Genomic DNA, 57671 nt, shown 5'->3' with positions numbered 1-57671 from the left:
GGGGAGGGGCCGGGGGTGGGGGCAGTATCAAAACGCAAAGGATCATCTCATCCTCCGCGCCTCTGCGGTACACACGCCTGCCAATCATTCCGGCACGAGCCTTACACCGCCGGTAACCGCACCGTGACGGTCGTGCCTTGGCCGGACTGGCTGGCAACGCTGATCGTGCCAGCATGCGCCGTGACGATCTGGCGGGCAATTGCGAGGCCAAGGCCGGCCCCGCCGGCGCTGCGCGATGGATCAACCCGGTAGAAACGCTCGAAGATGTGGGGTAGGTGGGCCGGATCAATCCCGATGCCAGTGTCGCTGATCATCACTTCAATCTGATCACCGGCCCGCGCGGCGCGCAGTGTGATCGAACCGCGTGGCGTGTATTTGATGGCGTTGTCAATCAGATTGAGAAAGAGCCGGATCAAGCCGTCGCTGTCGCCGATGAGCGTCAAGTTGGGGGCAATATCGGTGTGGAGCGCTAGTGCTCGTTCTTCGGCGAGCGGTTGCAGTGTTTCCACCACATCGGCCAGCAGGAACGAGAGATTCACCGCTTCGCGCTCAGTGTCGCAACGCACTTCACCCCGCGCCAGCCGCAGCAGATCCTCGATCATGCTGCGCAGGCGGCGCGTCTGCGCCAGCAGATCATCGAGCGCCTGCTCGTATTCGGGGCCGCTGCGCGCGCGTTCGCGCGTCACTGTCAAGATGGCTTCCATCGCCGCGACCGGCGTGCGCAGCTCGTGCGAGGCGTCGGCAGTGAATTGGCGTTCGCGCCGGAAAGCGTCTTCGAGGCGTTCGAGCATATTGTTGAAGGTGGCCGCCAACCGGCCCACTTCATCGGCTGTGGGAGGCAGTTCAATGCGCGCGTGCAGATCTGCCGCCGAGATCTGTTGCGCTGTGCGCGTGATCGCGTCAATCGGCTGCAATGCGCGCGCCGCCAGCCAATACCCGCCAACTCCGGCCAAGCCGCTCAGCACGGGAATGCCGAATGCAAACGCGATCAGCAATTGTTGCAGCGTCTCGTCAACCGGTTCGAGCGATTGCATGATCTGCACGAGACCAGCCAACTGGCCATGCTCTTGCACCGGTAAGGTGTACACGCGCACGTGGCCGCTGCCGCTGATCGGCACGGTGCTAAAGACCGGCGTGCCACCAGCGGCTTGCAGGCTGGCGCGATCGACCGGCAGGTCGCGGTAGAGACCGACCGCCTGCACGATCGTGCCGTCGCTGCGCAGCACGCGAATCGTCAACCCCTGCTCTTGCAGTTGGGCCAGCGCAACCGGGTCGGCTACTGCATCACCGAGCGTGATCTGGCCATCCTCGATATTCACATTCTCGCCGCCAATCCCGGTCACCACTTGCGCTGCACTAGCTCGCAACCCGGCATCGAGCGACTCGCGCAACCCCTGTGCGGTGCGCCAATAGACAAACGCGCTGAAGCCAAGCATCGTCGCCAACAACAATCCGGCAGTCCAGAGCGCAAAACGCACCCGCAATGTCCTAAGCCGGCTCATCGTGTTCTTCCTCGGCGCTGAGGCGATAACCGGCGCCGCGCACCGTATGGATCAACTTCACCGGGAAGGGATCGTCGATTTTGCGCCGCAGGTTACGGATGTAGACATCCACCACATTGGACTGATTGAACGAGTCGTAATTCCACACCTGCTCGGCGATCATCGTGCGGGTTAACACTCTGCCCGGCGCGCGCATCAGGCATTCGAGCACAGCGTATTCTTTCGCCGTCAGCTCAATCAGCTTGCCGGCGCGGCGCACCCGCCGGGTAGCTGTATCGAGCGTGAGATCGGCGACTTGCAGCACCGTTGTTTTGGGAGCGTCGGCGCTGCGCCGGGCCAAGGCGCGCAGGCGGGCTAACAGTTCGCGAATGGCAAAGGGCTTGACCAGATAATCATCGGCCCCGCTGTCGAGACCGTTCACCCGATCATCAACCGTATCGCGCGCGGTCAGCATCAATACCGGCATCCGGAAGCCGCGCGCGCGCAGCTCGCGGCAGACTTCGAGACCGTTGAGTTCGGGCAGCATCACGTCAAGCACGACCAGATCGAATGGCGCGGCGTCGAGCCATTCGAGCGCCTCGCGGCCATCATAGGCAACATCGACCGCGTAGCCTTGCTCTTCTAAACCGCGCTTGACATAAGCGACAATGGTGCGTTCATCTTCTACCAATAAGACCCGCATCGCTCGCTCGCGGTGGTTGCTGCGGCGGTTGCGCAGCGCGTTGGTTGCTGGCCTAACGGTAGCATACAAACATGAAGCTGGGATGAAATGCTAGCCGCCTAGTGAGACGCCGATCAAGCGGCCAATGCCGAAGGTGATGCTAGCGGCGAGCAGGCCGACCAAGACTTGGCGGGTGCCTGAATACCAGACGCTGCGCCCGGTGAGGAGGGTGATCGCTGCGCCGATGCCAAACAGGCCCAACCCGCTCAAGATGACACTGGCGATGACTGCGCCGAAACCGCTGATGAAGAAGAAGGGGGCGACCGGAATGATTGCGCCGATCGCAAAGAGGAGAAATGACGAGATGGCTGCTTCCCATGCCGAGCCGCCAAGTTCTTCGGGATCAACGCCCAACTCCTCGCGCGAGAGCGTATCGAGCGCGGCGGGCCGGTCGGCGATCAAGCGGGCCGCCAAGGCCTGCGCCTGATCGGCGGGCAGTCCTTTGGCTTGATAAATCAGGGCCAGCTCGGTCTGCTCCTCGGACGGGTTTTGCTCCAATTCCTCGCGTTCAATGGCGATCTGGCGTTCGTACAACTCGCGTGAGCTTTGCACCGAAATCCACTCGCCCAACGCCATCGAAAACGCGCCGGCGAGCAAGCCGGCCATCCCGGCGATCAACACGCTACGGTTGCTGACATCAGCCCCAGCCACACCCATCACCAGACTGAAATTCGAGAGCAAGCCATCGCTCGCACCCAACACGGCGGCCCGCAACGCATTGCCGCTGGTGGCACGGTGGCGGCCTTCGAGTTGGGCAATAGCACTTCCCTCTAATCCACCGGCGGTATTGCCGATAATACTCTGCAATACGCGGGCATGGCTCCGCTCTTGGGCCGGCAACAGCGTCGCGCGCGATTCAGGTTGGCTCGCGTAATCACGGCTGTCCATCCGCTCGCGATCGCCGATCGTCGGTAGCACAAACCCCGGCCCGAACCGGCGCGCCAGCCAGATTAGCACCCGCGTGCGCCAACCCAGCCGTCTAGGCGGAATTGGCGCGCCAGCCGCGCGCATCTGCTCCTCCCAGAAGCGGGCATGTTCAGCTTCAACCGCCGCTAGTTGGCGGTAAATATCGGCAAGGTTGGGTTGTTGTTCGACCTCGGCCAACGCTTGGTACAGTGCGGCGCTTTCGATCTCATCTTGCCAATTGGCGCGATAACGAGCGATTGCATCGGTCATAAGCGTCCTTCTTCTTCGCTCCCTGCCTCCCTTTGCAGGCTTTGTGCCATCGTATGACCCCTACACCTAATCCTTCCCCCGCTAGGGGAGGGGAGTGGCCCTCACCCCCGCCCCCTCTCCCGCCTGACGGCAGGAGAGGGGGAGCTGCTGGATTACCGGTCAAGCCACTCCCTTAGATGAAAAGATTGATCGCCCCTCTCCCGCATCAGCGGGAGAGGGGAAGGGGGTGAGGGTATAGCGCTCATCTCATTCCCCTGCGCTCCTGTGCGGAGCCAGACAGCCGTCCGGCGCTACGGCGGTTGTTGCCCATCCTTTGCCTTGGTGTGCCCCCACCCCCGACCCCTCCCCCAGCGGGGGAGGGGAGTGAGAGTTGCTCCGAGGCGCAGAGGTGTAACTAATCCCCCTGCGCTCCTTGGCGCTCTCTGCGTCTTTGCGTGTGAAACCTTAGCGCCACTTTGCGTCTTTGCGGAGCCGGACAGCCGTCCGGCTCTACAGCATCTTTGCGTGTCACCCCTCTGCGCCTTTGCCCCCTTGGCGCCTTCAATCAGTTGGTGTATGCCGCCCTTGCAACCGCATAATCGTGGGCCATACCTCATCGGCGGGGATGGGGTGGGCAATCAGGTAGCCTTGCAACACATCGCACCCCATACTGAGCAAGGCGGCCCGCTGATCATCGGTTTCGACCCCTTCAGCGACGACGGCCAGTCCAAGGCTATGCGCCAAATTGATCATCGCGCGCAATAGAGCGCGGCTATTGGTAACAACACTTTGTTGTTCATCAATGGCACGCACAAATGCTTGGTCAATCTTGAGCGCATCGAGGCGGAGCTGGCGCAAATAGGCGAGCGATGAATACCCGGTGCCGAAATCGTCGAGCGCAATCCGCACCCCCATGTGGCGCAATTGGTCGATCTGGCGCGCTGCGTAGATCGGGTCATCGAGCATCACGCCTTCGGTAATCTCTAGTTCGAGATACTGGGCCGGCAGACCGGTGGCGTGCAAGACGGCTGCCACTTCGGCTACAAACTCAGGTCGCAACAGTTGGCGGGCCGAGACGTTGACGCTGATGCGTAAGAGCGGATAGCCAGCCTGTTGCCATGCCATTGCTTGCCGGCAGGCTTCGCGCAGCACCCACGAACCAATCTCGATAATCAGATCACTCTCTTCGGCAATCGGGACAAACTCGCCGGGGGCAATCGGGCCGCGTTGCGGATGGTGCCAGCGCACCAGCGCCTCGACACTGGTGATGCTTTCGCTAACCAAGTCGTATTGCGGTTGGTAGTATACCGCAAGTTCGCGCCGTTCCAGCGCGCGGCGCAGTTGGGCTTCCAGTGCGAGGCGGGTATGGGCGCGCCGGCTATGTTCGGGCCGGTAATGCAGAAAACTGCTGCGTTTAAGTTCTTTGGCGCGGTGCATGGCGCTGTCGGCATTCTTGAGCAGGGTCACAACATCGACGCCATCGCGCGGAAAGAGACTGATCCCGATGCTTGCGGTTAAGCGCAATTCATGCCCATCGTAAAGGAACGGCGTTTGCAACGCATCAAGCAAGCGTTGAGCGGCAATATCGGCCAAGCGCGCATCAGGCAGATCAGGCATCAGCAAGAGAAACTCATCGCCTCCCATGCGGCCAAGCGTATCTTGGGGGCGGGCGCAGGCAGCGAAGGCATTGCTGACGTGTTTAAGGAACCGATCACCGATTGGGTGGCCTAGCGAATCGTTCACCTGCTTAAACCCATCGAGATCGATGAAGAGCAGCGCCACAATATGGCGTCGCTCGCGCGCATCGCGCAGGGCGAGATCAATCCGCTCTTGCAACAAATTGCGGTTCGGCAAGCCGGTCAGCGCGTCATAGCGCACTTGATAGTTGAGCTGCGCATTGAGGTTGGCGTGATCGGCGATCAAGTTGAAGAGTTCGGTTGCGACGCGCAACAGCGTTTGATCGCTCTCGCTTAACCAATCGGTTTGTTGGTGGAAGATGGCGAGTGCGCCATGCGCTTTGGCTAGCGGCCAAAGCCAGCCGCTGCTGATACTCAAATGGCTAAGCTGATCCCAAAAGGTGTGCAGATCAAGTATGATAGGCGCTTTTTGGTTATGCCGTGCGATCATCTGGCGCAGACGCGACCCAATCAGCTCGGCTTCATCAGCCAATGGTTTGCTAGCAGCAGTAGGGTGCCCATCCAATTCAGCCCATACCAGCCAGTTGGGTCGTTGCCGTTCGATCAGCGTCACCAGCCGGTTCAGCACGGCGGTGACTGGTGCGTGTTGGAGCAACAAGGCCAAAATCGCCGAGCGGTCGTGTTCGAGGAATGCCGCTAGCTTTTGCGCGCTGATGTCGCGGTGTAAGGCGATAAAATGCGTTGCTTTGCCATATTCGTCAGTGACTGGCGACAAGCTGAGATCAACCCAGATTGGTTCGCCAGCGCGCGTGTAGTAGAGCAATTCAAAGCGGGCTGGCTGCTGTTGCTCCATTGCTTCCCACAACCGGTTGAGCGTCGCCGGATCGGTGGCCGGGCCGTGCAAGATGCGCAAGCTACGGCCAATCAGCTCGTTGGTGGCATAGCCGGTTAGTTGGCTACAGGCCGCGTTGGCATAGCGAATAAAGGGGCCGGGTGCATGAAGCGGTTCAGCGTCGAGAATAATCACGGCGTCGTTGGTATGCACCACCACCGACTCGAGCAGGCGCAACCGTTCTTCGGCCTGTTTGCGCGCGGTGATGTCACGTACTACGATCAGCGCGCCGCCGTTGGCCAGCTCGTCGTGGTAGAGCGGATCAATGCTAACATCAACCATCATCGCCCGCCCATCTGGCAGGCGATGGATGAGTTCACCGCGCCAGCCTGTGCTGACGCTCTGTACCGACGGTTGCACCGGTTGGTACGGCAACGGTTCGGCAGTAAACAGACGGCTCAGCGGCTGGCCGATGATCGCTTCTGGTTGCACGCCGTAGAGGTACGCCGCCATCTCGTTGAGATAGACAATCGCGCCGCTGCGGTCGGTCACGATCACCGCCTCGTGAATTTGCGACAGCACCCGCGCCCGCAAGTTTAATTGCCGTTCCGCTTCCTCCCGGTCAGTGACATCGTAGCCGATCGTCAAGACCTGTATTTCACCAGCGCCTTCGATCAACGTGCCTTGCACTTCTACCACCCGCACCACCTGATCGCGGGCATAAATGTGGTACCGGGCCGGTTGGAGGAGTTGGCCGTTGCGCAACGCTTGACGGCGCTGGCGCATCAGGTCGTGATCTTCGCCAGAGAGAAATTCGGTCAGCGGTTGGTTGACCAGCTCGGCTGGATCATCCACGCCAAAGATGCGTGCGCCGGCTGGGTTGCAGTAGCGGATAATGCCCTCTGGAAAGTTGCTGATCATGATCAGCAGCGGGGCCAATTCGAGCAATTGGCGGTAGCGAAGTTCGTTGTTGCGCAGCGCATAATCGGCGGCGAGCAACGCCGTGACATCATAGCCGCTGAGAATGGTTCCACCTATCTCGGGTTGGTGCTGGCGGTTACAGCACCGCAGCTCGAAGATGCGCCAGCCCCCTTCGGCATGCTGTAGACGTACCCGGATTGGTTGGCGCTGGCATTGGCGATCGGCCAGTTGGGCGAGATGGTGTCGCAACAGGTCATGGTCGTCGAAATGAACGAAATCATAGATAGATCGGTTGACCACAAGGGATGGTGGATGGCCGAGCAGATTGGTCAGAGCCGGGCTGGCAAAGCGGATGGTTTGATCAGGCGCGAGAATGATGACTATTTCGGCGATACATTCCAGCAGCGTGTTGAGAGTCGCAGCTACGACATCACTATTTAAGAGCGGAGAGGGTACAGGTGCAGTATCGTCAATCATAATCGTAGTGTGCCCGGATGCCGTGTTGTGGATTCCGCTGCCGCCAGTATACCGCGTTTACTACATTCCGTTGCAGCCGTGAAAGAAACGCCTGCCGGCATTCCTTTGCGAGAAAAAGGCTACCGGCAGGCGGCAGTGCAGCCGGAGGGGATAGGGTTACGTGATTAATTGCCAAATATCAAAGCCTAACGAGAAGAAGATGATAAATAGGATGACCAATGAGAGCGGCAACATATCAAACCGGCGCGGGTGCCGGGTTTGCCAGAAGTAACGCAAGCTGCGCACCAGCATCGTGATTGCTAACAGATCGAGCAGAATGACCAGTGGTAATGAGATGTCGGTGGTGAGGCCGATGAGCGGCAACACGATTGGCAAGAGCACGTATTGCAGGGTGCAGCGGGTGGCCGAGATGAAGAGCGAGATGCTGAAGGCGCGCTCACCCGGCGTTGCCGGCGGTGCGTCGTCAAGCTCTGCTTCATCAGTCGTTTCTTCTGCGGGCGGGGCCGGCAGCGCCGGCTGCGGCGGCAACAAAAGCAGCCGGTCAAACACGCGATCGAGCGTTTCGGTGATAGCAGACATAGGCAGCACTCACCTCATGAAAAAATAAACAGAGACGTTACATTGCAACGTCTCTTCATATTATAACAGCATCCGGTTAGGCGTTCATCAACGCTGGGGTAAGGATGGGTAAATGGTGGCAGCTACCAGACCCAAACCTCGGATCCGCGCAATCTGCAACATGCCTCTATAATGATCATTGAGCTGGTTTTTTTACTCTTCATGAATGAATGCTATGCGATATCTGAAATTGCTTCTGGCCTTTGCGATGCTGCCCCTTGCCGGCTGGTGGTGGTTCGAGAGCAATGTCTTCATCACCGAGTGGTTGCTGGGTCATAGCGAGGGTTTTCAACGGTTTGTGATCTGGATGATCTCGACCTTGCAGAGCAGCGGTTACGTGACCATCCTTGTGCTGGGTACCGTGTATGTATTGGCCAGTCTGCTTGAGATCATCTTTTGGCCAACTGGCACGCTCACCCGGCGGTGGGGCGCTTCGGCGTTGATCTTTTGGCTGGCGGTGGCGGCGCTCGAAGCAATCGGGATTTTTAACGGCTACAGTATTCGCTATTTCGGCATGTTTGCGATTGATGGTCAACCGCCTCCCGAATGGGGCCGCTGGCTGAGCGGCGTGCCGCTGGCGCTGCTCTTTGCCATCGGCCCCGAAGGGTTGATCCGCTGGTCGTTGCTAACGATGTTCGCGTGGGGCCGGCAATTCTTCACCCGTCCGGTGGCGGTCGGGGAAGGGTAGCGGTTCGTTCTGCTCCTGCAAGGTGTACACCGGCTTCCCGCTGACAAAGACCTGCTGCACCACCGGATCGGGCATCCGGCGCACGACGATCAGGTCGGCGATTAGCCCCGGCTGGATGCTGCCGATCAGGTGGTCGATGCCGGCGGCGCGGGCCGGGTGATGGCTGACCAGCGCCACTGCGGCGGGCAAGCTGAGGGTGCCGCGGTCGGCGAGGCGGAAGATGACCGGCAATAGCGAGGCCGGATAGTAGTCAGCGCACAGCCAGTCAACGACGCCGGCCTCGATCGCGGTTAATGCGCTGAGGTTGCCGCCGCTCGACTTGCCGCGCAGTACGTTCGGCGCCCCCATCCCCACCGCCATCCCGGCGGCGTGCGCCGCTTGGGCGGCGGCTAGGGTGGTGGGGAATTCGGCAATCTTGACCCCCAACTCCACCCACTGCGCCACCCGTTCAGGCGTGTCGTCATCGTGGCTGGCGACCGGCAAGCCATACTTCGTTGCCCACGCGATGACTTGCCGGATCCGGTTGGGCACATCGCTCTGCGCCGCCCGCTTACGGGCCAGCAGTTCGTCGATCTCGGCCTCGCTGCGCCCGGTGGTCTTGGCGACGTAATGGCGAAACGCAGCTTCGGTGGTGTATTGCCCTTGCCCCGGACTGTGATCCATGATCGAGACCAGCCGCAACAAGGGATGGCCCAGCATCGTCTTCAGCGCCTCAAGGCCGCGCTCACTGCTGACCTCGACCCGGGCATGCACGAGATGGCGCGCGCCGCAGTGCCGTTCGGCGCTGAGCCGGTGGAGGAAGTCGCTGACGAAGCGATCGCTGCGCACACCGAATTCGGCGTCGTCGAGCGATAGGGCGTGGAATTGGCAGGTCACGCCGCACCCCAGCAAGAGCCGGTCGGCGGCGTGGAGCGCAATCCCGGCTTCGATCTCAACGCCGGGGCGGGGTTGCACCAGCTTTTCGATCGCGTCGCAGTGCAGGTCGATCAGGCCGGGCAACAAATACGCCCCGTCGAGGTCAAACTGCGGCATCGTTGCCGCATACGGGTGCGCGCCGCGACCAATCGCCCCGATCCGGCCCCGGTCGATCACCACCCAACCCGCTTCAACGACCCGATCGGGTAAGACAACAGTCGCGTTGGTGAAGAGATATTGCATAGGTTGCCTCGTGATCATGTGTTCATGAATAATGGACTTGCCGGTGTTGGAGTGTCCTTGCGCGCCGCTTCCCTACTGTTCTTGCGTGCCGCCGCTTTCCACTTGTCATTGCGAGCCGCCGGAGGCGGCGAAGCAATCCCCCACGAGCACGGGAGCGGCCCCTTTCCGCCGAAGGCGGCGATTGCTTCGGGCGCTGCGCGCCCTCGCAAGGACAGCAACCCATCCCGTACAGCGTTCGTAGGCGCTGAAGCGGGAGATTGCTTCGGGCGCTGCGCGCCCTCGCAATGACAAACAAACACGAACCCTCGCAATGACCGAATGACGCGCCGCTTTCCTATTGTCCTTGCGCACCGCCGCCCTCCTCCTGTCATTGTGAGCCGAGCGCCAGCGAGGCGAAGCAATCCCCCCCGAGCACGGGAGCGGCCCCTTTCCGCCGCAGGCGGCGATGGCTGCGGGGACGCAGGCAGTGCGGCGCGCTGCCCCTACGCCCCCTCGCCATGACAGCAACCCATCCCGTACAGCGTTCGTAGGCGCTGAAGCGGGAGATTGCTTCGGGGGCTGCGCCCCCTCGCAATGACAAACTGACACGCCCCCTCGCAATGACAGAATGACGCGCCGCTTTCCTATTGTCCTTGCGCACCGCCGCCCTCCTACTGTCATTGCGAGCCGAGCGCGAGCGAGGCGAAGCAATCCCCCGCGAGCACGGGAGCGGCCCCTTTCCGCCGGGGAGACTGCTGCGGGGACGCAGGCAGTGCGGCGCGCTGCCCCTACGCCCCCTCGCAAGGACAGCAACCCATCCCGTACAGCGTTCGTAGGCGCTGAAGCGGGAGATTGCTTCGGGGGCTACGCCCCCTCGCAATGACAAACGGACATGCCCCCTCACTCTCCTTCTGTCCTTGCGCACCGCCGCCCCCCTACTGTCATTGCGAGCCGAGCGCCAGCGAGGCGAAGCAATCCCCCACGAGCACGGGAGCCGCCCCTTTCCGCCGCAGGGGGAGATGGCTGCGGGGACGCAGGCAGTGCGGCGCGCTGCCCCTACGCCCCCTCGCCCTCCTACTGTCATTGCGAGCCGAGCGCCAGCGAGGCGAAGCAATCCCCCCGAGCACGGGAGCAGCCCCTTTCCGCCGCAGGCGGCGATGGCTGCGGGGACGCAGGCAGTGCGGCGCGCTGCCCCTACGCCCCCTCGCAATGACAGCAACCTATCCCGTACAGCGTTCGTAGGCGCTGACGCGGGAGATTGCCTCGGGCGCTAGCGCGCCCTCGCAATGACAAACGGACATGCCCCCTCGCTTCCCTACTGTCCTTGCGCGCCGCCGCTTTCCTATTGTCCTTGCGCACCGCCGTCCTCCTCCTGTCATTGCGAGCCGCCGGAGGCGGCGAAGCAATCCCCCGCGAGCACGGGAGCGGCCCCTTTCCGCCGCAGGGGGAGATGGCTGCGGGCGCTAGCGCGCCCTCGCAAGGACAAATGCCCCCTCGCCCCCCTACTGTCATTGCGAGCCGAGCGCCAGCGAGGCGAAGCAATCCCCCGCGAGCACGGGAGCGGCCCCTTTCCGCCGCAGGGGGAGATGGCTGCGGGGACGCAGGCAGTGCGGCGCGCTATCCCTACGCCCCCTCGCAAGGACAGCAACCTATCCCGTACAGCGTTCGTAGGCGCTGAAGCGGGAGATTGCTTCGGGGGCTACGCCCCCTCGCAATGACAAACGGACATGCCCCCTCACTCTCCTTCTGTCCTTGCGCACCGCCGCCCTCCTACTGTCATTGCGAGCCGAGCGCGAGCGAGGCGAAGCAATCCCCCGCGAGCGTGGGAGCCGCCCCTTTCCGCCGCAGGGGGAGATGGCTGCGGGGACGTAGGCAGTGCGGCGCGCTGCCCCTACGCCCCCTCGCAATGACAGCAACCTATCCCGTACAGCGTTCGTAGGCGCTGACGCGGGAGATTGCTTCGGGCGCTAGCGCGCCCTCGCAATGACAAATGTCCCCTCGCAATGACAAACGCCCCCCTCGCAATCGCACTCGCACCCTACGCGAACGTCCATTGCCGGGTGGCGTGTGCCCCTAGCCCGGCTAAGTCGTGCGAGACGCTGATGATCGCGGTGCCTTCGGCTTGGGCGGCCCGGATCATCGCGATCACCACCTGCTTGGTCGCTTCGTCGAGGCTGGCGGTTGGTTCGTCGAGCAGCAGCAGGCGTGGGCGGGCAATAAAGGCTCGGCCAAGATTGATTCGCTGTTGTTCGCCGCCGCTGAAGGTGAGCGGGCTGGCTTGCCAGAGCGCCGGCGAGATGCCGAGCCGCTGCAGCCATTCCCGGCCAATCTCTTGCGCGGTGGCGCGATCCATTCCCTGCCGGTAGAGCGGCTCGCAGAGGGTGTCGAGCGCCGATACGCGCGGCAGGACACGCAAGAATTGCGAGCAGAAGCCGATCTCGCGCTCGCGCAGGCTGAGGATGACGCTCTCGGCGGCGCGGCTGAGGTCGATGCGACCAAATTGGTGCGAGTCAAACCAGATCTGGCCGGAAGTCGGTAGGTAGGTGCGGTAGATGCACTTGAGGATGCTGGTCTTGCCCATGCCGCTGCGTCCGTAGATGAGCAGGTGTTCGCCGGCGGCGACGCTGAGGTTGACGTCACGCACCGGCGTGATTTCGCGCCCGTCGATCAGGTGCAGGGTGAAGGATTTGTGCAGGTTACGGATTTCAAGCAGTGGGTGGCTCATAGTGCGTAGCCTTGATTACAACGCCGACGAGACCAGCAGTTGGGTGTACGGGTGCTGCGGGTCTTCGAGGATTTGGTCGGTCAACCCCGCTTCGACAATGTGGCCGTTCTTCATCACAATCGTGCGGCGGGCCAGTTGGCGCACCACGCCGAGATCGTGCGATACCAGCAGCATGGTGATCCGGTCTTCCCACTGAATCCGGCGCAGCAGGTCGAGCACGCGGGCTTGCACCGAGACATCGAGCCCGCTAGTGATTTCGTCGAGCAGCAATAGGCTGGGCCGGCTAGCGAGCGCCTTGGCGATCTGTACGCGCTGCAACATGCCGCCGCTGAAGGTCGGCGGTTCGTCGTCGATCCGTTCCGGCGGCAGTTCGGTTTTGACCATCAATTCGGCGGTGCGGGCGCGGATGCGGCCAAAGTGCCGCCATTCGGCCAGCAGCAGCTTTTCGGCGACATTGCCTCCTACCGAAAAGCGCATGTTTAAGCCCAGTTCGGGGCGCTGGTAAACAATGCCGAGTTTGGTGTTGCGGAACAGCCGCGCTTCGTAGCGGTCGAGGGTAGTGAGGTCGCGCGGCGGCCCGCCGTTGTCGCGGTACCAGATGTGGCCGCTGTCGGGGCGCAGGGCCAGATAGATCATCTGCAACAGGGTGCTCTTGCCGCTGCCGCTCTCGCCGACGATGCCCAACACTTCACCCGCGTTCAATTGCAAGTTCGCCTCAACACAGGCCCAGACCGTCCCACAGCGCGGGCACTGCGAGCGACCGGTGTCGGGGCCGGTCAGGCGGCGGCAATCGGGGCAGGTTGGCCCAAAGTGCTTCGAGAGCTGCTCGACCCGCAGAATCCAATCGTCGATCATGCCGTCGCCTCCATCTGCGCCACGCGCTTCGCGCAGTACGCTGCGTCGGAACAGGTGGTTTCCCACCGTCCGCCGTTGCTGTCGCTGACAAAATGCTCGGTGAGAAAGGTGTTGTCCGCCCCGCACCGCGCGCAGCGCTGGCCGGGCCGGTACTCGGTGCGGAAGGGGTAATCCTCAAACTGGAGCGGTTCGACCACGGTGTAGGGCGGCACCGCGTAGATGCGCTTCTCGCGTCCGGCCCCAAACAGGTAGAGGGTGTCGGCCATGTGCAGCTTCGGCACATCCCAGCGCGGGATGGGGGTGGTGTCCATCAGATAGCGCCGGTTGACGATCACCGGATACTGGCTAGCGATGCGCAGATCGCCGGCCCGCACCACACTCTCGTACATATAGACCCACATCTTGCCGTAGTCAGCTTCGCTGTGCATGATCGTGGCTCGTTCGAGGTTCGGTTCCACCCAGCGCAGCGGATCGGCCATCGGCACCTGCAAGACCAGAATCTGATCGGCCCGCATTGGCTCTTCGGGGATGCGGTGGCGGGTTTGGATGATCGTTGCCGCAGCGGTGTCGGTAGTAGTAGCGACGCCGGTGGTGCGGGTGATCAGCCGGCGCAAATTGACTGCATTGACGCTCTCGTCGTCGCCTTGATCGATCACCTTGAGCGTATCGTCTGGAGTGATGATCGACAGCGTAATCTGCAACCCGCCGGTGCCCCAGCCGCGGGCAATCGGCAGATCGCGGCTGGCAAACGGCACGAGGTGGCCGGGAATGGCGACTGCTTTCAACAGCTTGCGCCGGATCTCGCGTTTGGCGTCTTCATCGAGCAGGGCGAAATTGTAGAGCTGATCGGAAGTTTCGCTCATAGCGTGCTCTGTCCTTGTTTGACATGGGACACGGCGGTTCGTTACCCTTCAACCTTAGCGTGAATCACTGGTGAGCGCCTGATCAACCAACTGGCCGAGCCGGCTCTGCCGCTGCGCATGGTGATCGCGCGCCCGATCCAGCACGCTGAGGTCGGCGGCAAAGGTGACATAATGCGGCAACTTGTAATGGGCGACGAAGCCGCTGGCCTCGATCCCGTCGGTGTGCAGCAAGACAAACTCTTCATTCGCCGCCGGCCCCGACTCACCGGCAAGGCTGCCAATGCGGGCCTGCGTCAACACGCTATCGAGAATGGCCATACTCATCACCTTGAGTTCGCTCTGGCCGAAGGCGAAGCCATAGCCGACGTTGAAGCGCGGCGGTTCGGCGTGATTCGTCACGCTATGCGCCTTCGAGGCGATTTCAGCCTCGGTCGCTTCAATCTCGCCGATCGTGACCGGCTCGCCGGTGAGCGGGTGCGCGACATGCACCGGCAGGTAGCCGTAACGTAGCTCGACCAGCGTCGGGTGGGCATCGCCGTAGCCGCGTGTGCTGCTATAGGCCAGACTCATGAGGCTGCCGGTATCGGCTTGGGCCATCGCTTGCAGACGGGCGCTGCGCGGGCAGGGGAAGGTGAGCGGTTCGCGGGTGATGTCAAACGGCTCTTCACGCGCCGGTTCGGCAGGCACATCCACAATCATCTGCTCTTGCCGCATATACTCGGTCACTTTGGGGAAGCGGCCCCACGCGCCGGGTTGGGGTTTGCCGGCCTCCACCAGCGCCGCGTAGCGTTCGGCGGCAGCAATCACGGCCCGCACGTCTTCGTGGGCCAGCGCCGGCTGCAACAAGCGAATCAAGTAATCGGTGGCCGGCCCCAGCATCTGGCCGCCGGGAATATCTTTGAACGACGCCGAAATCCGGCGCAAACAGAACATCTCGCGCCCTGACACCGGCAACGAGGCCATCACCCGCGGCAAGGTGGTGCGGTAGGCGCGCAGCAAAAACGCTGCTTCGATACTGTCGCCTTCAGCCTGCTTGACCGCCAGCGCCGCCAGCAACGGCGCATAGAGCGCACCCTCGTGCATGGCCCGGCTCACGGCGTGGCGCAGTTGGTCGCGAATCTGCGGCAGTTGCAGCGGCGTGCTGCCGCCAAGCAAGCGCAAACACTCGACTAACTCTTCGGCGCGGGCAACGGCTTCACTGCCCCCGCGCACCGCAACGTATCCCATACCGGCTCCTTTATCTATCGCATTAATGGTTGAAGAGCGTGGATCACACCTTCACTCCTTACTCCCCATCCTCTGCGTCCTCCGCGCCCTCTGCGGTAAAAAACTCAGATAACCTCAATCTGCGTTGTGCGCGGCAACCCCAAGCACCGCCCCTGCTGATCGATTAGAAACAGATCGATCCCCAGCGGAAACTGGCTTGGCCGTGATGCAATAGCGGCCAGCTCGGTCGGAGCCACGCCGCGCAAGCCAACCGTGGCTGTCGTAGCAATCCCCGGCCCGCGCAGACGCAACGTCTCACCGTTGAGTGCAATCGCCGGTACGCTAAGAAAGACGGTGCAACTGCGTTCGGGGTAGAGCAACGATCCCGCCGCGAGTTCACCAAACAGCGCCGTCCCGGCTGGGTCGTGCAAGAGGGCGAAATCAGCGGCAGCAGCCTCTACCGGGCGAGCGTTCGTGCGCAGGGCAATCCAGCGCGTCAGCGGATGATCAACCGGCAACCATTCCTCGCCTGCGGCATGGACAAAGCTCACCGTCTGGTCGAGCAGGCTCATCCCGGCGGCGACGGCGGTTGCATTGGGGGGCGTGCCGTCCGGCAGCGGCGGCAGATCGGCGAAGGGTGGCGGCGGCAAGTGGCCCACCTTACCGGGACGGGCTAAGCAATCGAGCAGTACGCGGAAGGCAAGGCCGTTAAAGCGTTCGATCGGTGTGGGTGGTGTAGCGACGATGGTCATAGGCGATTCTCATGTAGATTATGTGTCATCAGGAGCGCGGGCCGCCGGCCCGCAGCGTATACGGGTTGGGATGGGAATAGCCCCCACCCCCGGCCCCTCCCCCGCTGGGGGAAGGGGAGATTGACCCTCACCCCCGGCCCCTCTCCCGCAACGCAGGAGAGGGGCGCTGCTGTCTACCGTGCCAGCAATGCCGTACCCACCTCCTGCGCGGTTCACCCGCTCCTGCCGTGAGGTTGGAGCGGGGGCCGGGGATGAGAGTATCATCCTCCGCCTCGCCCTGTCCAGTCCTGCTGTCATTGCGAGGGCGCGCAGCGCCCGAAGCAATCTCCCGCGTCAGCGGAAAGGATGCCTGAGCGAATAGTCCGTGCAAGGATTACCCCTAACCCCGGCCCCTCCCCCAGCGGGGGAGGGGAGATTGACCCTCACCCCCTGCCCCTCTCCCGCAACGCAGGAGAGGGGCGCTGCTGTCTACCGTGCCAGCAATGCCGTACCCACATCCTGCGCGGTTCACCCGCTCCTGCCGTGAGGTTGGAGCAGGGGCCGGGGATGAGGGTATCATCCTCCGCCTCGCCCTGTCCAGTCCTGCTGTCATTGCGAGGGCGCGCAGCGCCCGAAGCAATCTCCCGCTTCAGCGGGAAGGATGCCTGAGCGAATAGTTCGTGCAAGGATTGCCCCTACCCCCGGCCTTTCGCTGGGGGAAGGGGAGGGCGTCGAGGGTGAACCCTATCCAAAAATCCTCTGCGTCCTCTGCGAAGCCGGACAGCCGTCCGGCTCTACTGCGCCTTTGCATGTGAATCCTCTGCGACTTTGCGTCTTTTGTGTCTTTTCGTGGCTATTCATCTCCCGTTCAAAACGTCTCAAACTCAACCCGCGTCGCTGCGGCGGCGGCAAAACGCCGTTCATAAGCGGCGCTCAGCGCCTGCCCCAGCTCGGCGATGCGCGGGCGCAGATCGGCGTGCGGATCACCCGGCATGCGCAGCGCCGCGTCGAGCACGGCCAACGCCGTGGCGTGATCGGGGTCGCGCCCGATCACCATCCCAAACCCAAACTGGCCGGCCAGTTCCAACCGCGTCTCGGTGACGAGAATCTCACCCGCATTGAAGACCGTCTCGGCAACGCCCTCGATCATGCGCAACTGCACCAGCACGCAGCGCGGGCCGCTGATGAACGTCACCGCATCGCGGTCATACCGCGCCAGCACCTGCTCGGCCAACGCGCAGACGAGGTGGGGTGGACTGCAACTCAGAATATGCGAGGTCGTGAGCATGCTGATCTCCTGTTGCGGTTTCGTAGACGTTACGCCTGCCGCTTCACGCCGACGGTCTCTTTCAAGCGGGTTGCCCCCCATTCCAATAGAATGGCAAAAATCAGTACCGCATACGTAAAGATGCCTAACTCGCGCAGATCAAGGTAGAAGGCGCTGGCCATAAACATGTCAAAACCGATCCCGCCGGCGCCGGCAGTCGCCCCCATCGCAATCGCGACCGAAAAGTTAATCTCAAACCGCACAAACGTCCACGAGAGCAGGGCCGATGCCGACGAAGGCACCACCGCTTGAAACACCGTCTGCCACCAGTTGCCGCCGCTGGCGCGCAAGGCCTCTAACACCCCCGCATCTAGTTCCTCGAAGGTTTCGGCATACGCCTTCACCAGATAGCCGACCGAGTGAAACGTCATGCCAATCACTGCCGCCACGCTGCCCAATCCGGCGGTAACGGCGAAGAACAGCACCCAGAGCACGGTTGGCACCGCGCGGATGAAGGCCATCACGACCTTCACTGCATCATTGACCCGGCGCGGGGCCAGATTCTGAGCGGCAAGCAGAGCAAGGAAAAAGGCAATGATCGCGCCAAAGACCGTGGTCAACAGGCCAAGCGCAACCGTAATCATCAACTCGCGAAACAGATCGAGCCAGCTCAAATTTTTCAACCGCGCCTCAAACAGCACGACGCGAAAATTGTTGAGCATGTCGCCAAAGGCGGTAACGACATTAATGTTGCGGGTGTCAATAGTGATCAGACCGTAGACGGTCAGCAACGCCAACACAATCAGCGTCGCCTGCAACACCGTATTGGCGTGGCTGCGCGGGCGCACCCGAATCCGGCCAGAAGGCAGCGTCGTCTCCATCAGAGAATCGTCCTTCGGATATAGTTCGATACCGTTTCGATCAACAAGACCACAGCGACCGTTGCCAGCACCACAAGGCTGGCCGAACCGTAGCTAAAGTTCTTGAAGTAGAGGTCGAATAGAAAACCGATCCCGGTGCCGGTGAGAATGCCGACCAGCGTGGCGCTGCGGATGTTGGTTTCGATCATGTACAGCACCCAGCTAATCAGTTGCGGCAAGCAAGCCGGGATCACACTCTGGCTGATAATCGCGGTGTAGCCGGCGCCGGTAGCGCGCAGCGCCTCGACCGGCTCGATCCCCACTTCATCAATGGTCTCGACCATCACGCGGGTGATGAAGCCGAAGGTAACGAAAAAGAGGGCAAAGAAACCGGTAAAGCCGCTTTGCCCGAACGAAAAGAGCAAAATCAGCGCCCACACCGACACGTCAATATTGCGGAAGATGCTGGCGATGGCGCGGGCCGGCAGGCTAAACCACGGGTGCGGGCGGGTGGTGTTGGCGCCGAGCAGGGCTAGCCCTAAGCCAAAGATCGAGGCGATGGTTGAGGAAGCTACGGCAATCAGCACCGTCTCTTGCAACTTCTCAAGAATGCGCGGCAAGCGCGCCCATGCCCGTTCATCGGGCACGAAATTGGCGATGCCCCACGCAAACGCGCGCGGAATGACGCTCAAACCCTGCACCAGATCGAATTGGGTCAACACCATGCCGCCATAGGTCATGGCCACCATCGCGAGGAAAAAGAGCGCAGACTGAATCCGGCGGCGACGAAAAAAAGCATCAGGCTGCATAGCGCTCCTTCAGATCGAGGATCAGTTCGCCCGCTTCCGAGCCGTAGATTTGGTAGATTTGGGCATTGCTCAGCGCATGCGGCGGCCCGTCGTAAATCACCCGGCCCCGGTTGACGCCGATGATCCGCTCGGCGTAGTGCAGCGCCACATCAACCTGATGCAGATTGACCAGCACCGTAATCCCGGTCGAGCGATTAATCTCTTGCAGGGTATCCATGATCACCTTGGCCGAGCTGGGGTCAAGCGAAGCGATCGGCTCATCGCAGAGCAGCATCTTCGGTTGCTGCACCAGCGCGCGGGCAATGCCGACTCGCTGCTTCTGGCCGCCGCTGAGCTGGTCGCAGCGCTTATACATCTGCTCGCTCAAGCCGAGCGTTTCGAGAATGCGCACCGCCTCGCGCTTCTCTTGCTCGCTGTAGAGGCCAAGCATACCTTGCAGCGTATTCTTATAACCGAGCCGCCCATGCAACACATTCTCGATCACGCTCAGCCGGTTGACGAGATTGTAGTGCTGGAAGATCATCCCGATCTGGGTGCGGTGGTGGCGCAGGGCTTGGCCGCGCAACTGCGGCACGCTGACGCCGTCGAACCGGATGTCGCCGCTGGTAATGTCAATCAAGCGGTTGATACTGCGCAGCAGGGTTGACTTCCCCGCCCCGGAAGGGCCAATAATCGCGACAAACTCGCCGGGTTGCACCGAAAAGGTGATCGAATCGAGCGCCAGCGTCTCGGCGCCGTACCGCTTGGTCACTTGATCAAGTTCGAGCAGGCTCATGCAACCTCATTTCTGTGATGGGCCTCTAACTGCGCTTTGCTGTGGCAGGTGCGCACAGGGTTGAAACCTCTGAGACATCGCTCTTATGGAGTGCGGCAGTTTAACCGCCGCACTCCATGCTGCAAAAGCAGAGCTGGCGGTATCATTCGCCAGCTCCACTGCTGCTAGTCTCGGCTTGGTTTAACGCATTGCCCGGATGGGGTTGAAGAAGGAGTCATCAACCACCAAGAAGCGCTCTTCCTTCGTCTTGCGGAAGAGTGGCTTAAAGCCGGCGTCGATCTCGGCCTTGGTCGCGAAGATGCGCGGATTGTTCGCCACTTCATCCGAGGTTAGCTTGTCTTGCAGCCGCTTGATCTCATCGGCGGTCAGCATGCCGCTGTTGGCGACGAAGGGCGCGTTAATCACCGGGGTAGCCGAGATGATCACAAACTCAGCGCCGGGGAACTTATCGAACGGTTCGGGGGCATTATTTAGCACGCGGTAAACTGCGCCGGGCTTGTTCTCTTCACCCGATACCAATTCGACATAATTCTGGACACAGGTATCGCAGAACGCCGCCACATCAACCGCGCCCGACAGCAAGGCCACCGCCGATCCCTGATGCGAACCGCCGAACTGCACTTCGCTGAAGAATTTGTTGGGGCCGCCTTCAATCAGCTCGTCGGCATTGAGATTCTTCCACTTCTCTTGCTGGCTGAAGTACTTGATGATATTCGATGAGGGTACGCGGAAGCCCGATGTTGAGCTGCTCGAGACGAAGGCGAAGCGCTTGCCTTGAATATTGTCGATCTTGTAGACGCCGTTCACTTGGTAGTTGCCCTCTTGGCCACGGGCCACGGCCAGCCAGCTATAGTAGACGGCCGTCTTCAGGGTGCCATCCGAACCGCTCGGCACGACCAGCGGAATGACTTTCGGGTTCTTGTCGTGCGCTTGGACATAGCCTTCCGCGCCGAAGAAGCCGAGGTGGGCGGTGTTGTTAGCCAACGCTTCCACCGCGATCAAGTAGTCGGTCGTGGTGCGATGTTCAACCGGGCGACCGAGCGCTTCGCTCACGACCGCACCGATTGCATCGCGGGCATCTTTCAGGTCAGCTCCCGACTCGTTCGGCAACCATGCGATAATGACCGGTGAATTGGCATTCGAGGTGGTGTTTCCGCCAGTGTTGCCGCCGCTCGCGCCACAAGCCGCCAGCGCCAGCGTCACAATCGTCACGATCAACAAAAGCCGCAGAGACCGCATACAGAGCATCCTCCTGAGCAGGCGTTGCTGACGATGCCATTGCATCGCCGTATGCAGTCTAAGCGGCTTTGATTATGAGAAGATTATGAGGAGATTGTCCGTTGGCTAAGGCTGTATCAAAACTGTGCAAACATTGTGCAATAATAATGACAGCGTTCGTCGTGACGGCGTTATCCGCCACCCAGATTCGCGGCAATTAACCGCTCGACAACCACCACATCGCGCCAGCGCCCATCGAGCTGGGCATGTTTCTCGTAAATCCCAACCTCGCGAAAGCCGACCGACGCTAGCATTGCCCGGCTCGCGGTATTCTCGACAAATACCCGCGAGAGCAGCTTCCAGAACCCGGCGCGGGTGGCGGCTTCGATCAGCGCCAGCATAGTAAGCCGGCCAATCCCGCGCCCGCGCCATTCGCGGGCGACATAGACCGAGAATTCGGCGATGCCGGCGTAGCACTCGCGGGCCCGATAGGGAAAGGTGGCGGCGAAGGCAACGATCTGGTCATTGATGATCGTGACGACGATCGGGAAGCGATCGCCAAACCATCCTGCCACCTCTTCAGCGGTGCGCAGTCGCGTTTCAAAGGTGGCGATGCGGTCGGCGATGCCTTGGTTGTAGATCTCGGCAATCGCCGCCGCATCGGCTGGCATCGCAGCACGAGTGAGCACACTACTCATTGGTTCACATCCACTACCACCCGCCCGCGGGTCTGGGCATTGGTGATCTGTTCAGCGTAGGCCGGCAATTCAGCAAAAGGAATGACCGTCGTCATCCGGTCAAGCAGTTCTGGCGACAAGTCGCGGGCCAGCCGATCCCACGCAGCAAGGCGTTCTTCGCGCGGCACCATCACCGACTCGACGCCGGTCATCGTCACGCCGCGCAGAATAAATGGATAGACAGAAGCGGTAAACTCGGCGCCGCCGGCATTGCCGCAGATGGCCACCGTGCTGCGCATCGCCATCGAACGCAGCACGCCGGAGAGCACCGCTCCGCCAACGGTATCGACCGCGCCGCCCCAGCGTTCGCTCTCAAGCGGGCGGCCGGGGGCGGTGAGGGTATTGCGGTCAAGGATGCCGCTCGCGCCGAGTTCGCGCAAGTAGGCCTCTTCGTGGGGTCTGCCGGTGGCGGCGATCACCTTGTGCCCGGCTTTGGCCAGCAACGCCACTGCCACGCTGCCCACCCCGCCGGCAGCACCGGTAACCAGCACCTCGCGACCGGGGATGAACCCGTGCCGTTCGAGCGCCAGCACGCACAGCATCGCCGTAAACCCGGCGGTGCCCAGCGTCATCGCATGCAGCAAGCTCATACCGGCTGGCAGCGGCACTAACCACTCGCCCTTCACCCGGGTATATTGGCTAAACCCGCCCCAATGCCGCTCACCGACTCCCCAGCCGGTCAGCACGACCTGATCGCCGGGTTGGTAGCGCGGATCGGACGACTCGACCACCGTGCCGGCAAAGTCAATGCCCGGCGCGAGCGGGCTGCTGCGCAGGATTTTGCCTTTGCCGGTGATCGCCAACCCATCTTTGTAATTGAGCGTCGAATAGGCCACCTTGACCAACACCTCGCCGGGGGGCAATGCGCTCAACGGCAATTCGCGAAACTCAACCCGCCGGCCATCGGCTCCTTCTTCCACCACCAGCGCGGTAAAGCGTTCTTCGCTCATTGGTAGGCTCCCTTGCTTGTATCGTGCGCGTTTGCTGTACTGTCGATTATAATAAACACGGCTACCTTTGCCAAACCCGGCCGTCGCTATCCTATTCGCTACGGAGTTGCTATGATTCACGCTCTCGATCACATCGTCATTTTGGTGGAGCAGTTGTCGTCGGCGGTGGCGGCCTACACTGCGGCCGGTTTTGTCGTCGCTCCCGGCGGCGAACATGCCGATGGCGCGACCCACAATGCGCTGATCAGCTTCCCCGATGGCACGTATCTTGAACTGCTCGCCTTTCGCCGCCCTGCGCCCGAACATCGCTGGTGGCGGCATGTGGCGGCTGGGCCGGGGTTGATCGATTTTGCTCTTCTGACGAATAACACTACGATTGCGGTTGCTGCCGCGGCTGATCGCGGCCTGATGATGAACGGCCCGGTTCCCGGCGGGCGCATCCGGCCCGATGGCATCAGCCTCGCGTGGGAAACAGCGTGGCCGCCGAGCCCCGATTTGCCGTTCCTCTGCGGTGATGTCACCGATCGGGCGTATCGGGTGCCCGATGCCGATTTTTGGGGCCACAGCAATGGCGCGCGCGGTATTGCCGAGGTGATCGTCGCCGTGACCGATCCGGTGGCGAGCGCCGGCCGTTATGCGGCGTTGCTCGGCATCACGCCGCAGGCTGCTCCCGCCGAAGCGCGCATTCCGCTCGGCGAGAGCGAAATCGTGCTGCGCGGGCCGGATTCGGGTGATCCGAACGTGATCGATCGCCTCACCCGGCGCGGCGAAGGGATTTGTGCGATCACGCTGCGGGGGTTGCATTTTCCCGATCTTTCTGCGCCGCTGGGGGCGACGATTGTGGCTGCACGGTAGGTAGCGCCGCACGGCCGCGCGGCTGTACCATTGGCATCACGGATAGTATTGCATGTCCAATCATCTTGACCGGTTCACCCACCATGCCCATGCTGAGCGGGGCGGATTCTTCGACCGTGACCGTTCGATTACAGTGACGCAAGCGCCGGGGTGGGTTGATCTGTTTGGCGGTATTGTGGCCGATGCTGGCATCCTCTCGTTGCTGTGGCCGGGCAGCCCTAGCGTGATGGTCGCGCTCCAGCCTGATCCGGAACCGATCATCCGGTTTCGGGTTGGCCAGCGCACCGACTCAATCCCCTGTACTGCTCTGTTTCTGCCGGGCGGGCCACGCGAATACGCCGATGCGGTCGCCGAGATTGACCTGCACCAACCGCCGCGCAGCCCGTGGTGGGGGCCGGCGCTGATGGCGTGGGTGGCGCTGATGCGCGAAGAATTTGCCCGCTTTGGCGGCGGCGCACGGGTGATGCTGCAATCGGTGGAGGCGCTCATACCTGCCGCCAGTGTGATCGCCGCCGTTGCCAAAGCGTTGGCGCAGGCGTACAGTATTCACCTTGCCCCGCGCGAATTGGCCATTACCTGCGCTGAGGGGCTGGCCCGCCTCGAACGGCGCAGCACCGGCGCTGAGCTGATCGGCACGCTCACGGCTATCTATGCGCCGGCCAACGAGCTGGTCATTGTCAATCCGCTCACCGCTCACCTCAGTGGCAGTGCCCATCTCCCCGCTGGTTGCGCGTTGTGGGCTATCCAAGCGGGTGACGAGCCGCGCCAGCCGCTGGCGCGGCTGCGCACGGCCCTGCTGCACATTGAGAGTCTGCTTGGCGCGCGCGATGGTGAACCGGCGTTGGCCAGCCTCTCGATCAGCGACTTCATCCGCCAGCACCGGGCCCGCTTGCCGGCGGCGCTTCCCGCCAGCGCGCATCCGCATCCGGCGCCGCCGGCAGCGCTGGCCGCCTTCACCCTCGCCGAACAACAACGCACCCGCCTCGCGCTGGCGTTGCTGCGCGCTGCGGCCAGCCGTGCCCAGCGTGATGACGACCTCCACTTAGTGGGTGAACTCCTCACCCAGAGCCACTGGGAGCAGGCGGCGCTCGGTTTGACCGATCCGCACGCCGATGCCCTGATCGAACAGCTCGCCGCACCGGCCATCTTCGGCGCGCGCCAGCCGGTGGCGACTACGCACGCCACTGTGCTCGTCTTTGGCCGCAGCGATGCCGAAGCTGAGGTGCAGCGCATTGCCGCGGCCTACCAAGCACGGGCCGGTGTGGCGGTGCGGGTGGCGCGGATGTGAGGGGGAGCCTGCTCTGATGGGCCGGGCTGGAGTTACAAAGCCCGCTGGGCGGGCTGGCAACTGAGGCGGGCTATCCTGATGTACCCGGCCCTGAAGGGTTGGGCTGGGGTTACGAAGCCCACTGCGTGGGCTGGCAACTGAGGCGGGCTGTCCTGATGTACCCGGCCCTGAAGGGCCGGGCTGGGGTTACGAAGCCCGCTGGGCGGGCTGGCAACTGAGGCGGGCTGTCCTGATGTACCCGGCCCTGAAGGGTTGGGCTGGGGTTACGAAGCCCACTGCGTGGGCTGGGGACTGCGGCGGGTGGTCGTGATGTACCCGGCCCTGAAGGGCCGGGCTGGGGTTACGCAGCCCGCTGGGCGGGCTGGGAACTGCGGCGGGTTGCCCTGATGTACCCGGCCCTGAAGGGCCGGGCTGGGGTTACGCAGCCCGCTGGGCGGGCTGGCAACTGCGGCGGGCTGTCCTGATGTACCCGGCCCTGAAGGGCCGGGCTGGGGTTACGCAGCCCGCTGGGCGGGCTGGCAACTGAGGCGGGCTATCCTGATGTACCCGGCCCTGAAGGGCCGGGCTGGGGTTACGCAGCCCGCTGGGCGGGCTGGCAACTGCGGCGGGCTGTCCTGATGTACCCGGCCCTGAAGGGCCGGGCTGGGGTTACGAAGCCCACTGCGTGGGCTGGGGACGATAATCAGATCATCTAACAGTCTCTATTCCTAATCACGGAATAATTAGGAATGAGACGTGTGTTCCTGTTAAATTTCTATAACTAGTGAACATCGGAGCATCATTGTGGCAACCTTCACTCAACTCTACGTACATCTCGTATGGACAACGTGGCAACGCATTCCTTTAATCACATCTGAGATTGAGACACCCCTCTACGCTGCTATCGCTGAACAATGCCGCGCACTTGGTTGCGAACCGCTTGCGATTGGTGGTATTGCTGATCATATGCATCTCCTAACAACGTTTCCCGCTACCATAACGATCGCAAAACTAGCCGGTAATGTAAAAGGCGCTAGCACTCACCTTGTGACGCACAAGCTTGCGCCAGAGACGTTTTTTAAATGGCAAAGCGGATACGGAGCTCTTACTGTTGATAAGCGTTCATTAGCAGATATTGTTGCTTATATCCATAATCAAAAGGAACATCACCAAAATTCAACAACGTATGATGCGTTTGAAATCTGATTGCTATCGATTAAGATTGTGTTGGTTTGCATTGCAAGTTTCTTAATTCTTGCCTAACCCTTCCGGTTAGGGCTCCGCATCAACCTCGCTCCCGTCAGCCCGCGCAGCGGGCTTTGTAATGGTAGCCCGGCCCTGAAGGGCCGGGCGCAACGGGGCGGGCGCAGGCAGGGCGGGCAAGGACAGTTGCGCCGTCCCAGCCCGCACAGCAGGTTGCGGAGGCGAAAACCGGACGTTGCGTCAGCATCGCTCCCGTCAGCCCGCGCAGCGGGCTTTGTAATGGTAGCCCGGCCCTTCAGGGCCGGGCGCAACGGGGCGGGCGCATGCAGGGCGGGCAAGGACAGTTGCGCCGTCCCAGCCCGCACAGCAGGTTGCGGAGGCGAAAACCGGACGTTGCGTCAGCATCGCTCCCGTCAGCCCGCGCAGCGGGCTTTGTAATGGTAGCCCGGCCCTTCAGGGCCGGGCGCTACAGACCGATTGCGGCCAATCCCTCCTGCAAGGTTGTGTCCCCCTTTATGCTATCCTGAGCGTGTCACGGCAATGGTAATCTATGCTAAGTTTACGCAAGTAGCCGCAAACGCTGCTCACGGAGCAATTTCATGTCTCAATCACGCTATTGCCCGCAGTGCGGGTCACCGGTATCGGCAGGCGAACGGTTTTGCGCCAATTGCGGCGCGCGGATGCCGGAACAGGCGCAACCGGCGATACCGGCGCCACCACCCCCTGTTACGCCCTTGCCATCCCCGCCAGCCACAACACCATCGCCTGCAACCGGCAAGATCGTGCTCTTCGTTGCCATCGGGCTGATCGGCTTGCTGATCGTAGGTGGGGGGATTTGGCTGGTCTTGCTGAATCGCCCAACCATCACTGCCTCGACTACCACTGCCACTGCTACCCCGCGCCAAGCGGTCAACGCTACCTCGTTGCCAACCGCCACGCCGGTGGTTGGCGTCGCCGGCCAGCCGACTCCGCTTGGCGCCGCGGCGCTGGCTCGCACCAGCCAAGCGCAGACCGCGCAGGCGCAGGCCCCTACCCAGACCGCGCAGGCGCAGGCGTTGCTAGCTCCTACCCAGACCGCGCAGGCTGTAGAGGCTGAAGTGAGCGGCTTATTTGCTAGTTCGCGCCGGGTGTTCTACGATGAGTTCGTCGATAACCGCAACGCATGGTTTACCGGCGTTTTCCAAGAGATCGAACTCGATCTGATTGAAGACGGCGTCTTCAAAGTCATCTGGACGGGACGCGGCACGTCGTATGAGTTGTATGAACTCAGCTCATTCACCAATTTCATCAGCGAAGTTGATTGCCGGATTGCGCGCGGCGGTGGCGATGGCAGTTGCAGTCTGGTGTTTAGCCAGCAGCGCAATGTTGGCTTTTACAAGTTTGAATTTTTCATCGACTATTTCCGGCTCTTTATCGTGCCGGCTGAGGGTGAATTGGTGACGCTGGTCGAGGGCGATCCTCGCCTCTTCACCACGATCGGCGAGGTCAACCGGCTGCGCGTGATCAAGCAAGGTGATCGCATCCGTTTGTTCATCAACGGCGTAGTAGTAGGTGATCTCCGTGACGCGACGTATCCGTCGGGGCGGATCGGCGTTTCGACCACCTGTTACCGCGAGGAGGGCGGGGTCGAGGTGCATTTCGATAATTTCGGCATTTGGTCATTGCCAGACGTTTAACCGTAGAGACGCACGGCAGTGCGTCTCCATATCATGTCACGCCGCACGTCCGTATGTCATCATGTCAAGTCGCACGGCAGTGCGTCTCCAAACCACGTAAAGCCGCACGGCAGTGCGTCTCCAAACCACGTAAAGCCGCACGGCAGTGCGTCTCCAAACCACGTAAAGACGCACGGCCGTGCGTCTCCAAACCAAGTAAAGACGCACGGCCGTGCGTCTCCATATCATGTCACGCCGCACGGTCGTATGTCACCATGTCAAGACGCCCGGCAGTGCGTCGCCACACCTAGTAAAGCCGCACGGCCGTGCATCTCCACCTGAAAGGAACAAACGCGATGTCCTCTCCCTTTCCCCACCTGCTCGAGGAGTTTGTCGTCGTCAACGCGCCGATGGATCGGGTCGAGCGGGTGATGACTGAACAGGCGCTGATGGAACGGTGGATGTCGCCGGCAGTGCAGTTTACGCCGCTCGATGGCTGGCGCTTTGATACCGGTGCGCCGTGGCGTTTGCGCCTCACCGGCGTTGGCCCGTTGCTTGAAGCTGGCTATGTGGTGGCCGAACGGCGGCCCGGTCTAGTGTTGTGGGCCTTCGATGGCTTCTGGGAGGGGTTTGATGCGTGGCACTGGCTGCCGTGGCAGGGCCGCGCCGATCAGACCCTCATCCAAAACCGGGTCGAGTACCGGCTCAAGGTGCCCGGTCTCGATCTGATCTGGCCGCTAACCATCGCGCCGCTGATGCAGCTCGACGCGAAAGCGCAGATGCAGCGGTTGAAGGATGTGTGCGAGCGGGGGTAAGGTGAATGGAACACGGATGTGATCGATGCACACCGACTTGCCGCTCTCGCCTAACTGTGCCAATCCGTGTCCTATTCTGAGGTGTGGGCAAGGGACGCGGATACGCACGGATGCGACGGATGAGCGCAGATTCGCTGGCCTTGCCTATTGTGCCAATCCGTGCCCGAGGCGGTTGTCGTGCAGACACGCCCAAGATGTGGTACTCTAATGAAGCCCGTTCGCCTCACGATGGAGTGTATCGTTTTCCGTTTGGATGCAAGAGGGTCTACACGCCAGTTGTAAGATGTAGTATACTGCCCTCGCAGCGCTATCTCTGCGCGGTCAACGGAGCCACTATGTTCCCATTGAAAGACACGATTCCCTCACGCTCGTTTCCGGCGGTCAACTGGGCCTTACTCGCGGCGAATGTGGTGGTCTTTCTCTTCATGGTCCGTGATACCCGTCTCGCCGCAGCGTGGATTAACGAGCTGGCGCTGGTGCCGGCGCGCTTTTTGGCCAACCCGCTCGATCCGGCTGAGCTGCTCACCATTTTTACCTCGATGTTTATACACGGCGGCTGGTTTCACCTGTTCAGCAATATGCTGGCGCTTTATATCTTTGGCGATAACGTTGAAGACAGTATGGGCAGCCAGCGTTACCTGATCTTCTATCTCCTCTGCGGTGTGGCGGCGGCGCTGACCCACGTCTTGTTCAATCCGTCCTCCATGCTTCCCACCGTTGGCGCTAGTGGGGCGCTGAGCGGCGTGCTAGCAGCGTATCTCATCTTCTTTCCTTCGTCGCGTGTGATTACGCTCGTGCCCGTCTTCTTTTTGCCGTTGCTCTTTGAAATTCCGGCAGTGGTCTACCTTGGGCTATGGTTCATTTCGCAACTGGCGAATGGCGTCTTTTCAATCTTCATCGACGTGCAGGCGATGGGTGGCGTGGCGTGGTGGGCGCATATCGGCGGCTTTGTCGCTGGCTTGGTGCTGGCGCCGCTCTTCCGGCAACGGCGCTACGAGCGGCGTTACTATCGCGATCAGTATTATCCGTGGTGACGGCTTGTGCAGAGGTGAGCTATGGACTTCTTTTCGCTGTTGTGGCTCTTTTTCATCATCACGTCGTTGCAGCCGGTGATTAAGCAGCGTATGCTCGATGCCGCTCGCCAGCGCTTGTTTGAGCAGTTGGAGCGCAAGCGCAAGAGCCGGGTGATTGCGCTGATCCATCGCCAAGAGACGATGAGCCTGCTTGGTTTTCCGTTGGTGCGTTACATTAGCATCGAAGACTCAGAGGCGGTGCTGCGCGCAATTAAGATGACCGATCGCGATATTCCGATTGACCTGATCCTGCACACTCCCGGCGGTTTGGTGCTGGCTTCCGAACAGATTGCCCGCGCGCTCCAGAAGCATCCGGCCAAGGTAACGGTCTTTGTGCCGCACTATGCGATGTCAGGCGGTACGCTGATTGCGCTCGCTGCCGATGAGATTGTGATGGATGAGAACGCGGTGTTGGGGCCGGTTGACCCGCAGTTGGGCCAGCATCCGGCGGCATCGATCTTGCGCGTGCTCGAACGTAAGCCGCTTAGCGAAGTTGATGATGAGACGCTGATGATGGCCGACATCGCCGAGAAGGCGATCCGGCAGGTGAAGCGGGCTGTTTGTGAGCTGCTGCGCGATAAGATGACGGTTGAGCAGGCGGAAGAAGTGGCCCATACGCTGGCGAGCGGGGTTTGGACGCACGATTACCCGATTACGGTGGACGAAGCGCGTGAGTTGGGTTTGCCGATCAGCACCGAAATGCCCGACGAGATTTACCAGATTATGGCGCTGTACCCGCAAACTGCCCAGCGCCGTCCTTCGGTCGAGTACATCCCTGCACCACGTTCGCGCCAGTTTGATGTGTCGTAGCTCTTCTGGCGTGCGGCAGTGTGACTGCCGCATGCCATGTTCGCGCCAGTGTGATGTGTGCTAGGGTGGCAGGTTGGCCCTTGTGGCGTGCGGCAGTGTGACTGCCGCATTCCATAGTGGTGCGGTGCATCGCGCGTATGGCATCCCCGCACCGCGTTCGCGCCAGTGTGATGGGTCGTAGATCTTCTGGTGTGCGGCCGTGTGACTGCCGCATGCCATGTTTGCGCCAGTGTGATGTGTGCTAGGGTGGCAGGTTGGCCCTTGTGGAGTGCGGCAGTGTGACTGCCGCATTCCATAGTGGTGCGGCGCATCGTGCGTATGGCCTCCCCGCACCGCGTTCGCGCCAGTTTGATGTGTCGTAGCTCGTATGGCGTGCGGCCGTGTGACTGCCGCATGCCATGTTCGCGCCAGTGTGATGTGTGCTAGGGTGGCAGGTTGGCCCTTGTGGCGTGCGGCAGTGTGACTGCCGCATTCCAGAAGATGCACTCACACCGAACACTAGATAATTCCTCTCCCCACCGTTGCCTACTTTCCCCTTGAGCTTTTTCTTCAACCGGATATAATCATTATTTAACAAAATCTTGATACCGGCTTGTGCGGGCAGAGCGTCGCTCTGCCCTTGTTAGACTGCTCGGCCCGTAGTGGAAAAGGTTCCTGCCATGGCGCTCTCGCTTCGTCTCGTCGATATCAATGGCCCGTTTATCGATCCATCCGCCCCGGTGCGGAATTGGTCATCGTTCCCCTTTTGCCAGATCGATCTGCCGGCGCCGCCGTATGTCGATGAGGCGCGCTTGCAGTGTGGCGTGGCACGGGCGCGGGCCTATCTGGCGGCGGTGCAAGCGCAGGGTTATACCGGGATCGTAATTGATAATCTGGCTCATCTGGTGACGTTTGATCACGCACCCCAAATGTATTATGCGCCCGATAGCCCCTTCCGCCTGCGCGCGCTGGCCTACCGCCGCGCCTTACTGCCGTTGCTGCACGATGCCGCGGCGCGCGGGATGCAGGTCTATGTCACTTGCGATATGCAGTGGCTGACTGACGACTTGCGCCGCGTCGTCGGGCCAATTGCGGCTGATAACCCGCAGGTGGCGGCGTTGAACCGGGCAGCACTGATCGATCTGTTCACGGCGCTGCCGATGGTGAGCGGCGTGATAGTGCGGATCGGCGAGACGGGCGGTGCGCATGATGTCGCCGGCTATACCGGCCATCTGATCTACCACGAGGTGGCCGCGATTCGCCATCTGATCGCAACCTTGCTGCCGGTGTGCGCACAGTTTGACCGGCACTTGATCATGCGCACGTGGACGCTCGGCATTGGCGAGGCGGGTGATTTGCTCTGCTCGCCGGAACGCTACGCCGCCGTCTTTGCCGATCAGCGCGATCCGCATCTGCTGGTGTCGATCAAGCACACGCCCGCCGATTTCTTCCGGCTGTTGCCGCCCAATCCGACGTTGGGCCTGCCCGGCCCGCGCCAGATCGTCGAGCTGCAAAACCGGCGCGAGTACGAGTTGTTTGGTCTCGTGCCTTCTGGGTTGGTCGGCTTGCACAGTGCCGTCATCCGGCGCGCTGCCCGCGATCCGCAGTGTGTGGGAATGTGGGCTTGGAACAGCACCGGCGGTTGGGGCGGCGGCGGTGCGTCGATTGGGCCAAATGGCTGGAATCTGTGGACGGAGGCCGGCAGTGCGTTGACGGCGGCTCTCGCCATCCATCCCGAACGTGACGCCGAGCAATTCGTGAGTGAGTGGTTTCAGCAACGGTTAGCCGGCTATGATTCCACCTTCATGCGCGCGGTGACGGCAGCCTATATAGAGTCAGAGCGGTTGATCGAGCAGGGGTGGTATTTCGGCTACGCGCCGGGGATGCGGCGGATTGGCGGCATTGTCGTGCCTTCGCTGTTGTGGGTCTGGTGGATGCGCCCCACTGCCGCCTTGCCGGTCTGGGTCTACCTAGCTGAGTTGGTAGGTGATGTCGAGCCAGTCATCGCGCAGGCAGAGCGGGCGGTGCAGCGCGCGCAGTTACTGCGCGCTGCCGTGGCGGCGGCGGCGCCGGGGGGTGACGAGCTGGCGCAGCAGCTTGTCACGAGTCTCGACTATCTAGTCGATGCGCTGACCATTGCGTGGCGGGTGCGCGCGCTCTTGCTGCCGCTGGCGGCGCAGGCGCGCAGCCAGCAGCGCCGTGATCTCAGTGCCGAAGCGGCGGCGTTGCGCACGGCGATGCACCAGCATCGCGCGCGCTGGGCTGGCCGGACTGATTTCCCGCCGCTTGAGCTTGATGAGCTAGAAACGTTCTTGGTGCGCTGGGAACGGTCGCCGCGGGTGGTCTGGAACCGGGCCCGGCTGGCGGCGCGGCTGGTGGCGCTGGCCCGTCGCCAACCGCCGCGCTCGGCCCGCGCACGCGCGTTGCTCAGCTTCCTGTTCCCTACTCGTTTGCGCCGGCGGCTGTTGCAAACCGCCCTGCCATGGCTCAGCCGGCGGTTAGACCTGTTGCCGACCATCTTTTTTGAAACCGGCCCAGCTATCGGCGAATGGGCGCGATCGTAGCGCCCGTTCCCGCACCACGCCGGCCACTCCGCGCCATCCCCAATAATGCCCGATCACCTGCGTCTCGCCGCGCTGCAATGCCCGCCGCAGGTCGGCGGCGCTCGTCCCGGCAAACAGTGTGCGGCCATAGCCGATCATCGCGAGATCGTGGGCGTCGCTGCCGCCGATTTGGGTCAACCCCAGCGCTTGCGCTTTCTGTGCTGCGCGCCGGTTGTTGGCCGGGTTCCACAGGCTGGCGTTGAACACTTCGAGGCCGTCAAGCAGATGCCAATCGAGATCGGTGCGTTCGGGGCCGAGCAGGTGCCGCCGTCCCACCGATGCAACCAGCGCGCCGAAGGGATGGGCAGCGAACGCCAGCCCGCCCTGCTCATGCACCAGCTTGACGGTCGTGGCCAGATCGAGACCGGCAGGGATCGGCTGCTCGATAAACAGGGCCAAGACGTGCCCGATCGCAGTCGAGATTTCACATCCCACAATCACGTCAATCCCATACCGCGGCGCTAACCGGCGCGCCGCGAACGCCCCTTCGAGCGTGTTGTGGTCGGTAATCGCAATCACGCGCAAATCAGTTTCTTCCGCTACATACGACAACACCGCCTCAGGAGAGGCGGCGCCGTCGCTGGCAGTGGTATGGATGTGTAGGTCGGCAGCGTTGTATAGCAAGGTCACGGGTTACACTCCTTCCCCATGGTACCAATCCCGTAACGAGTGTATCCCGCCTAGATGAAGCCGGCATCATGGCAAGGTCAAGCCGAGATGAAGAGCAGGTAAAGCGTCGCAGAGCATCGTCAATACGCTGCCTCCCCTACGGTGGCCACTATCGTCCCGGCAACAAGGTGTACTCGGCCACTGCTCGCCGTTCGCTGCGGTTGCCGAAGGCGCTAATCGCATAGCGGCCCGCCGGGTCTTGCTCGCTCAGGTAGAGTTCGGCGGTGAAACTGCCATCGCCGGTTGCCGTCACATCACCCAGCCATTCGGTCGAGTAATCGGGTAAGGTGGCCCAGACCGTGACCACTTCACCGGGTAGAAAGCCGCTGCCCTGCAAGCTCACCGCACTGCGTTGCTGGCTGCTGCCCGGCCCGACGGTAAGTGTAGCCGTGCCGTGGGGGCGCAGTGTATCGCCAGCCACGACCTCGAAATCGGCAATACCGTTGCCGCCACTCTGCAAGCCGCGCACTGTCAGCGCGTAGCGCCCGACCGGGATGCCGTTGCTGACGATGGCGAGGCCGATCCGGCCTTGCCGGTCGGCGGTTTGCGTTCCTAGATCGGCGACGGCGTTGTTCGGGTAGCGCAACCAGAGCGCCACCTGTTCACCCGGTTGGTAGCCGCTGCCGCTGAAGGCAAACGTTGCGCCCTGCGCTTGCACCGGCTTATCAACCGTTAACTGCACCCCAGCCGTCACACCGGGGGCCGGTGCCATCTCAACCTCAAGGCTGGCATACGCTTCCCGTCCGCTCTGCCAGCCGCGCGCCGTGTAGGTGTAGCGACCGGTTGGGGTGAAGGTCGCGCCGAGGAAGTCAAACAGGTAAGGGTGGTTAAAGCGACCTTGCGCGTCGATCGTCACCACCGCCACGCCATAGACGGTATAGTCAGGGTAGGTAATCCAGATGCTGGCCGTCTCACCGGGCAAAAAGCCACTGCCGCTGAGGGTGACGGTCGTATTCTGGCGCGCCACGGCAGGCGAAACGGTTAAACTGGCAGTTTGCGCGCCGGCTGGCCAGCTCCAGATCGCAATGATCAGCGCCAGCGCGCCGGCAAAGACGAACGTAAAAGGTGTGAGCAACGAGCGGTTGATCATCGGCATACGCGCCTCCGTTGTGACGAACAATCAACGTTTCCACGCTTACGAACGATGATCGCGCTGGTTGCTTGCCAACCGATAGATTACGGGAAGCTGACGGGATTGGGGGCATACCAACAGCCGTAAAGGGTGCAAAGGCGCAGAGGATTCAAACGCAAAGGCGCGAAGGGCGCGCAGCGCGCAAAGAGTTTTAACGCAAAGACGCAAAGAACGCAGAGGGCGCAAAGAGTTTGGGTGTGTTGATCATCCTCGGGGTGAGGGCAAATCCCCCCTCCCCCAGCGGGGGAGGGGCAAGGGGTGGGGGCACGATCCCCCAGCGGGGAAGAGGCCGGGTATAGTGGCACCCCTCCCCCAGCGGGGGAGGGGCCGAGGGTGGGGGCATCAGCCCGCGCAGCGGGCTTCGTAAGCCTAGCCCGGCCCTTCAGGGCCGGGTGCCGGACAGAAGTTCTGTCCGCCCTTGAACCCTCAGCGGGGTTGAGAGGCGGACAGAAAGGTAGGCGAGTACAACCGTTGATCACCGTGCAATGCCTCAAATCGTAGCTCTACTCCCCTCCCCCAGCGGGGGAGGGGCAAGGGGTGGGGGCACGATCCCCCCAGCGGGGTTGAGGCCGGGGATGGGGGCGACGAAAAGCCGCAAAACGTATGGTTTGCGTCGTTTGGGCATCTTTGAGGCTTATTCTGCGGTGAGAGGCGCATCCCGCTCTCGTGGGAGATTGCTTCGGGGTTACGCCCCCTCGCAATGACAACGAAAGCGGTGACAATTTCCCCAAAATCTCTCCGCGCCCTTTGCGTCCTCTGCGTCTTTGCGTTACGAATCTCTGCGCCTTTGCCCTCTCGGCGTCTGTCCGTTCTGTGCCGCATACGCTGCCGCAATCAACGCTGCCGCAATCAACGCCACCGCCGCCACGCCCCACGCGACCACAGCCAGCGGCGCAATCGCAGCCTGCTTCAGCCCAATCCCGCTGGCGGCCCATGCCACCACTAACGGCAACACGCCATCACGCCAGCGGCGGGCAAACCACCAACTAAGTCCGGCGGCCAGTACCAGCAACACGATGGTGCTGGCAATCCCGCCAACGCCGGTATCGCGCCAACCCAGTTCGTACAGAAAAACGCCGCCGTTGACCAGCGTGGCCACGCAGATCCAACCCAGATAGACACTGAAAGCGGGCCGCACCAGCCAGCGTTCGCCGGCGGCGGGTGCGCCGGGATGGCGCAGGGCGAGGTAGACGCCGATCAAGCCGATCAAGACGATCAGCATTGCCGGCAGCGAGAGGAGTGGCAGGTTGTAGTGCCACACCACAATCCACCCGATATTGCCGGCGCAGCTCAACCAAAACCACGGCGCCGCGGCGCGCAGGCGCGGGTTATTAGCCTGCTCCGGCAGCGCTTGATAGATGGCGTAGCCGATCAAGCCGGTGTAAATCAGCCCCCAGATCGCAAACACATACCCCGGCGGCGTGATCAAGAGCGGATAGCGATCCGAGATCGCTGCGGTCGTCTGGCCGTTGAGCGGCAGAAGATTGGCCAGTGCATTCACGGTCACTGTCGCCGCTAGCGCGACGATCGTACCGATCTGTTGCAATTGAAATATTGGACGCGCAAGCAATGTCGCCATCTCATTCTCCGGTATAATGTCGATAATGGGGCGAAAGCTGTGCGTCCGCCTATCTGTATTGTAGAGGAGAGCTGACCGCTATGCCAGACTGGAAGAGCTATCTCGCCGAACATCAAGACCGTTTTCTGGCCGAATTGGTCGATTTTCTGCGCATTCCCAGCGTTTCGGCTATCTCGGAGCACGCCGGTGATGTGTTGCGCGCCGCTGAATGGGTCGCCAATCGTCTCACTGCCGCTGGGATGGAGCACGTTGCCATCCTGCCCACCGGCGGTCATCCGGTGGTTTATGCCGATTGGCTCCATGCTCCCGGCAAGCCGACCGTCTTGATCTACGGCCACTTCGACGTGCAGCCGGTTGATCCGCTCCACTTGTGGACGCACCCGCCCTTCGAGCCGCATATCGAGAATGACCGCATCTATGCCCGTGGCGCGAGCGACGACAAAGGCAATATGCTGATCCCGATCTTGGCGGTTGAGGCCCTCTTGCAGAGCAGCGGTGCGCTGCCGGTGAACGTCAAGTTTTTCTTCGAGGGCCAAGAGGAGATCGGCAGCCCCCAGATTCCCGCCTTCCTCCAGCACGAACGCGAACGGTTCGCCTGCGATATGGTGCTGAGTTCCGACGGCGGCCAGTGGAGCGAAGAGCAGCCGCTGATTTTGGTCGGGTTGCGCGGCGGCTGCGGCATTCAGATTGATGTGCGCGCGGCCAAGATGGATCTGCATTCGGGGATGTACGGCGGCGTAGTGCAGAACCCGATTCACGCACTAGTGCAGATTCTGGCCTCGATGCGTTCGGACGATGGCATGATCACGATCCCCGGCTTCTACGATCAGGTGCGCCCGTTGACGCCAGCCGATCGAGAACGGATCGCCGCCATCCCCTTTGATGAGGAGAAGCTGAAGGAGACGCTCGGCGTGCCGGCGCTGTTCGGCGAAGCCGGCTTCACCCCTCGCGAGCGCGAGTGGGTGCGCCCGACGCTTGAGGTGAACGGCATTTGGGGCGGCTTCCAGCAAGAGGGGATTAAGACGGTGCTGCCCGCCGAAGCGCACGCCAAGATCACCTGCCGTCTCGTGCCCGACCAAGACCCGCAGGTGATTCTCGAACTGCTGCAAGCCCACATCAAGCGCCATACTCCTCCCGGCGTGACGGTGACGGTCACGCCGCTCGCGTTCCAAGCCTATCCTTACCTCATTCCCGAAGACGATCCGGGGAATGTGGCGGTGCGCGAGGTGCTGGTCGAGATGTACGGGCGTGAACCGTACTATGTGCGCAGCGGCGGTTCGATCCCGGTCTGCACGCTCTTCCAACGCCAGCTTGGCGCGTACACCAGCAGCTTCGCCTTCGGTCTCGACGACGAGCGTGTCCATTCACCCGACGAATTCTTCCGCCTCAGCAGTTTCCGCAAGGGCCAAATTGCCTACTGCAAACTGCTCGAACGGCTGGGCCGGTAGCGAGGGAGCAACGCAAGGGCGCAAAGCGAGCAAAGGCGCAGAGGGGGTAAACGCAAAGGCGCGAAGATCGCAGAGAACGCAAAGGGTTTGATATGATCCCAGCGGGAAACAATGTGCCCTCATTCCCCCTTTGCACCCACCGTCAGGCAGGAGCGGGGGAGCCGCTAGCTAGCGGGTAAGGGATCGCAGGAGCGAAACGCAGCAGCGCCCCTCTCCCGCGCCAGCGGGAGAGGGGCTGGGGGTGAGGGCATCAGCCCGCGCAGCGGGCTTCGTACCCCTAGCCCGGCCCTTCAGGGCCGGGTGCCGGATCAGAGGTGCTGTCCGCTCTTGAATCTCCTCCAGCGGGGGAGGATAGATGAAGGGGCGATCTACTGTAGAGGTCGCAGAGCGCGGCGATGAGACGAGACCGAAGGCACAATATTCATTTTGTGTCTTTTGCGTCTTTTCGTGGCTATTACCGAAAGGGCGGGAGTGGGGCTTCCGGCACTACTAACGTCTGACTCGCGGACTGACGTCCCTCACCCCCGGCCCCTGCTCCCACCTTGCGGCAGGAGCGGGGGAGCCGCTGGCTAGCGGGTAAGGGATCGCAGGAGCGAAATGCAGCAGCGCCCCTCTCCCGCAAAGCGGGAGAGGGGTTGGGGGTGAGGGGAATCGCGATTCCCCAAAGCCTTCAACCACAATTAAAACTCCCAAAGGCACAATATTCATTTTGTGTCTTTTGCGTCTTTTCGTGGCTATTCTAACATCTCACCTGCGAAGGAGACACCTATGCTTGACTATGCCGCACTCTACCGTCGCGAGCGCACCATGCAAGAGATCGTCAGCGACATCACCGTCGCCGATTTGCACGCCGAAACCGACGAGATGTACGACACTATCGAACGGCTGATCGCCGATTGTGTTGACGCCGACGTCACCTTCCAACCGGTCGATCCCAATGCTAACGATCCCTTCGCCAGCGATCCGGGCGCGGTCAACCAAGCGTGGACACTCGGCCACGTGATCGTTCACCTCACCGCGTCGTGCGAAGAGTCGGCCTTTTTGGCCGCCGAGATGGCCCGTGGCGTCAAACTGCATGGCCGGTCGCGCTACGAAGTGCCGTGGGAGACGGTGACGACGATGGCCCAAGTGCGCCAGCGCTTGGCCGAGAGCCGGCGCATGTTGCACGCTTCGTTGCAGATGTGGCCTGACCAACCCCACCTCGACTATCTGGTTGAGCCGTGGCCCGGCGCGCCGCCGGTTGATGCCCGTGGTCGCTATGCGCTCGGTCTAGCTCACGCCTACGACCATCTCGGCCAGATCGAAGAGATTGTCCGCCAAGCTCGCGCTGCGCGGGGATGAGAGCGGGTTGGGCGTACATCAGCGTAAGGGTGATTGGTAAGGGCGGGTTTCAAACCCGCCCCGTCCTCTCGCAACGGTGTTGATCTGCCTCCTATCGCCAAGTGTAGGTAGCGTAAGGGCGGGTTTCAAACCCGCCCTCGTCCTCGCTACCGCCTTTGCTCAAACTTGCTGCAACGCCCGCCACACCACCTCATCGCGCATCGGCAACTCGTAGATGCGGACGCCGGTCGCATCGCGGATGGCGTTGGCAATCGCCGCTGCCCCAGCGGTGATCGGCGGTTCGCCGACACCGCGCGCGCCGAAGGGGCCATTCGGAGCCGGGTTCTCTACCAGCACCGCCTCGAAGGTAGGGAGGTCGGCAGCGCGCGGCAGGGTGTAGTCCATCAAGCTGGCGGTGAGCAGCTCGCCGCGCTCATCGTAGCGCAGCGCCTCGTAGAGACCCCAGCCTACCCCTTGCGCTGCGCCGCCATGGATTTGGCCCTCGACCATCAGCGGGTTAATCGGGAAGCCAACATCTTGAATGGCGACATAGCGCAGCGGTTTTACCCGTCCCGTCTCACGATCAACCTCAACCTGCACGATATGGGCGACAAAGCCGGGCGCATTCTCGGCGGGGGCAGCTTTTCCATCACCCACAATCGGCCCCGGCCCGCCGGCCTGCTCCTCGGCGCGTTTGGCCACCTCGCCAATAGGAATAGTGCGACCGGGCACACCGCGGATCTGCACCATCCCCTCGCGGATGTCGAGATCATCAACCCGTGCTTCGAGCATATCGGCGGCCATCTCCAACAACTGCCGGCGCGCCTCGCGCGCGGCGGCGGCTACTGCACCGGCCACGCTGTAGGTAATCTGGCTGCCGCCGCTCGGCCCGGCAAACGGCCCGCTGCGGGTGTCGCCGGCCACAATCTCGACCTGCTCTGGCGGCACCCCCAGAATCTCGGCGGCCACCAGCACAAAGCTGCTGTTGACGCCGGAAATATCGACTGACCCGACATGCACCCGCACCATGCCATCGGTATCAACCCGGCAGACTGCCGCCGCCGGCGACATACCGCACGGCCAGCCGCCAATCGCCAATCCAATCCCGCTGCCCGGCTGGCGTTCGCGCCAGAGCGGGTGGTTAGCGGCGGCTTCGAGCACCTTGGTCAACCCCATCGATGGCCACGGATCGTTGTTGCCCATCGGATCGCCAGTGGTGGCTGCGTTGCGCAGCCGCAGCTCCAGCGGATCGAGATCGAGCTTACGGGCCAGTTCGTCCATCGCCGACTCGATCGCAAACGTGATCTGTGGCGCGCCGGGGGCGCGGTAGGCGCCGGCTTGCGGCTTGTGGGTCAGCACCTCGATCACGTCGATCTGCACGTTGGGGCAGCGGTAGTAGCCGCCGAGCAGCGTGCTCATAATCCCGCCCAAGGTAAACGGATACACGCCGTTATCGTTCACAATCTCGGCCACCAGCGCGGTCAGCGTGCCAGTGCGGGTTGCACCGAGCTTGAGCGTGATCGTGCTGGCCGGCGAGGGGGTGGTGGTGAGAAAATCCTCGCTGCGGTCGAGCGTGATCCGCACAGGCCGGCCCACGGCGAGCGCCGCCGCTGCCGCCAGCGGTTCGAGAATGCCATACTTCGCGCCAAACCCGCCGCCAACCGTCATTGGGATAACGGTCACTTGGCTGGGGCGGAGACCGAGCAACCGCGCGACTTCGTCGCGCACGCCAAACTGGCCTTGCGTGCTGGTGTAGAGCGTGAGCTGCTTGCGCACCGGATCGATGTCGGCCACGACGGCGTGCGGTTCGAGGTAGCCTTGATGCACGATCGACGTGCGGTAGGTTCCCTCTATCACCACCTCGGCGGCGGCCAAGGCCGCCAGCGCATCACCCCGGCTAAACTGTTTGTGTTCGTGGATGTTTGACGCCTCGTGATCCGCCTGATCGTCACCGCGGGCCACCGCCGCGTGCGCAGCCGTCAGGTCGGCATCACCCTTCGGCGCACCCTGCGGCCAAATCACCGGTGCCGCCGGATCGAGCGCCGCTTCCGGCGTGACCGGGCCGGGCAGCGGCTCGTAGTCGATCTGCAACACCGCCAAGCCATCTTCGGCAGCAGCCAGACTCGTCGCCAACACCAGCGCCACCGGCTCGCCGCGGTAGCGCACCACTCCATCGGCCAGCGTGGTGGTTTGGCGCGATGCAGGCTGGCGGCCACGGGTGGGCAAGTCCGCCGCGGTCAGCACCGCCACCACGCCGGGCACGGCGCGGGCCGCGCTCGTGTCAATGTTGGCGATGCGGGCATGGGCATACATGCTCAACGCCAGTTTGCCGTGCAACAGACCGGGTAGATGGACGTCGCCGGCGTAACGGGCGCGCCCGGTCACTTTCTCGATCCCATCAACTAATTTACGCCCTTTGCCAAGGTAACGATGTAGCGTAGCTGCGGCCATACGTGTGCTCCCTTGTTCAGCAGGTTCCTGCTCCATCGTACCATAGCTGAGCTTAGGTTAAAAATGTGACCGGTCTCACTGCAAGCGCATCGATGCGCAGTGCAGACTGCAGAGTTTACCTGTAAGATCGAAGATGTAGAAGTGAAATGGAAGGTCAGGTTTGAACCTAACCTTCCATCGCGTCCAGCTCATGCCGTCGGTGTAAATCCGTCCCGATCCGTGTTCATCCGCGTCCCCCTCTCAAACCATCATGCATTTACGCCTACGGAACGCAAACCGTTTAACTTTACGGCTCAATGCTCAACAACAACGTTCCCCGCACTGCGCCGCGATTGTCGATCCCCACGGTGCCGCTGCTGGTTATGGCGCGGAAGGGCGCTAGCCGTTGTTCGGTGTCGGGATCAATCGGATCGTTGCCGAGCCGGTTGGCGAGATCGCGGGCGGCATTGAGGTTAACGTACAATACTCCGCTGTTCGGTGACGGCAACGCCTTCAGTGCATTGGTGTAGGTGGCAAAGCTCGCCAGCTTCTGTTCCGCGCCGAAGGCCGCTTCCATCGCTTGCCGGCCCACGGCGATCACCAGATCGTTGCCGTTGAAGCCGTAGCCAAAGAAGATGTCACCCTCTTCCACCGCTTGCACCTGCGCGCGTCCGAGCGAAGTTGCTTGGAAGCGAATCCCGGTCAGGTCTTCGGCCAGTTCGCTCAACCGTTGCATGCCGCGCTCGGCGGCAGCCTGATCAGCCACGCGCAGCGCGAAATACCCGCCTACCGGCGCCTCGGCGCTCTCGTTCGGCAAGACGGCGATCACTGCTTCGCCGTGGAACCAGCGAAACAGATCACGGTCGAGATCGATGCCGAGATTGCCTTCGAGATCGCGGAGCGCATTGGCGGTTTCAGGCGCCGAATCGAGCTGGTCGCGCAGCCGCTCGCCCCAATCGGCAGGGATGGCGAAGCTGAACACGCCGATCGCCGCACTGCTGACCTCGCCGGCCCGTTCGGGCGAGACGGTCGGGCGAAAGCTGCTGAGCTGTTCGCGCAGTTCGCTGCTCAGCCGGGTTTGATCAAAAACAGTGACCGCATCGAAGCGTAATCCGCTGTCGATCACCGCCATCGTGAAGCCAACGCCTTGCATAGCCTGCGCCGCCGAGCGGGCATCGGCGATGGATGGGTTGCTCTCATCAAGCGAGCCTGCCTCGAATAAGCTGTCAAAAAAGCGTGCCAGCGCTTCCCCCGCGATGTAGATCGTGCCAATCCGGTCATTCGGTAAGCTTTGGGTCACCGCTTGGAATTGGGCGTTGCGGGCCAGCGCGCTCTCGCTGCGCTGTTCGATCAGTTTCGTGATACTAGCCGCGTTGCTGGCAAACACCACCATATTCCGCGCCAGCGCAAAAGCGGCAAACGGCGTTTCGTCGCTCTCGCTGGCGTAGATCGTCACCCCATTGGCGGTGTTGCTGGTGAAACGCTCACCCTGTCCTTCCCGAAAAGCGCGCTGCTTGTCGAGGAAGGCTTGCGCGGCCCGTTGATCGCGAGCGGCTGCGATCAAGAGTACATTGGCGTTGCTGAGGTCAACATCCTCTAGCGGGTCGAGTGTGGCCGGCGGGTTGAATGGGTTGGCCGATTCGCCCATGGCTCCCCCAAGCTGATCGATTGGCAAGCCATAGACCGCCACCGCCGCTTCAGCGCCGATCCACGGCGCGATGTCGTCGGCGAAGGTCACGCCAAAGCGTTCTTGCAGAAAGTCCGCCGTTTCGTCGGTGTTCTGGTAGTCGAACGTTTCGGGAAAGGCCCGCCGCAGCCGGTCGATGTTGGGCAGATCGCTCAGATTGGGCGTGATCGCCGCGTAGATCTGGGTTTCCGCCGGCAACAGTTCGGGGATGGCGCTGGCCCGCTGGCTGAGCAGGGTGAACGCCAGCGCGCCGGCGCCGATCACAATCAAGAGCAACCCAACAATCCCGCCGCCGATGATCAACGGCAATGGACTGCGGCGTTCGGCAGGCGGCGCTGGCGGCAACGAAAACGGGTCGGGTGCGGTCATGAACCTCCTCCTTGGTTGGCATAACCGGTGTCCATGTGTAGGAAGCAGGCTTGTTGCCCGCTATACCTTACGCACCTCCTGCGGAAAAGTTTCATCATTCGATCGGGAACTAAATCCCGCCCCGTGCCGTTTCTCTAATCAAACACTGGTTATCAGCAGATTCTCAGGTTCGAGGAGGTCATCGTATGGCACGGCTGGTGATGATTGTGCTGGCGGCGGCAGCTTTTGTGTTGGCGGCATGTGGTGCGCAAGTGCCGACAGCGCCGCCGCCTTCGCAGGCTTCTTCGGTTGAAGGTGTTGCAGCTCCCTCAGCGCCACAGGGCGCGCCGGTGAGCGGCGCGCCGGGGGAGGCGGCGCGCGCGGAAGCGGTTGTTCCAGCATCAAATGCGGCTGTCGAGGCGGGGGGCGGTAATGCCGGTGATAGCGCCAATGCACCGGCTGAGGGCAACCAATTGCAGTACGGTTTGCGGATGGTCATTATGACCGCGAATCTGGCGATGGAGGTTGAGTCGGTTGATCAGGCCGAGGCGCAATTGCGCAATATTGTTGATCGGGCCGGCGGCTATCTGTTGCGCGTGCGCACGACCGGCGAAGGCGAGCGCAAAACGTCGTACATCGCGTTTCGCGTGCCATCTGCGCGTTTCGAGCAGGTGCTCGCCGATACCGAGGCGCTCGCCAAACGGGTGATCAGCCGCACGATCGATGGGATGGATGTCACCGAAGAGTTCGTCGATCTCGAGTCACGCTTGCGAAACCTTGAAGCGACCCGCGATCGCATCACTGCTATGCTGCAACGGGCGGTGAGCCTTGAAGAGACCCTTCGCCTGAATCAGGCGCTCACTGAAGTGCAGGGCCAGATCGAGCAGGTGAAGGGGCGGATGCGCTACCTCGACCAGAATTCCACCTACTCGACCATCACTGTCGAATTGCACCCGCTGCCGTTGGTGGCTAATTCGCCGCAGTCTGCCCCGCAAGGGTGGAATCTCGGCAAGGTGCTGAGCGACCAGATCGCCCTCTTGTTGGGGTTCTTCCAGAATGTGCTGACCATTGTGATGGTGATCATCGTGTGGGCGCCGGTCTGGTTCATTCCGGTGCTGCTCATCATCTGGTTCTGGCGGATGCAGCAAAAGGCACTGTATGGCGAGCAGCGTTCGGAGTCGCGCTCATCAGACGCTTCGACCAAACGGTTCAACTGATCTGCGCAACCAGCGGGAGGGGCAATCTCTGCCCCTCCCGCTACCTCGTCACATATCCAACTTCGCCACTGAACGGGAGGGGCAATCTCTGCCCCTCCCACCACTTCATCAAATATCCAGCTCCACCACCTCATTGGCGTGGGTCTGGATGAACCGGCGGCGGGGCGGCACGAGATCACCCATTAGCATCGTGAATGTCTCATCGGCGCGGGCCGCATCTTCCAGCGTCACCTGCAAGATCACCCGGTTTTGCGGGTTCATCGTCGTCTCCCAGAGCTGCTCGGCGTTCATTTCACCCAGCCCTTTGTAGCGCTGGATTTCGACCTTGGTGCCGGGCGGCAGCTTGCTCAGATACGCGTCGCGCTCGGCGTCGGAATAGGTATAGACCTGCTCGCGCCCGTGCTTGATCCGGTAGAGCGGCGGTTGGGCGATGAAGAGGTGGCCGTTGGTGATGAGCGGGCGCATGTGGCGGAAGAAGAAGGTGAGCAAGAGCGTGCGGATGTGGCTGCCGTCTACATCAGCGTCAGTCATCAGGAAGATGCGGTGATAGCGCAGCTTGCTCAGATCAAACTGATCGCCGATCGAAGCGCCGATGGCCGTGATCAGCGCTCGCACTTCGGCATTCGAGAGCATGCGGTCGAGCCGGCTCTTCTCGACGTTCAGAATCTTGCCGCGCAGCGGCAGGATGGCCTGAAAGCGGCGGTCGCGACCCTGCTTGGCCGTACCGCCGGCGCTGTCACCCTCAACGATGTACAACTCGCAACGGGCCGGATTGGGGTCTGAACAGTCGGCCAGCTTGCCGGGCAGCGAAAAGCCCTCCATCGCGCTCTTGCGCGCCGTCTCGCGCACCTTCTGCACCGCGAGACGGGTGCGGGCCGCCGAAATCGCCTTCTCGATAATCCGCCGCGCCTCGGTGGGGTTCTCGTCGAGCCATGCGCTGAAGGCGTCGCCGAAGACCGTCGCTACTGCGCTAGCCGCTTCCGGGCTGACCAGCTTCTCTTTAGTTTGCGACGAAAACTGCGGGTCTTTCAGCTTGACGCTGATCACTGCCGTCAAGCCCTCGCGCACGTCGTCGCCGGTCAGGTTGCTCTCGTTCTCTTTCAGCAACCCTTTGGCGCGGGCATAGTTGTTAATCACGCGGGTCAGCGCAGTGCGGAAACCCGACAGGTGCGCGCCGCCATCCGAGTTGTTGATATTGTTGGCGAAGGTGTAGACATTATCAGTATCGAACGAATCGGTGTACTGCAACGCCACCTCAACCATCACCTCATCAACCATGCGCTCGACATAAAATGGCTGGCGGTGCAATACCACCTTGTCTTTGTTGAGGTGGCGGACATACGAGACAATCCCGCCCTCGAAGTAGAAATTGAGCTCGCGATTGGTGCGTTCATCGACAAACTTGAACCGCAGCCCCTTATTGAGATAGCTCATCTCGCGGAAGCGTTGGGCGAGCGTATCAAAGTTATAGTCGAGGGTTTGAATGATCGACGTATCGGGCAAAAAGCGGGTCGTGGTGCCGTGGCGGTCGGTCGGTTCGAGATCGATCACATCGGTCACCGGCACGCCGGCGCGGTACTCTTGGTAGTAGTGGCGTCCGTTGCGGTAGACATCCACCCGCATATAGGCGGAAAGGGCGTTGACCGCCGAGACGCCGACGCCGTGCAAGCCGGACGAGACCTTATAGCCGCCGCTGCCAAACTTGCCGCCGGCGTGTAAGCGGGTCATGACTAGCGTGAGGGTGCTAATCCCCTCTTTGGGGTGAATACCGACCGGAATGCCAGAGCCGTCATCGCTGACCGTTACCGAGCCGTCGCGGTGAATGGTGACGCTGACGCTGGTCGCGCGCCCGGCCATCACCTCATCCACCGAGTTGTCAACCACCTCGCGCACCATCGTGTGCAAGCCGTTGATGTCGGTGGGACCGATATACATGCCGGGGCGCTTGCGGACGGCTTCCATGCCTTCCAGCACCTGAATCTGGCTTTCGTCGTAGGTTGCCGGAGTCTCGTTCGTCATCGTTTGTGTTCCTTAAGCAAGATATGGCGGAGCGCTCAGCGCGCCTCGGTTCGTGAAGAACGGCATTGGCGTTACATCTTGGCGTAATACTGGTAAAACTGCAAGCGTGCGGCGCGCAAGCCGCTGCCGATATAGGCATTGCCAACGATTGCCGGCGCTAACCATCCCGGCTGCATCGCCAGTGCTCGCCATAGATTGGCGAAACCAAACTCGATCACCGTACAGATGGCCAAGAAGGTCGCGATCGGAAACCAGCGCCGGCGGGCGAAGTGCCAGCTTGCCTGCAATGCAGCGAGTGGCCCGTACCGCTGGAGCGTGATAATTTCGGGCGTGAAGCCAAAGATGACCAGCCCGATCAGGCTGAGCGCAATCCAGCCGATGAAGAAAAATAGTGTTGTTTCCGGCATGATCGATACCGTCACGATGCTGAGCACGAGCGGCAGCGCCACGATGCTCAGCGCAATACCAACCGCGCCGGCGAGCCGGATGCCGATCGCGACGCTGTGCGCCAACGTTGTTTGCAGCCATGGCCGTTCTGGGCGTATCAGTTGGCGGAGCGACGCCAGAAAGACGCTGCTGAGCGCGAGTGCAACGGCGTTTAACCCAATCACCGCCAACCCAAACTGCCCGGTTGCGAGCACGAGCGGCGGCGGGGTGACGGCCTCCGCTCCCGGCGTGAGGAGTGGGATCAGATTCGTGATCACCAGCAAGGTGCGCGCATCAATCGCGTGTAAGGTACCGATCCACTGCGCGATGATGCTTTGATCGCTCGTTGAGGGGAGCGCCAACGTGATCGCGCTGCCGAGCCAGAGGTATGCGCTCAACCCGATCGAGAAAAGCAAGATGAATGGCTGGCGGTGAACGGTAGCGTAACCGGCAGCCAAGGCGTCAATAACATAGAATGGTTGGCGCATGCGTCTCGCTCGCATAGGTGCTCGCATCATCACGCTCTATTATACCACAGATCGCCCGCTGGCGTCGTTGATTTTCGCACACATGTTCGGTGTGCGGGGCGAAAATCCGTTCAAAAACGGTTTGCAAAAGCCGATCGGTGGTGATATACTTGACGTGTGGAGTCAGGTTGCCCCAACCGTGGGCATGGGCAACCGCCTGCTTGACACTCGCTGCTGTCGAAATGGGCGACAGTCTCATCAGGCCGTTCAGGGAAGCGCGATGAACCGTCTGTGAGTACCGCTAGAAAGCCGCTTCCGCTGCTGTTGCAGCGGTCTGGCGCAGCAGTCTGCGTTGTTCGAGTGGAAAGTGGGTCATACCCACTTTTCTTATTGTCAGACGAGTTACAGCGATGAAAAGCGATTTTTACGCGGCGATTACTCAGATTGCATCCGAACGCGGTATTCCGAAAGAGGCCATCATTGATGTGATGGAACGGGCGCTGGTCAGCGCGTATAAGCGCCTGCTCGGTCCTAACCCGCCAACCGTCGAGGTGACGGTGAAGCTCGATCCGGTGAGCGGGGTGGCGCGGGTCTACGCCGAAAAACAGGTGGTTGACGAGGTGTACGACGAGCGGTTTGAGATCGATCTCGCCGCGGCGCGCCGGATTAAACCCGATGCTCAGATCGGCGAGACGGTGCTGGTTGAGAGTACGCCGCGCGATTTTGGCCGGATCGCGGCCCAAACCGCTAAGCAGGTGGTGTTGCAAGGGATTAAAGAGATCGAGCGCAACTACGTCTATAGCGAGTTCGAGAATCGTGAGGGCGAGTTGCTGACCGCCACTGTGCAGCGCAATAATGGCCCGCGCGGCAATGTCATTCTCGAACTGGGTAAGGCAGAGGCCGTTATTCCGCCCAAAGAGCAGGTCGCGAACGATCGCTACTACCATGGCCAGCGCCTGAAGGTGCTGCTGATGGAGGTGAAGAAGGATGATCGCGGGCCGCGTCTGATCGCTTCGCGCGCGCACAAGAATCTGATCAACCGCCTGTTTGAGATGGAAGTGCCGGAGATTTACAACGGCGCGGTTGAGATTAAGTCGGTGGCGCGCGAACCCGGTCTGCGCACCAAGGTTGCTGTCGCTGCTCGCCAAGAAGGGATCGACCCGGTCGGTTCGTGTGTGGGGATGCGCGGCATTCGCATTCAGAATATCGTGAACGAGCTGAATGGCGAGAAGATCGACGTCGTGCAGTGGTCGTCCGATCCGCGCGAGTATATTGCCAATGCGCTCTCGCCGGCGCAAGTGGTGGAGGTGCATCTGAACGATCACGACCATACCGCGCTGGTGATTGTGCCCGATAAGCAATTGTCGCTGGCGATCGGTAAGGAAGGCCAGAATGTGCGGTTGGCGGCGAAGTTGACCGGCTGGCGGATCGATATCAAGAGCGCGTCGGCGCTGCTTGAAGAGGAGCGGGCCGCTGCTGAGGCGCGTGCCGAAGCTGAGGCCGAGCAGATGGCGATCGAGGCCGAATTGGCGAGTGCGCCGGTTGAGCAGCGGGTAGTGCAGGCTGATGGCACGATCCGCTATCGCGGTCACCGCTATGGCCCGCTGGGCAATGATCTGGTTGGCCAGACGGTACAGGTGCGGGCCACTTCGCAGAAGATCTTTATCTACTACAACAATCGCCTGTTCGCTTCTTATATCTTGCTGGAAGGCGGGCAGGCCTCGCCCGATGAGGAGTGAGACGATGGCGGCTCAAGCCAAGTCAGGGGTGGCGCGTCCGCGCCATGTGCCACAACGCACATGCATTGTGTGCCGGCAAAGCGACGCTAAGCGGGCGCTGATCCGCTTGGTGCGCGATGCGAGCGGGCGGGTGGCGATCGATCCGTCCGGTAAACGGCCCGGACGCGGGGCGTACCTTTGCCATAACCCTGAGTGCTGGTCACAGGCTTTGCGCCGCCACGCGGTGGAACGCGCGTTGAAGATTGCCGCGCTGCATCCCGATGATCGGGCGACAATTGAACAGATGGGGCGGCAATTACTTCAGGAGACGATGTCAACGGCGTCTTCTTGAGACGTGTTCGGCTGCATTGGCGCCTGTATGAAAGCTTGCTGCCGCCGGCGCCGTTGATGTCCGTGCGCCTAAGCTTAATGGGAGAACGTCAACTTGAGCGATGCTCTCCCCAGAAAGGGAGTTGATAATGAGTGATAAACCACGACGCGATACAGGCGGTACGGGAACGGGTAGTGGCCGCGGCGCCGGCCAGCAGGGTGGTAGCCGGACGACAAATGGCGCGCCGGCGAGTGGCGCTGGCCGTAACCCGAACCCGCCGGCAGGCGGGAACCGGCCACCGGCGAATCAGCCATCCGGGCGGCCAGCGCCGTCTGGGCGCGGTTCGCCGCCGGCGTCGTCTGGGCGCGGTTCGCCGCCGGCTGCCGGCTCCCCCCGGAGTGGCGGCGCGCCGGCGCCTCGTGGCGGCGGCGCTCCTCCTCCGCCTGCCCCGGCCCGTGGCGGTACGAGTGCCCGCGGTGGCCGTTCACAGCAGTCTCGTGGCCGTCCGCAACCCGAAGAACGCGAGCGCGAGCGCGATAGCGCCCTGCGCCGTCCGCAAACGCCGCCGCCGGCGCGTCCAGTCGTGCGCCCGCGCGGCCCGGTGGCGTTGCCGCCGGTGATGACGGTGCGCGAGTTGTCGGAAGCGACCGGGATTGGCGCTGCCGATATTTTGAAGGCGATGCTAAAGGCCGGGATGATCGCGAATATCAATCAGCAGATTGATTATGAGACGGCAGCGTTGATTATTAGCGATTTTGGCATTGAGACGACCGAGATTGTGCCCGAACAGATGGCGGGCATTGTCGAAGATATTAAAGAGGTGTTGAAGGCCCAACCGCCGGAAGAGATGCGCCCGCGTCCGCCGGTGGTGACGATTATGGGCCACGTTGACCATGGCAAGACCAAGCTGCTCGATGCGATCCGTTCGACCCGCGTGGCCGAAGGCGAGGCCGGCGGGATTACCCAGCATATCGGTGCGTATCAGGTCGAGGTTAACCATCGCAAGATTACCTTCCTCGATACGCCCGGCCACGAGGCGTTTACTGCAATGCGTGCCCGCGGCGCTCAAGTGACCGATATTGTGGTGCTGGTGGTGGCTGCCGACGATGGCGTGAAGCCGCAGACCGAGGAGGCGATCGCTCACGTCAAGGCCGCCGGCGTGCCGATGATTGTGGCGATTAATAAGATCGATCTGCCGACGGCGAACCCTGACCGGATTAAGCAGCAGTTGGCGGCGATTGATGTGATTGTTGAGGAATACGGCGGTAATGTGCCGTGTGTGCATGTTTCGGCCCGCCAGAAGCTAAATATCGATGGCTTGTTGGAGATGATTTTGCTGGTGGCCGATCTGGAAGATCTGCGCGCGAATCCTAATGCGCCGGCAGTGGGGACGATTATCGAGGCGAAGCTCGATAAGAGCCGCGGTCCGGTGGCGACGGTGTTGATCCAGAATGGCACGCTCCACCTTGAAGATAACGTGCTGGTGGGTAGCGTCGCCGGCAAGATTAAGTCGATGTTTAGCGATAGTGGCAAGCGCCTGCGCCACGCCGAACCCTCGACGCCGGTCGAGATTGTCGGTCTGGAAGGGGTGCCGCAAGCCGGCGATATTTTGCAGGTGATGGACGATCTGGTGGTGGCGCGTGAAATCGCTTTGCAGCGCCAGCGCCAGCAGCGCGCCGAGGCGATGGCGGCTAGCGCGCGCGGCACCAGCCTCGAAGAGCTGTTTGGCAAGGTGAAGCAGGGTCAGGTCAAGGAGCTGAACCTGATCTTGAAGGCCGATGTGCAAGGTTCGCTCGACGCGATCGCGCACCTGATCGAGCAGTTGAACCAGTCGCAGAATGAGGTGCAGACGCGTATCATTCACCGCGGCGTGGGGGCAATTACCGAGGGTGATGTTAACCTTGCCTTGGCCAGCCACGCGATTATCATCGGCTTTAATGCCCGGCCTGACCCGGCGGCCCGTCGCCATGCCGAGCAGCACGGGATTGATATTCGCTTCTACAATATCATCTACCAACTGCAAGATGATTTGAAGAAGGCGATGGCCGGTATGCTCGCGCCGACCTTCAAAGAGGTGGTCGAGGGCTATGCCGAAGTACGCACGACCTTCCGCTTGCCGACCCGCGAGATTGTCGCCGGCGTCTATGTCACCGATGGTAAGATTACTCGCACCGGTCAGAATGTGCGGGTGTTGCGCCGTGGCGTGGTGATCCACGACGGTAAGATTTCATCGCTCAAACGCTTTAAGGACGATGTGCGCGAGGTGACTGCCGGCTACGAGTGCGGTTTGATTGTCGAAGGCTTTAACGATATTCAAGCCGGTGACGCGCTTGAGTTCTATCGCCAAGAACAGGTCGCGGCAACGCTGTAGGGGCATCGCGTTGCTATGCCCATGGGGGGCATCGCGTTGCTATGCCTATGGGGGCATCGCGCTGCTATGCCCATGGGTATAGCAGCGCCACGCCCGTACCCGCATCCTAGAAAGCGGTTTGGCCTATGTCAAAACAACGGTTGCAACAAGTAGCCGATACGATGCAACGCATTCTCGGCGAGGTGATCCAGAAAGAGTTGAAAGATCCACGGGTTGGGTTTGCCACAGTGACTCGCGTTGAGGTGAGCGCCGATTTGCAGCACGCGAAAGTGTACATTTCGGTGATGGGCACGCCGGAAGAGCGCGCAGCGACGATGGCCGCTCTCACCCATGCCCGTGGCTTTTTGCGCAAGCGCTTGGCCGATGAGATGGGCTATATGCGCTTTATTCCTGAATTGCGCCTTGTCCAAGATACATCGCTTGATTACAGCATGCATCTTGAGCAGGTGTTCCGCGAAATCCAGCACGAGCGGTTAGTCAATCCGCCGAAACTTGATGATGAGCAGTGATGCCGTTCCGTTCGATCCGTACTATAAGAAGCGGATTGCCTATACCCTGCGCGGCCAGCAGTTTGCCTTCGATGTTGGCCATACCATCTTTTCGTCGTTTCAAGTCGATGAAGGCACCGATCTGCTCTTGCGCCTGATTGAACCGGCGCAACCCGACCCGCAACGCATCCTCGACCTTGGCTGCGGTTGCGGGGTGATCGGGATCTGCCTTGCCCGCCGCTTTCCCTATGCCGATGTGACGCTGGTTGATAAAGACCTGCTGGCGGTGCGTTATGCCCGTCATAACGCCGCGTTGAATGCCACGCCGAATGTGCGCGTGTTGGGGAGCGTGGGTCTGAGTGATGCGCCTCCCGGCCCCTACGATTTGATCGTCTCGAACATTCCGGCTAAAATCGGCGACTACGCGATCGAACACGAATTTGTGTTGGCGCCGCTACGCCAGTTGCGTCCCGGCGGCGAGTATTGGTTTGTGGTGGTGAGCGGCTTGAACCATCTCATTCCGCGGCTGGGGCCGCGCCACAATTTGCGCCTGAAAGAGATCAAGAAGCGCGCCGGCCATTCGGTCTACCGGATTGTGGCGCCGGCGTCTACGACCGGAGGGTTATGATCTACGCTGATCCGCAACAGGCCGCCGGCCCGATCCGCAATGCACTGGCGCAGGCGCAGCGCATCTTGTTGCTGAGCCACGTGAATCCTGATGGTGACGCGATCGGGTCGTTGCTGGGCACGATGCATGTCTTGCGCGCGTTGGGCAAGGAGACGATTGCGTTGGTTACGTCGCCGCCGCTCGACTATTGCGCCGTGTTGCCCGGTTATGATGCGCTGCACGTCTATCAATCAGGCGAGGCTCTGCCTGAGTGCGACGTGATCTGGATGGTTGATGTCGCCGATCTTTCGCGGGCCGGTGCGATCTACAATGAGCACAAAGAGGCCTTGCTGTCGCGCCCGCTGATTATTGTTGATCATCACGCTACCAACAATGGCGGCGGTACGGTGAGCTTGATCCGCTCACATGAACCGTCGTGCGCAGAGGTGCTGGTTGATCTGTTTGCTGCGCTTGACTGGCCGCTCTCGCCTGACGCGGCGACCTGCCTGTTTTTGGGCATGATGACCGATACTCAGAGTTTCCAAACGCCAAACGTCAATCCGGCGACGCTGCGCCGGGCCGCAGCCTTGCTCGAGGCCGGGGCCGATAAGCAGCGGGTAATTGATGCGGTCTTTTTCTCGATCCCGCCGGCAACGTTGCGCTTGACCGGTATAGCGATGGCCCATTTGCAGCAGGAAGATGGCATCTTCTGGACGGTGGTGACGCAGGAGATGTTGCGCGCCGCTGGCGCCGATGAGCAGGCGACCGATGATACGGTAAGCCGCTTGCAGCGGGTGGCCGGCATGCGCGCGTGTGTTCTCTTCCGTGAACGGCCTGACGGTACGGTCAAAATTAGTTTGCGTTCGGTACCCGGTGTTGATGTGTCTGCGGTAGCGCAGATGTGGGGTGGCGGCGGCCACCGGCAGGCGGCTGGGGCAACACTAAAGATGAGCCTTGAGGCGGCAGTGGCGGCGGTGTTGCCGGCCTTGCGGCAGGCAGTGGAGCGGCAGCAGCATGGCTGAGCTGGTTGGGTTTGTGGTGATCGATAAGCCGGCTGGCTTGACCTCGCACGATGTGGTGGCGCGGGTGCGCCGGTTGGTGGGGCGGGCCGTGAAGGTTGGTCACGCCGGTACGCTCGACCCGGCGGCGACTGGAGTGTTGCCGGTGGCGTTGGGCAGTGCGACCCGCTTGATCGATCAACTGGTTGATGCGCGCAAAGGCTACGTGGGAGTAGTGCGGCTTGGCATGCAGACCACCACCGACGATGCCGAAGGTGAGCCGCTAGCGACGCAACCAGTGCCGGTATTGACCGAAGCTGAGATCGTGGCGGTGCTTGACCGGTTTCAGGGCGAGATTCTGCAACAGCCGCCGGCATTTTCCGCACTCCATATTGACGGCCAACGCGCCTACGCGCTGGCCCGTGCTGGCAATGAAGTGACCCTTGCGCCGCGGTTAGTGCAGATTGACCGGCTCGAATTGCTGGCGTGGACGCCGCCTGATTTGACGATTGCAGTTGCATGCGGCAAAGGCGTCTACATTCGCGCGCTGGCCCGCGATATTGGCGCAGCCTTGGGGTGCGGCGCACATCTGGCTGCGCTGCAACGCACCTTTGTCGGCCCATTCCGGCTGGAACAGTCCGTGCCGCTCGCTGCGTTGACCGACCGTTCCGTGCTTTTGCAGCACCTCTTGCCGCCGGAAACCGCTCTGCTCGACTGGCCGATCCTGCAGCTCGATGACCCTGATGCCCGTCGGGTGCGGCACGGCATGGCCATTCCCGCCGGCGCAACCGCTGCTGATCGGGCCCGCGCTCACGACCCCTCCGGCAAACTGATCGCGCTGCTTCAGCGCGACGGCGCTCGTTGGCAGCCGGTGAAGGTGTTTAATGGGGAGTAGGGAGTAGGGGTTGGGGAGTGGCGGCAGTTTCTCGGCGGGCATCGCGAACGGACGCAACCTCTCTATGGAGTGCGGCAGTGGAACTGCCGCGCGAGATACGATCCTGCTGTGGCGTGTGGCAGTGATATTGTCGCGAACGGACGCAACCTCTCTATGGCGTGCGGCAGTGTAACTGCCGCATGAGATGCGATCCTGCTGTGGCGTGCGGCAGTTTCTCGACGGTAATTCAGAATGTGCGCAACTATGGCGTGCGGCGGTGCCACTGCCGCATTTCTGTTATCATCAATAAGAGTATCGATCTCCAAATCTTTGAAACCCTACTCAACTCATGAACGAAACCCTCCGCCTCTACTACGACAACTCATACCTCACCGAGTTTACCGCGCAGGTGATCGCGGTTGCCGAACGTGATGGCCAGCCGGCGCTGGCGCTCGATCGCAGCGCCTTCTACCCGGAAGGCGGCGGCCAACCGGCTGACCGCGGCTGGTTGCACGACGTTGCCGCCGCTCGCCGCTGGGAAGTGCGCGATGTGCAGAGCGATAACGGCGTGGTCTGGCATCTGCTGGCGGCGAGCGATGAGCTGCCGGCGCTCGGCGCGACCCTCACCGGCCAGATCGACTGGCAACGCCGGTTTGATCACATGCAGCAGCATTGCGGCCAGCACATCTTAACCGCTGCCTTCATTGCCACCTGCAACGCGCCGACGGTTTCCTTCCACCTCAGTGAGCGCAGTGTCACGATCGATCTGGCCGTGGACGAGTTGAGTGAAGCGCAAGTCCGCGCTGCCGAATCGTGGGCAAATGCGGCGGTTTGGCAGAACCTGCCGGTGCATGCCCGGTTTGTCACCCCAACCGAGATCGCCAGTATCCCGTTGCGCAAGCCGCCGGCGGTGAGCGGTGCGGTGCGGGTGGTCAGCATCGGCGACATTGACTATTCGGCGTGCGGCGGCACCCACCCGGCCCGCAGCGGCGAAGTTGGCGCGATTGCAGTGCTCGGGTGGTCACGGCAACGCGGCATGATCCGGGTGGAGTTTGCCTGCGGCGGGCGCGTCGTCGCGGCTCTGCGCGAACGTGACCTAGCGGCCCGCACTGCGGCGGCGATGCTCAGCGTGGGGTGGGCCGAACTGCCGGCGGCAGTGGCTCGCCTGCAAGAGGCGCAACAGGCATTGCAACGCGAACTGGCGCAGACCCAACGTGACCTCGATGCGCTGCGCGCGGCGCAATGGTACGCGCAGGCGCCGCTGATCAACGGGAGGCGGATCGTGACAGCCACGCTGCCCACCGCCAGCGTTGACCGGCTACGCGCTATTGCCAACGTCATCGCCGAACTGCCGGGAGGCATCGCGATCGTGACCGGCGGCGCAGAACGAGTGCAGGTGGTGGTCGCTTGCCACCCCGACGCCAACGCCGATGCGCGCGCGATCCTCGCGGCGGGCATGGCCGTGTTAGGCGGGCGCGGCGGCGGCAATGCCCGCATGGCCCAAGGCGGCGGCGGCCAACCGGCCCTGCTGGACGCAGCAATCGCGGCGATGGCGGCACAAGCCGCCTAGCTTTACTCTATGGTACAATAGAGCCAGATGTTATGGCTAACCTAAACATGGCGGAGCAAGCGATGAGCGAAAGCGTCGAAATGTATTTGGTGATGACGGCCCTCTTGCGCAAAGCGCCCGATCAGCCGGTACCGCTGTCGGTGCTGGCTAGCCGGCTCGGAGTGTCGCAAGTCTCGGCCAACGAAATGTGCCATCGCTTGCAAGAACGCGGCTTGCTCTGCTACCAGCCCTACCGCGGCGTCACACTCACGCCTGATGGTGAAGAGTGGGCGCAGCGGATCCTCTCGCGCCGGCGGATGTGGGTGATTTTTCTAGTCGAAAACCTTGGTATCGATCCAGCAGAGGCCGATGCGCTGGCGTGCCAGCTCGAACATATCACCTCAGAGCGGCTCGATGCGGCACTGAAAGCATTTCTGGAGCGCGACCCCGCAACGCGGATCAATGCCGAAGCGACACCGCAGCCGCTCGCTGCCTGCACCGCCGGCACGCACGGCGTCATCACGACGATTGACGCGGAACCGGCAGCCACCGCCTTTCTCTCCCGGCAAGGGTTGGCTCCCGGCGCTACCATCGAGGTATTAGCGGTCAGCGACGATCAATCAGTGCTCGTGCAAACCGGCGAACACCAACTGGCCCTTGCGCCCGCGCTGGCAGCGCGGGTGATGGTGGCGGTACCCGCCGCCGATCGACGGGCCGCTTGGCGGCGGTGTAGCGCATTTTGGGCTTGTGTGCGCGGTGAAACCCACGAGTGCCCGCCGGTTGGGTAGGGGGTGGGGTAAGGCCCGTCGCCTCGTCTGTCATTGCGAGGGGGCGTAGGGGCAGCGCGGCGCGCTGCCTACCCCCGCAGCAAGCTCCGCCTTCGGCGGAAAGGGTGCGTGATCCGGCGCCCGGCCCTGAAGGGCCGGGCTAAGCTTACGAAGCCCGCTGCGCGGGCTGGCCCTCACCCCCAGCCCCTCTCCCACTAGCGCGGGAGAGGGGCGTGCCGCTGCCATGTTCGGGAGGGATGGCTGCGCTGCGCGGGCAATGAT

Annotated in this window: 47 protein-coding genes; 21 read left to right on the top strand and 26 right to left on the bottom strand. The window is 62.0% G+C overall.

The window, feature by feature from the left end; translation table 11 throughout:
* Positions 1–101 precede the first annotated feature (101 nt).
* From A6A03_RS17430 to A6A03_RS17410, 5 genes are all read right to left on the bottom strand, one after another.
* A complete protein-coding gene (locus tag A6A03_RS17430; RefSeq protein ID WP_066790849.1) occupies positions 102–1502 on the bottom strand; it encodes a sensor histidine kinase in 1401 nt (466 codons plus the stop codon).
* On the bottom strand, positions 1489–2184 hold the full coding sequence (locus A6A03_RS17425) for a response regulator transcription factor (RefSeq protein WP_066790847.1): 696 nt from the start codon (positions 2182–2184) through the stop codon (positions 1489–1491). Before A6A03_RS17425 ends, A6A03_RS17430 begins: the two co-directional genes overlap by 14 nt.
* 90 nt (positions 2185–2274) lie before the next feature.
* Positions 2275–3399: a VIT1/CCC1 transporter family protein gene (locus tag A6A03_RS17420; protein ID WP_066790845.1), complete on the bottom strand. Its 1125-nt coding sequence runs from the start codon at positions 3397–3399 to the stop codon at positions 2275–2277.
* 540 nt (positions 3400–3939) lie between these two features.
* Positions 3940–7245: a sensor domain-containing protein gene (locus A6A03_RS17415; RefSeq protein ID WP_066790843.1), complete on the bottom strand. Its 3306-nt coding sequence runs from the start codon at positions 7243–7245 to the stop codon at positions 3940–3942.
* A gap of 156 nt (positions 7246–7401) precedes the next feature.
* Positions 7402–7824: a hypothetical protein gene (locus A6A03_RS17410; protein WP_066790840.1), complete on the bottom strand. Its 423-nt coding sequence runs from the start codon at positions 7822–7824 to the stop codon at positions 7402–7404.
* Positions 7825–8038: 214 nt separating this feature from the next.
* Here A6A03_RS17410 and A6A03_RS17405 point away from each other — a divergent pair, with 214 nt between their 5' ends.
* Positions 8039–8551, top strand: a complete 513-nt coding sequence (locus A6A03_RS17405; protein ID WP_066790838.1) for a hypothetical protein — start codon at positions 8039–8041, stop codon at positions 8549–8551.
* On the opposite strand, the gene A6A03_RS17400 is transcribed toward A6A03_RS17405, so the two are convergent.
* From A6A03_RS17400 to A6A03_RS17340, 13 genes are all read right to left on the bottom strand, one after another.
* Positions 8489–9709, bottom strand: coding sequence for an alpha-D-ribose 1-methylphosphonate 5-triphosphate diphosphatase (locus A6A03_RS17400; protein WP_066790836.1), 1221 nt, complete (start codon positions 9707–9709; stop codon positions 8489–8491). The genes A6A03_RS17405 and A6A03_RS17400 overlap by 63 nt on opposite strands.
* Before the next feature lie 2017 nt (positions 9710–11726).
* Positions 11727–12413: a phosphonate C-P lyase system protein PhnL gene (locus A6A03_RS17395; protein WP_066790834.1), complete on the bottom strand. Its 687-nt coding sequence runs from the start codon at positions 12411–12413 to the stop codon at positions 11727–11729.
* Between the two features lie 15 nt (positions 12414–12428).
* On the bottom strand, positions 12429–13268 hold the full coding sequence (locus tag A6A03_RS17390; RefSeq protein WP_066790830.1) for an ATP-binding cassette domain-containing protein: 840 nt from the start codon (positions 13266–13268) through the stop codon (positions 12429–12431).
* Positions 13265–14131 (bottom strand): alpha-D-ribose 1-methylphosphonate 5-phosphate C-P-lyase PhnJ, encoded by an 867-nt coding sequence (locus tag A6A03_RS17385; RefSeq protein WP_066790828.1) that lies wholly within the window; start codon positions 14129–14131, stop codon positions 13265–13267. Before A6A03_RS17385 ends, A6A03_RS17390 begins: the two co-directional genes overlap by 4 nt.
* Before the next feature lie 54 nt (positions 14132–14185).
* Complete coding sequence (locus tag A6A03_RS17380) at positions 14186–15358, bottom strand: carbon-phosphorus lyase complex subunit (protein WP_066790826.1); 1173 nt, start codon at positions 15356–15358, stop codon at positions 14186–14188.
* Positions 15359–15462: 104 nt separating this feature from the next.
* Entirely contained in the window at positions 15463–16089 is a 627-nt protein-coding gene (gene phnH, locus A6A03_RS17375; RefSeq protein WP_066790824.1) for a phosphonate C-P lyase system protein PhnH, read from the bottom strand.
* Between the two features lie 847 nt (positions 16090–16936).
* On the bottom strand, positions 16937–17356 hold the full coding sequence (gene phnG / locus A6A03_RS17370; protein WP_066790821.1) for a phosphonate C-P lyase system protein PhnG: 420 nt from the start codon (positions 17354–17356) through the stop codon (positions 16937–16939).
* Between the two features lie 29 nt (positions 17357–17385).
* Positions 17386–18216: a PhnE/PtxC family ABC transporter permease gene (locus A6A03_RS17365; protein WP_066790818.1), complete on the bottom strand. Its 831-nt coding sequence runs from the start codon at positions 18214–18216 to the stop codon at positions 17386–17388.
* Positions 18216–19004: a phosphonate ABC transporter, permease protein PhnE gene (phnE, locus tag A6A03_RS17360; protein ID WP_066790815.1), complete on the bottom strand. Its 789-nt coding sequence runs from the start codon at positions 19002–19004 to the stop codon at positions 18216–18218. Before phnE ends, A6A03_RS17365 begins: the two co-directional genes overlap by 1 nt.
* Positions 18994–19779: a phosphonate ABC transporter ATP-binding protein gene (gene phnC / locus A6A03_RS17355; protein WP_066790813.1), complete on the bottom strand. Its 786-nt coding sequence runs from the start codon at positions 19777–19779 to the stop codon at positions 18994–18996. The genes phnE and phnC overlap by 11 nt, the downstream gene beginning before the upstream one ends.
* A 180-nt stretch (positions 19780–19959) precedes the next feature.
* Positions 19960–21018, bottom strand: a complete 1059-nt coding sequence (locus A6A03_RS17350) for a phosphate/phosphite/phosphonate ABC transporter substrate-binding protein (protein WP_066790811.1) — start codon at positions 21016–21018, stop codon at positions 19960–19962.
* 170 nt (positions 21019–21188) lie between these two features.
* On the bottom strand, positions 21189–21695 hold the full coding sequence (locus tag A6A03_RS17345; RefSeq protein ID WP_066790809.1) for an arsinothricin resistance N-acetyltransferase ArsN1 family A: 507 nt from the start codon (positions 21693–21695) through the stop codon (positions 21189–21191).
* The gene (locus tag A6A03_RS17340; RefSeq protein WP_066790807.1) at positions 21692–22684 is read right to left on the bottom strand and encodes an MDR family oxidoreductase; all 993 of its coding nucleotides are present in this window, start codon (positions 22682–22684) and stop codon (positions 21692–21694) included. The genes A6A03_RS17345 and A6A03_RS17340 overlap by 4 nt, the downstream gene beginning before the upstream one ends.
* A gap of 111 nt (positions 22685–22795) precedes the next feature.
* Here A6A03_RS17340 and A6A03_RS17335 point away from each other — a divergent pair, with 111 nt between their 5' ends.
* The 8 genes from A6A03_RS17335 (at position 22796) to A6A03_RS17305 (ending at position 32905) form a co-directional block, all read left to right on the top strand.
* Entirely contained in the window at positions 22796–23539 is a 744-nt protein-coding gene (locus A6A03_RS17335) for a VOC family protein (RefSeq protein ID WP_066790804.1), read from the top strand.
* Between the two features lie 52 nt (positions 23540–23591).
* The gene (locus A6A03_RS17330; protein WP_066790802.1) at positions 23592–24827 is read left to right on the top strand and encodes a hypothetical protein; all 1236 of its coding nucleotides are present in this window, start codon (positions 23592–23594) and stop codon (positions 24825–24827) included.
* A gap of 783 nt (positions 24828–25610) precedes the next feature.
* Positions 25611–26012 (top strand): IS200/IS605 family transposase, encoded by a 402-nt coding sequence (tnpA, locus tag A6A03_RS20060; RefSeq protein ID WP_245669046.1) that lies wholly within the window; start codon positions 25611–25613, stop codon positions 26010–26012.
* Between the two features lie 596 nt (positions 26013–26608).
* Positions 26609–27685 (top strand): zinc-ribbon domain-containing protein, encoded by a 1077-nt coding sequence (locus A6A03_RS17325; protein ID WP_156525377.1) that lies wholly within the window; start codon positions 26609–26611, stop codon positions 27683–27685.
* Positions 27686–28020: 335 nt separating this feature from the next.
* Positions 28021–28479 (top strand): SRPBCC family protein, encoded by a 459-nt coding sequence (locus A6A03_RS17320; RefSeq protein ID WP_066790800.1) that lies wholly within the window; start codon positions 28021–28023, stop codon positions 28477–28479.
* A gap of 335 nt (positions 28480–28814) precedes the next feature.
* Complete coding sequence (locus tag A6A03_RS17315) at positions 28815–29513, top strand: rhomboid family intramembrane serine protease (protein ID WP_066790797.1); 699 nt, start codon at positions 28815–28817, stop codon at positions 29511–29513.
* 21 nt (positions 29514–29534) lie between these two features.
* The gene (locus A6A03_RS17310) at positions 29535–30362 is read left to right on the top strand and encodes an SDH family Clp fold serine proteinase (RefSeq protein ID WP_066790795.1); all 828 of its coding nucleotides are present in this window, start codon (positions 29535–29537) and stop codon (positions 30360–30362) included.
* A 659-nt stretch (positions 30363–31021) separates the two neighbouring features.
* The gene (locus tag A6A03_RS17305) at positions 31022–32905 is read left to right on the top strand and encodes a hypothetical protein (protein WP_066790793.1); all 1884 of its coding nucleotides are present in this window, start codon (positions 31022–31024) and stop codon (positions 32903–32905) included.
* Here the strand turns inward: A6A03_RS17305 and A6A03_RS17300 are convergent.
* The 3 genes from A6A03_RS17300 to A6A03_RS17290 form a co-directional block, all read right to left on the bottom strand.
* Complete coding sequence (locus A6A03_RS17300) at positions 32840–33574, bottom strand: CehA/McbA family metallohydrolase (protein WP_066790791.1); 735 nt, start codon at positions 33572–33574, stop codon at positions 32840–32842. The two genes, A6A03_RS17305 and A6A03_RS17300, sit on opposite strands and share 66 nt — an antisense overlap.
* Before the next feature lie 148 nt (positions 33575–33722).
* A complete protein-coding gene (locus A6A03_RS17295; protein WP_066790790.1) occupies positions 33723–34709 on the bottom strand; it encodes a hypothetical protein in 987 nt (328 codons plus the stop codon).
* A gap of 805 nt (positions 34710–35514) precedes the next feature.
* Positions 35515–36324 (bottom strand): TspO/MBR family protein, encoded by an 810-nt coding sequence (locus A6A03_RS17290; RefSeq protein ID WP_066790788.1) that lies wholly within the window; start codon positions 36322–36324, stop codon positions 35515–35517.
* Between the two features lie 80 nt (positions 36325–36404).
* Between A6A03_RS17290 and A6A03_RS17285 the strand changes: the two genes are divergently transcribed.
* Together A6A03_RS17285 and A6A03_RS17280 are read left to right on the top strand one after the other, a co-directional pair.
* Positions 36405–37772, top strand: coding sequence for a dipeptidase (locus A6A03_RS17285; RefSeq protein WP_066790786.1), 1368 nt, complete (start codon positions 36405–36407; stop codon positions 37770–37772).
* 768 nt (positions 37773–38540) lie between these two features.
* Positions 38541–39113, top strand: coding sequence for a DinB family protein (locus A6A03_RS17280; protein ID WP_066790784.1), 573 nt, complete (start codon positions 38541–38543; stop codon positions 39111–39113).
* Positions 39114–39272: 159 nt separating this feature from the next.
* On the opposite strand, the gene A6A03_RS17275 is transcribed toward A6A03_RS17280, so the two are convergent.
* Together A6A03_RS17275 and A6A03_RS17270 are read right to left on the bottom strand one after the other, a co-directional pair.
* Positions 39273–41543, bottom strand: coding sequence for a xanthine dehydrogenase family protein molybdopterin-binding subunit (locus A6A03_RS17275; RefSeq protein ID WP_066790783.1), 2271 nt, complete (start codon positions 41541–41543; stop codon positions 39273–39275).
* A gap of 286 nt (positions 41544–41829) precedes the next feature.
* Entirely contained in the window at positions 41830–43578 is a 1749-nt protein-coding gene (locus A6A03_RS17270; protein WP_066790781.1) for a DUF3352 domain-containing protein, read from the bottom strand.
* Positions 43579–43763: 185 nt separating this feature from the next.
* Between A6A03_RS17270 and A6A03_RS17265 the strand changes: the two genes are divergently transcribed.
* Complete coding sequence (locus A6A03_RS17265) at positions 43764–44774, top strand: DUF4349 domain-containing protein (protein WP_066790779.1); 1011 nt, start codon at positions 43764–43766, stop codon at positions 44772–44774.
* A 108-nt stretch (positions 44775–44882) separates the two neighbouring features.
* Here the strand turns inward: A6A03_RS17265 and gyrB are convergent, their stop codons facing one another.
* The 3 genes from gyrB to A6A03_RS20480 all read right to left on the bottom strand — a co-directional run bounded on the left by gyrB (position 44883) and on the right by A6A03_RS20480 (position 47945).
* Complete coding sequence (gyrB, locus tag A6A03_RS17260; RefSeq protein WP_066790777.1) at positions 44883–46793, bottom strand: DNA topoisomerase (ATP-hydrolyzing) subunit B; 1911 nt, start codon at positions 46791–46793, stop codon at positions 44883–44885.
* 71 nt (positions 46794–46864) lie between these two features.
* Positions 46865–47707 (bottom strand): hypothetical protein, encoded by an 843-nt coding sequence (locus tag A6A03_RS17255; RefSeq protein ID WP_066790776.1) that lies wholly within the window; start codon positions 47705–47707, stop codon positions 46865–46867.
* Entirely contained in the window at positions 47682–47945 is a 264-nt protein-coding gene (locus A6A03_RS20480) for a hypothetical protein (protein ID WP_156525376.1), read from the bottom strand. Before A6A03_RS20480 ends, A6A03_RS17255 begins: the two co-directional genes overlap by 26 nt.
* Positions 47946–48096: 151 nt before the next feature.
* On the opposite strand from A6A03_RS20480, the gene nusA reads away from it, so the two are divergent.
* The 9 genes from nusA to A6A03_RS17205 all read left to right on the top strand — a co-directional run bounded on the left by nusA (position 48097) and on the right by A6A03_RS17205 (position 57410).
* The gene (gene nusA, locus A6A03_RS17245; RefSeq protein ID WP_066790771.1) at positions 48097–49425 is read left to right on the top strand and encodes a transcription termination factor NusA; all 1329 of its coding nucleotides are present in this window, start codon (positions 48097–48099) and stop codon (positions 49423–49425) included.
* A gap of 4 nt (positions 49426–49429) precedes the next feature.
* Entirely contained in the window at positions 49430–49756 is a 327-nt protein-coding gene (gene rnpM / locus A6A03_RS17240) for an RNase P modulator RnpM (protein WP_066790770.1), read from the top strand.
* Positions 49757–49883: 127 nt separating this feature from the next.
* Positions 49884–52106: a translation initiation factor IF-2 gene (gene infB / locus A6A03_RS17235; RefSeq protein ID WP_066790768.1), complete on the top strand. Its 2223-nt coding sequence runs from the start codon at positions 49884–49886 to the stop codon at positions 52104–52106.
* Between the two features lie 125 nt (positions 52107–52231).
* Positions 52232–52615 carry a 30S ribosome-binding factor RbfA gene (gene rbfA, locus A6A03_RS17230; RefSeq protein WP_066790766.1) on the top strand — a complete coding sequence of 128 codons (384 nt, stop codon included), beginning with the start codon at positions 52232–52234 and terminating at the stop codon, positions 52613–52615.
* Positions 52602–53222, top strand: coding sequence for a class I SAM-dependent methyltransferase (locus A6A03_RS17225; RefSeq protein WP_245669045.1), 621 nt, complete (start codon positions 52602–52604; stop codon positions 53220–53222). Before rbfA ends, A6A03_RS17225 begins: the two co-directional genes overlap by 14 nt.
* Complete coding sequence (locus tag A6A03_RS17220) at positions 53219–54223, top strand: DHH family phosphoesterase (RefSeq protein WP_066790762.1); 1005 nt, start codon at positions 53219–53221, stop codon at positions 54221–54223. The genes A6A03_RS17225 and A6A03_RS17220 overlap by 4 nt, the downstream gene beginning before the upstream one ends.
* The gene (truB, locus tag A6A03_RS17215) at positions 54216–55094 is read left to right on the top strand and encodes a tRNA pseudouridine(55) synthase TruB (RefSeq protein WP_066790761.1); all 879 of its coding nucleotides are present in this window, start codon (positions 54216–54218) and stop codon (positions 55092–55094) included. The genes A6A03_RS17220 and truB overlap by 8 nt, the downstream gene beginning before the upstream one ends.
* A 328-nt stretch (positions 55095–55422) precedes the next feature.
* Positions 55423–56643, top strand: a complete 1221-nt coding sequence (locus A6A03_RS17210; protein ID WP_066790759.1) for an alanyl-tRNA editing protein — start codon at positions 55423–55425, stop codon at positions 56641–56643.
* Between the two features lie 32 nt (positions 56644–56675).
* The gene (locus tag A6A03_RS17205) at positions 56676–57410 is read left to right on the top strand and encodes a metal-dependent transcriptional regulator (RefSeq protein ID WP_245669044.1); all 735 of its coding nucleotides are present in this window, start codon (positions 56676–56678) and stop codon (positions 57408–57410) included.
* Positions 57411–57671 lie beyond the last annotated feature (261 nt).

It is taken from the genome of Chloroflexus islandicus (assembly GCF_001650695.1).
Classification (GTDB): Bacteria; Chloroflexota; Chloroflexia; order Chloroflexales; family Chloroflexaceae; genus Chloroflexus; species Chloroflexus islandicus.
Note: the sequence above shows the minus strand (reverse complement) of the source record. Positions and strands in the feature narration are given on the sequence as shown.

Bases quoted from the DNA above. Each gene is read 5' to 3' on its own strand.
- rbfA (WP_066790766.1), top strand. From the start codon at position 52,232: ATGTCAAAACAACGGTTGCAACAAGTAGCCGATACGATGCAACGCATT.
- A6A03_RS17350 (WP_066790811.1), bottom strand. From the start codon at position 21,018: ATGCGGTCTCTGCGGCTTTTGTTGATCGTGACGATTGTGACGCTGGCG.
- A6A03_RS17220 (WP_066790762.1), top strand. From the start codon at position 53,219: ATGATCTACGCTGATCCGCAACAGGCCGCCGGCCCGATCCGCAATGCA.
- A6A03_RS17425 (WP_066790847.1), bottom strand. From the start codon at position 2,184: ATGCGGGTCTTATTGGTAGAAGATGAACGCACCATTGTCGCTTATGTC.
- A6A03_RS17340 (WP_066790807.1), bottom strand. From the start codon at position 22,684: ATGAGCGAAGAACGCTTTACCGCGCTGGTGGTGGAAGAAGGAGCCGAT.
- A6A03_RS17210 (WP_066790759.1), top strand. From the start codon at position 55,423: ATGAACGAAACCCTCCGCCTCTACTACGACAACTCATACCTCACCGAG.
- A6A03_RS17325 (WP_156525377.1), top strand. From the start codon at position 26,609: ATGTCTCAATCACGCTATTGCCCGCAGTGCGGGTCACCGGTATCGGCA.
- A6A03_RS17320 (WP_066790800.1), top strand. From the start codon at position 28,021: ATGTCCTCTCCCTTTCCCCACCTGCTCGAGGAGTTTGTCGTCGTCAAC.
- A6A03_RS17225 (WP_245669045.1), top strand. From the start codon at position 52,602: ATGATGAGCAGTGATGCCGTTCCGTTCGATCCGTACTATAAGAAGCGG.
- A6A03_RS17305 (WP_066790793.1), top strand. From the start codon at position 31,022: ATGGCGCTCTCGCTTCGTCTCGTCGATATCAATGGCCCGTTTATCGAT.
- truB (WP_066790761.1), top strand. From the start codon at position 54,216: ATGGCTGAGCTGGTTGGGTTTGTGGTGATCGATAAGCCGGCTGGCTTG.
- A6A03_RS17255 (WP_066790776.1), bottom strand. From the start codon at position 47,707: ATGCGCCAACCATTCTATGTTATTGACGCCTTGGCTGCCGGTTACGCT.
- A6A03_RS17410 (WP_066790840.1), bottom strand. From the start codon at position 7,824: ATGTCTGCTATCACCGAAACGCTCGATCGCGTGTTTGACCGGCTGCTT.
- A6A03_RS17380 (WP_066790826.1), bottom strand. From the start codon at position 15,358: ATGGGATACGTTGCGGTGCGCGGGGGCAGTGAAGCCGTTGCCCGCGCC.
- A6A03_RS17275 (WP_066790783.1), bottom strand. From the start codon at position 41,543: ATGGCCGCAGCTACGCTACATCGTTACCTTGGCAAAGGGCGTAAATTA.
- A6A03_RS17405 (WP_066790838.1), top strand. From the start codon at position 8,039: ATGCGATATCTGAAATTGCTTCTGGCCTTTGCGATGCTGCCCCTTGCC.
- A6A03_RS17270 (WP_066790781.1), bottom strand. From the start codon at position 43,578: ATGACCGCACCCGACCCGTTTTCGTTGCCGCCAGCGCCGCCTGCCGAA.
- A6A03_RS17285 (WP_066790786.1), top strand. From the start codon at position 36,405: ATGCCAGACTGGAAGAGCTATCTCGCCGAACATCAAGACCGTTTTCTG.
- A6A03_RS17315 (WP_066790797.1), top strand. From the start codon at position 28,815: ATGTTCCCATTGAAAGACACGATTCCCTCACGCTCGTTTCCGGCGGTC.
- rnpM (WP_066790770.1), top strand. From the start codon at position 49,430: ATGGCGGCTCAAGCCAAGTCAGGGGTGGCGCGTCCGCGCCATGTGCCA.
- A6A03_RS17290 (WP_066790788.1), bottom strand. From the start codon at position 36,324: ATGGCGACATTGCTTGCGCGTCCAATATTTCAATTGCAACAGATCGGT.
- phnC (WP_066790813.1), bottom strand. From the start codon at position 19,779: ATGAGCCTGCTCGAACTTGATCAAGTGACCAAGCGGTACGGCGCCGAG.
- A6A03_RS17310 (WP_066790795.1), top strand. From the start codon at position 29,535: ATGGACTTCTTTTCGCTGTTGTGGCTCTTTTTCATCATCACGTCGTTG.
- A6A03_RS17295 (WP_066790790.1), bottom strand. From the start codon at position 34,709: ATGCCGATGATCAACCGCTCGTTGCTCACACCTTTTACGTTCGTCTTT.
- A6A03_RS17335 (WP_066790804.1), top strand. From the start codon at position 22,796: ATGATTCACGCTCTCGATCACATCGTCATTTTGGTGGAGCAGTTGTCG.
- phnG (WP_066790821.1), bottom strand. From the start codon at position 17,356: ATGCTCACGACCTCGCATATTCTGAGTTGCAGTCCACCCCACCTCGTC.
- infB (WP_066790768.1), top strand. From the start codon at position 49,884: ATGAGTGATAAACCACGACGCGATACAGGCGGTACGGGAACGGGTAGT.
- A6A03_RS17280 (WP_066790784.1), top strand. From the start codon at position 38,541: ATGCTTGACTATGCCGCACTCTACCGTCGCGAGCGCACCATGCAAGAG.
- A6A03_RS17430 (WP_066790849.1), bottom strand. From the start codon at position 1,502: ATGAGCCGGCTTAGGACATTGCGGGTGCGTTTTGCGCTCTGGACTGCC.
- phnH (WP_066790824.1), bottom strand. From the start codon at position 16,089: ATGACCATCGTCGCTACACCACCCACACCGATCGAACGCTTTAACGGC.
- gyrB (WP_066790777.1), bottom strand. From the start codon at position 46,793: ATGACGAACGAGACTCCGGCAACCTACGACGAAAGCCAGATTCAGGTG.
- A6A03_RS17390 (WP_066790830.1), bottom strand. From the start codon at position 13,268: ATGATCGACGATTGGATTCTGCGGGTCGAGCAGCTCTCGAAGCACTTT.
- A6A03_RS17395 (WP_066790834.1), bottom strand. From the start codon at position 12,413: ATGAGCCACCCACTGCTTGAAATCCGTAACCTGCACAAATCCTTCACC.
- A6A03_RS17420 (WP_066790845.1), bottom strand. From the start codon at position 3,399: ATGACCGATGCAATCGCTCGTTATCGCGCCAATTGGCAAGATGAGATC.
- A6A03_RS20480 (WP_156525376.1), bottom strand. From the start codon at position 47,945: ATGAGACTGTCGCCCATTTCGACAGCAGCGAGTGTCAAGCAGGCGGTT.
- A6A03_RS17415 (WP_066790843.1), bottom strand. From the start codon at position 7,245: ATGATTGACGATACTGCACCTGTACCCTCTCCGCTCTTAAATAGTGAT.
- A6A03_RS17265 (WP_066790779.1), top strand. From the start codon at position 43,764: ATGGCACGGCTGGTGATGATTGTGCTGGCGGCGGCAGCTTTTGTGTTG.
- nusA (WP_066790771.1), top strand. From the start codon at position 48,097: ATGAAAAGCGATTTTTACGCGGCGATTACTCAGATTGCATCCGAACGC.
- phnE (WP_066790815.1), bottom strand. From the start codon at position 19,004: ATGCAGCCTGATGCTTTTTTTCGTCGCCGCCGGATTCAGTCTGCGCTC.
- A6A03_RS17400 (WP_066790836.1), bottom strand. From the start codon at position 9,709: ATGCAATATCTCTTCACCAACGCGACTGTTGTCTTACCCGATCGGGTC.
- A6A03_RS17345 (WP_066790809.1), bottom strand. From the start codon at position 21,695: ATGAGTAGTGTGCTCACTCGTGCTGCGATGCCAGCCGATGCGGCGGCG.
- A6A03_RS17365 (WP_066790818.1), bottom strand. From the start codon at position 18,216: ATGGAGACGACGCTGCCTTCTGGCCGGATTCGGGTGCGCCCGCGCAGC.
- A6A03_RS17330 (WP_066790802.1), top strand. From the start codon at position 23,592: ATGTCCAATCATCTTGACCGGTTCACCCACCATGCCCATGCTGAGCGG.
- A6A03_RS17205 (WP_245669044.1), top strand. From the start codon at position 56,676: ATGGCTAACCTAAACATGGCGGAGCAAGCGATGAGCGAAAGCGTCGAA.
- A6A03_RS17385 (WP_066790828.1), bottom strand. From the start codon at position 14,131: ATGAGCGAAACTTCCGATCAGCTCTACAATTTCGCCCTGCTCGATGAA.